Genomic DNA, 57139 nt, shown 5'->3' on the forward strand with positions numbered 1-57139 from the left:
GTCCCGGTTTGCCCCTCGCCCAAGCCGGGCTCGCCACTACATTTCTGCTCACTCCCTTTGGCGTAGCCAAGGGGAGGGTTGGGGAGGGGTAAAGCCTTTCGCTGGCTTTGCCGCTCTTGTTGGATCGCTTGGAAAGCTTCTGCCGAGCATGGCTCGGCACTACAGAGAGACAGAAAGCAGGTGCCGGGCATTGCCCGGCAACTGCCTTCAATCAGGTCAGCGCGATCGAGCGGGTCTTGCGCTCGGCCAGGCGCTTTTCCAGGTAGTGGATGTTCTGTCCACCGGCCTGGAAACCCTGGTCGCGCATGATGCGCTGCTGCAACGCGACGTTGGTCTTGATGCCGTCCACCACCATCTCGCTCAGCGCCACCCGCATGCGGGCAATGGCGGTTTCGCGGTCCGGGCCGTGCACGATCAGCTTGCCGATCATCGAGTCGTAGTTCGGCGGCACCTTGTAGCCGGCATAGATGTGCGTATCAACGCGCACACCCGGGCCACCCGGCGGATAGAAGCCGGTGATCAGGCCGGGGCTGGGAATGAAGGTTTCCGCGTCCTCGGCGTTGATGCGGCACTCGATGGCGTGGCCATGCAGCACCACGTCGCTCTGCTTGATGGTCAGCTTCTGGCCGGAGGCGATGCGCAGCTGTTCGGCGACCAGATCGATACCGGTCACCATCTCGGTTACCGGATGCTCCACCTGCACGCGGGTGTTCATTTCGATGAAGTAGAACTTGCCGTCTTCGAACAGGAACTCGAAGGTGCCGGCGCCGCGGTAACCGATGCGCACGCAGGCTTCCACGCAGACCTTGCCGATCTGCTCACGCAGTTCAGCGGTGATGCCCGGTGCCGGTGCTTCTTCCACCACCTTCTGGTGGCGGCGCTGCATCGAGCAGTCGCGTTCACCCAGGTGGATGGCATTGCCCTGGCCGTCGGCCAGCACCTGGATTTCCACGTGACGCGGATTTTCCAGGTACTTCTCCATGTAGACCTCACCATTGCCGAATGCCGCCTTGGCTTCGGATTTGGTGGTCTCGATGGAGGCCTTCAGCGCACCTTCGGCATGCACCACGCGCATGCCGCGGCCGCCGCCGCCGCCCGATGCCTTGATGATGACCGGGTAGCCGATCTCACGGGCAATCTTGGTGTTGGCGACGATGTCTTCGCCCAGCGGGCCGCCCGAACCGGGCACGCACGGCACGCCGGCGGCCTTCATCGCGCGGATGGCTTCCACCTTGTCACCCATCAGGCGGATGGTTTCCGCACGCGGGCCGATGAAGATGAAACCGGACTGCTCAACGCGCTCGGCGAAGTCGGCGTTCTCGGACAGGAAGCCGTAGCCCGGGTGGATGGCCTGGGCGTCGGTGACCTCGGCCGCAGCGATCAGCGCCGGGATGTTGAGGTAGCTTTCCGACGACGGCGCCGGGCCGATGCAGACCGACTCGTCTGCCATGGCCACGTGCTTGAGATTGCGGTCAACGGTGGAATGCACCGCAACCGTACGGATGCCCAGGGTGTGGCACGCGCGCAGGATGCGCAGCGCGATTTCACCCCGGTTGGCGATGACGACTTTATCCAGCATGGCCGGCGCCTCAGGCAATCACGAACAGCGGCTGGTCGAACTCAACCGGGCTGCCGTTCTCGCCGAGGATGGCCACCACGGTGCCGGATACTTCGGCCTCGATCGGGTTGAACATCTTCATCGCCTCGATGATGGCCAGGGTTTCACCAGCCTTGATGGTCTGGCCGACGGTCACGAAGGCCGGCTTGTCCGGCGAGGACGAGGAGTAGAAGGTGCCGACCATCGGCGCGCGCTGCACGTGGCCTTCCGGCAGGGCATTGCCCGGCTTGGCGGTGCCGCCGGTGGAGGCTTCGGTCGGGCCGCTCATCGGCATTGCCGGTGCGGCAGCAGCCGGCGCAGCGTAGACCGGTGCCGGCGCCGGGACATAGGTGCCTACCGGGTTGCGCGACAGGCGTACGGATTCTTCGCCTTCCTTGATCTCGATTTCGGCCAGGTTCGACTCTTCCAGCAGGTCGATGAGCTTCTTGATTTTGCGCAGATCCATGAGGGCCTCTTTGGGTTGCAGTAAGTCGGTAAGGAAAAGGCGCGGGGCGCCCGGGTCAAAGTTCGTAGAAATCGCGCAGCTGCCGCGTACGGTCCTGCGCGTGGGTGGTAAGACAGCGCATCTGCGCACCGTTGCGCGATGTGCCGTCGGCATTGAAGGCGTAGACCGCGTCGCAGTCCTTGTCGCGCAGCTGGATCCAGGCGCGTTGGGCGAGGATCAGCTGCTGTTCGGCCTCGGCGCAATGCGTGCAGCTGCCGTCGGCGGTCTGCTGCTGCAGCTGGCGGCGGGCCTGCTTGTAAGTGGTGTTCAAAACCGTATCGGCGTCAGTGGCACGATCAGACGCGCACAGGTCGCTTTCCATCGTGCTGGTCACATTCGCGCAGTCGATGCCTTCGGCGGCGCGATCCAGGTTCTGCGCATGCGCAGCGGCCAGCGGCAGACACACCACAGCCATTCCCGCCAGCAACCGCGGCAGCGCTTTCACGCGCTTACCCCAACGCGAGCCAGCGCCGCATCCATCGCATAGCGGTAGCTGTCGGCGCCAAAGCCGCAGATCACGCCGACGGCCTTGTCGCTCAGGTAGCTGTGCTGGCGGAACGGCTCACGCGCATGCGGGTTGGACAGGTGGATCTCGATGAACGGAATCGCCACCCCGGCCAGCGCATCGCGCAGGGCCACCGAGGTATGGGTGAAGGCGGCGGGGTTGATCAGGATGAAAGCGGTTCCATCGGCGCGCGCGGCCTGCACCCGGTCCACCAGCACGTGTTCGGCGTTGGACTGCAGGTGTTCGCTCTGGTGCCCCTGTGCCTGTGCCTGTGCAGCGAGCGCAGCGTCGATCTGGGCCAACGTGGTGTGGCCATAGACGTCGGGCTCGCGGGTGCCCAGCAGGTTGAGGTTGGGGCCGTGAAGGACCAGCAGTTTTGCCATGTGCCAAGGGTCGGCGGGGAAGGGCGGCAGTGTGAGGGAAGCTGGGAATACTGTCCAGTTCGACGAAATTAGCCGTGTTTTAATCGATTGTTTGAATTTTGGGGCTTTGCTGGGGCAGCTTGTAGGGCAGTGCCTTTGAGCTGCAGCGGATAACGGCAGGGGGCCCGCTGGGTACCCGGACCCCAAGCTGCGCATCTGCGTGATGCGCGGGACTTGCGAGAAAATGAGCGAAGTTGGGCTTTCCCCGAGACCCGCAACGACGAGAGCCCCTCTCCCGTTCACGGGAGAGGGGTTGGGGTGAGGGCAGAGCGAAGCAGTAATCGTTGATTTGCTGGCAACCATCCGCGCTTGGCTTAGAGCTATCAACTCAAAGCCCAAGCCCCCCTCATCCGCCCCTTTGGGGCACCTTCTCCCGTCAACGGGAGAAGGGACAGCTGGTGTCCACTCTTACTCCCGGTAATCACCCATTAATAGACGACCGGTCTATTTGGCGTAAGCTCCACCCCATGAACCTCTCCCCCAAAGCGCAGGCCACCCGCCAGCACATCCTGGACACCGGCTACCGGCTGGTCCTGCAGAAGGGCTTCGCCGCGCTCGGCCTGCAGGAAATCCTCAAGGCCTGCGCCGTCCCCAAGGGCTCCTTCTATCACTACTTCGCGTCCAAGGAAGTCTTCGGCTGCGAGCTGCTGCAACAGTACGTAGACGACTACGGGCGCAAGCTGGAGCAGCTGCTGGCCGAACCGGGCAACGGTCGGCAGCGGCTGATGCGTTACTGGAATGCCTGGGCGCAAGACCCGGCCGACCCGGCGCAGGGCTGGGCCGAGGAATGCCTGGTGGTGAAGCTGGCCGCCGAGGTGTCCGACCTTTCCGAAGACATGCGTCAGGTACTCGACCAAGGCGTACAGCGCCTGCTGCAACGCATTGCAGCCCTGGTCGAAGAAGGCCGCGCCGACGGCTCACTGCCCAAGGGCAAGCCCGCCTTGCAGGTCGCCCGCGTGCTGTACCAGATGTGGCTGGGCGCGGCGCTGCTGTCCAAGCTCAGCCAGGACCGGCTGCCACTGCAACAGGCCCACGAGGCCACCGAACACCTGCTGACCTGCGACAACGTCGTCGCCGCATCCTCCCCTACTTACTGAAGGCACTGCCATGAATGTTCTGTTCGTACTGACCTCGCACGACCAGCTAGGCGACACCGGCCACAAGACCGGCTTCTGGCTGGAGGAATTCGCCGCACCTTATTACGTGTTCAAGGACGCCGGCGCCAACATCGCCCTGGCGTCGCCGGCCGGCGGCCAACCGCCGCTGGACCCGCGCAGCGATGAGCCCGATGCACAGACCCCGGCCACCGACCGCTTCCGCAGCGACCGCGACGCTCAGCAGCAACTGGCCACCACGCTCCCGCTGAAACAGATCGACGCCAGCAAGTTCGACGCGGTGTTCTACCCCGGCGGCCATGGCCCGCTCTGGGATCTTGCCCGCGATGCCGACTCCATCGCTCTGATCGAAACCTTCGACCGCGCCAACAAGCCGCTGGGCCTGGTCTGCCACGCGCCCGGTGCATTGATCGCCGCACGCACTGCCGACGGCAAACCGCTGGTTGCCGGCCGCAAGGTCACCGGCTTTTCCAATAGCGAAGAAGAGGCTGTTGGCCTGACCGCCGTGGTGCCGTTCCTGATCGAAGACGAGTTCGCACGTCTCGGCGGCAACTACAGCAAGGGCCTCGACTGGCAGCCCTACGTGCTCAGCGACGGGCACCTGGTCACCGGCCAGAACCCGGCCAGCTCCGAAGCCGTAGCAAAAGCACTGCTCGCGCAGCTGGCCTGATCCGTAGCTCGGTAGCCCGGGTAAGCGAAGCGCACCCGGGAAACAAGCAGCCAACAAACTTTGCAAAACCCGCATCGCACCCAAGCCCTTAAAAAAAAGCAGCCTCACAAGGAATCGGCAATGAAGATCTTCTACAAAACCCGCGCCACCGCCACCGGTGGCCGCGCTGGCCGCACTGCACTGGACGACGGCAGCCTTGGCTTCGACCTGGCACTGCCCGGTTCCAACAAGGCCGGCACCAATCCCGAGCAGCTGTTTGCGCTCGGCTATGCCGCCTGCTTCGACAACGCCTTGCCGGTGGCCGCCAAGCAGCTGCAGTTGCAGCCGGCCGGCACCGCCACCTCGGTGGAAGTGGGCATCGGCCAGACGGCTGAAGGTGGCTACGCACTGGACATCGACCTGCACGTTGAAGTGAAGGGTCTGCCGCAGGCCGACGCCCAGCATCTGGTCGAAGCCGCACACAAGATCTGCCCGTACTCCAACGCCACCCGCGGTAATGTCGATGTGCGCCTGCACGTAACTGCAGTCTGATTCACGCATCAATGCCGAGTCAGTGCATGGCGCTGACGAATACTTGTAGGAGCGGCGTGAGCCGCGAAGCTGGCGCTGCTTACGCGAATGGCATCTGTGTCATCTGATGATGTGCTTGCTTCGCGGCTTACGCCGCTCCTACAAAAGATCTATGCCGGAGCTATGACTACGGCTATTCCTCCCGTAACAGGAGAAACACATGCGCAGCGCCATCCACACAACGTTTGGTGAGCCGGCCGAAGTACTGGCACTCGGCGACAGCCCCATCCCGCAGCCCGGCGCGGGCGAAGTCCGGATCAAGACCCTGCTCGCGCCCATCCACAACCACGACCTGTGGACCGTGCGCGGCAAGTACGGCTACAAACCCACGCTGCCGGCAATCGGCGGCAGCGAAGCGGTAGGTATCGTCGAAGCGCTCGGCGAAGGCGTGCAGGGCGTCACCATCGGCCAGCGCGTCATGGCCGCCTCGGTACACGGCACCTGGGCCGAATACTTCATCGCCCCTGCACGCATGGTTATCCCGGTGCCGGATGGCATCGCCGACGAAGCCGCCGCGCAGCTGATCGCCATGCCATTGAGCGCGCTGATGCTGCTGGAATTCCTGCAGGCCGAGCCCGGTCAATGGATCGTGCAGAACACCGCCAACGGTGCGGTCGGCAAGACCCTGGCCATGCTCGCTGCCGCGCGCGGTGTGCACGTGCTTGGACTGGTGCGCCGCGATGCAGGTGTTGATGAACTCAAGGCACTCGGAATCAACAATGTACTGTCGACGACACAGCCGGATTGGAAGTCGCGCGCGCAGGCCTTGCTCGGCGACACACTCGCACACGCAGCAGTCGATTCCATCGGCGGCCAGGCGAGTGCGGATCTGGTGTCACTGCTAGGCGACAACGGCACGCTGGTCTCGTTCGGCACAATGGCCGGCGAAGCCATGCAGATTCCTTCCGGCGATCTGATCTTCAAGCAGGCCACGGTGAAGGGCTTCTGGGGCAGCAAGGTCAGCCAGCAGATGTCGGTGGAAAACAAGCGCCGCCTGGTCGGCGAGCTGCTGCAGCGCGTGCTGAGTGGCGAGCTGGAACTGCCGGTGCAGGCGGTCTACGAGCTTGGCGACGTTGCCGAAGCAGTGGCGGCAAGCTTGTTGCCGGGGCGCAAGGGCAAGGTACTGCTGAAGCCCTGATGGTGGTAAGCAGGAGGGCTGGTTCCCATCAGCCTGAAGCGAAGTAAGCCTCAGCCCCCTCCCTTGCGCAAAGCGCAGGGGAGGGTTGGGGAGGGGTGCTCTTGGCAATAAACCATCAGCTCAGGCCCCGCCAGCTTCGCGGCTGACGCCGCTCCTACAAAAGTGCATTCCCAGTAAACAAGCAACGCAGCCCGGGTAAGCGCAGCGCAACTGGGGGAAGTGATCTGGTGATGTCTAAAACCATCTGCCAACAGCGTTGCGTGCGCTGTGCTTATCCCAGCGATGGTGATGGAGCGGCCGGCGGAAAGCCGGGGCCCTATCCCCGAAACCGCTCCAGCACACCGGCCGGATAATCCCGCTGGAACGGCAGATCCTTGCGGTGCGCATAGCCGATATAGCAGTCGCATCGCTGGTTCGGGCAGGCCCTTGCGCGCAGCTGGCCTGCGAAGCTGCCGTCATACAGATTGCCCAACGGTGTGGCGACGAAGTGGCAGCGTTTGACGTTGCCATCACCGTCCACCGATATCACGTTCTCGCCGGTGAAGCAGGGCTCGCCCAGGCTGGCCGAAGGTTCGAGGTTGAACAGGAAATGCGGGTCCACGCGCTGCAGTTGCTGGATTTCCGCCTCGCTGTAGTAGCCGGCAGGGCGTTCGTCGTAGGCGTTGATCCACAACGGCACACTGTCGGCCAGTTCCGCACGCAGCAGTTGGATCTCCTCCAGATGCTCGCGCATCGCCACCATGCCAACCGTGTAGCGCACGCCGCGCCGGTCCAGTTCGCGGCAGCGGGCCAGGAAGGCGACGCGGGTCACCTGCCCCGGGTGGTAGGTGCACCACAGCGCGAAGCTGTCGAGATTGACCTCATCCAGCCAGCGCGTGCCGATGCATAGGTTGGTCTGGATCACCACGCGGCGGATGTGCGGCATATGGCTCAGCTGCACCATCGCATCGCGGTAGTGGCGGCGCACCAGGCCCTCGCCCCACGGCGTGAACAGTACCGACAGTTCCATCGTCTGCTGCCCCGCCCAATCGACGAAGCGCGCCAGGTCCTCGGCATCGCGTCGCAGGGCGGCGCGGGTGTCGTAGGTCTTGGCGAAGGGGCAGTACGGGCAGTCGTAGTTGCAACTGCTCAGCCGGCCGCGATAGAGGATGGAAAGATGCATGCGCGGCTCAATCCAGTTGATAGTCGCGCATGCGCTCGGCCACGCCGGCGGAGATCAGCCACGGACCGATGGTGTCGGCGCGGGCAAGGCCGGTGTCATTCAACGAAATCAGTGCGTCCTCGCGCGTCGCCAGGCCCTGCTCGAACAACTCGCCCAGCTGCGGCAGGTCGTCGAAGCACTCCGTGCCGAAGCGCTCGCGGTACTGCGCCAGATCCAGGCCCGGCTGCGCCAGCAGCGATTGGATCACATAGCGACGACGTCGCTCGTCCTCATTCAAACGCACGCCGTAATCGATGTGAGCGAAGGAGGCCTCATCGCGTTCCAGGTAGTGCGCAAGAATATCCGCCACCGAGCGCCGGCTGACGCCGTACTCGCTGGAGTAATGCAGGCCACTGGTATACGAGCGGGCGCCGCAGCCGATACCGACCATTCCGTCACTCTGGCAGCAATAGGCAGGACCACCGGAGTCCGGTGCGTTCGCCGCACGGAACATGCGCATTGATACCTGCTCATAGCCCGCCGCAAGCAGCCGTTCGCGGCCGGCCTCATACAGGGCCAGCCGGTTGTCCACCGACGCGGGATGAATCACGAAGGAGCGCTTGCCGCCTTCCTTCGCGCCGATGCGGTCCAACCCGGTATGCGGGCGCACGTACAGCGGGTAGAGGTAGAGCTCTTCCGGCTGGAAAGCGAGGGCGCTGTCGATCGAGGTAAGGAAGCTGGCCATGGTCTGGCCGGCAATACCGTAGATCAGGTCCAGGTTGAGTGTTGGAATGCCCGCCGCACGTATCTGTGCAATCGCCTCCTCGACCACGGCGCGCTGCTGCGGCCGCACGAGTGAGCGCACTTCGGCATCGCTGAAGCTCTGGATGCCCATGCTGACGCGGTCGATGCCCGCGTCGCGGCAGATTTTCATCTTGGCCGCATCCACGGTTTCTGGCGATACCTCGATGCCTGCAGGAATCGAATGCAGGTCGATGTTGGCGTGGCGTTGAACGAAATCGAATAGCCGCTGCAGCTGCGGCGCATCCAGATAGGTGGGCGTGCCGCCGCCAAGCGCGAAGCGCACGAAGCGGTGTTCGCCCAAGGCATCGGCGGTCACCCGCAACTGCTTCTCCATCTGCGCCAGATAGGCTTCCACCTGTGCCGGCGCGGGGCGCGCCATCGCGAACAGATTGCAGAAGCCGCAACGGTAGCTGCAGAACGGCACATGCAGGTACAGGAACAGTGCATCACGCGGCTCGCTCGCCCATGCCTCGGCAAGCGGTGGCGGTTGCGTGATCGGCCGGTAGGCGGACTTGTGGGGGTACGAGTACGAATAGGCCTGGTAAGGCTCGAGCTGCAACAGCTCGGACAATCGATGGGCGGTCATGGGCTCAACACAAAATGCGCATAGGGAACGTTCATCACCGTCTCGTGGGCGAGGCGATGGCCGTGGAAGCCATCCTCGCCGTAAGCGGTGCCATGGTCGGAGCAGATGATCACGAAAGCCGGGCCACGCGCGCGCAGTGCGGCAAACAAGGCGGCCAGCTCGCCATCAACATAGCGCAGCGCGGCGCAGTGGCTGTCCAGGCCATCGGCGTCGCAACCCGGGAGGTAATGCCGGTTGGGCTGGTGGATGGCCGAGACATTGATGAAGAGGAAGGAGCGCTGATTGCCCGCCGCCTGCAGACGCTCGCAGGCCAGTGCCACCTGTTGCTCGGTGGAATCGAGCGCGGTCACGCCGAACTCCGGCTGCCAATGGCTTTCCTCGAACAGCCCTGGCAGTTGCGAGCCCAGGGCATTGCGGCGGTTGAAGAAGCCAACGCCGCCAATGCAGACGGTGCGGTAGCCCTGGTCACGGAAGCCACCGACGATATCGGCACGGCCGGAGAACACGAAGGTCTGCGGCACGATGGTTTCGCTGCCTTCAAACTCCAGCGCGAACAGGCGCGGATGCGGGCCCGGCCGCGCAGGTGTGGGCAGGAAGCCGGCAAAGAATGCCGAGTGCGCCGCATAGGTGAAGCTTCCGGGCGTGTGCCGCAGCTCCCAGCCATCGGCAGGCAGGTGCGGCGCAAGCACCGGCAGCTCGCCGCGTTCGAAGCAGCGCTGGGCGGCGTCGAAGCGCAGGGCGTCCAAGGTGATCATCACCACGTCGTGGCTGCCGACAATGCTGTGCATGTCTGGCAAGGGGTTCTCAAGCATGGGCGTACTCGTTGATTGCGGGCCGTGCGGGCGTCAGCAAGGCCTGGTCTTCATAGGTGGTGCGGCCGGCGTGGCGCAGATCCAGCAATAGATCGCCGAAGCCATTGGCTTCCAGTACCCAGCTGCGCATGCCGCGCACGATCAGATCGAAGCCGATCATGCGGCTGTTCGGGAATGCCGCAGCTGCTGTTGCCGTGGTGGTTTCCAGATGCTCGATGGCCTCTGCGTCCAGCAGAAAATCCAATCCGGTGCGTGCATTGCCCAGGTGCAGGTTGGTCAGCGCGCCTGCGCTCATTCGTGCCACCCGCTGCCGTGGCTGGCCATCCAGTGCGATCACGCGCACGTCATAGCGGCGGCCATCGCTGCCCGGCACCGTCGGTTTGGGAATCCAGCGTTCGATGTAAGCGCCCTGCACGGCAAGCAGGTCCACCAGCCGTGCGATGTCGTCATGCCGGTCGTAACGGCGCTGCCGCAGCGAGTTGAACACCCGCCAGCGGCCATCCTGCTCAACCAGCTCCGCAGAGCCATAGGCAACTTCGCGTCCATCGCGGTTGCGCGCGTAGGCCAACACACCGGCACCAGACGAGCCGTAGCGGGCCTTGACGAAAACGCGCTCGCAGCCGGCATCACGCAGGCGTTCACGCAGGTCTTCATAGCTGCTGATCAAGCCGAATAGCGGCGGCACCGCAACGCCCGCTGCCGCAAGGTGCTGCTGGCAGTGGAGCTTGTCCGACATGCAGGCCAGATCGGCGGGCGCATTGAGGTAGTGCGGGCCAGACGGAAGCGCGGCCAGCACATCGGCAAAGCCGGCATACCAGAATTGTTGGTGGACCAGCTCACCATGCGCGGCCGCCTGTGGGGCATCGCCGGCAGCGCCCGACAACTCCCAGCCGCGCCGCACCAATGCCTGGTGCAGCTCGGGCGCTTCCCCCGGCGATTCCAGCTTGACGATGGCGCCGGGCAGCTGCGCGAGTGCCTCAAGCAGCCGCGCAGGTTCGGCAAGCAGGGTTTCGTAATCGAACACATGTGCGGCAGGCGCGCCCTGATCGTGCAAGGCGCGCTGCAGCCACGCGATACGGCGGCTGCCGCGCGGGCCGATCAACAGCCAATCCGCCATCTTCGGCTTACTCGGACACCGCCACGTAGCGGTCACCGTCATCTTCTTCTTCCGGGTCGTCCAGCACCACTGTGCACGGCAGCGCCTGCAGCTTCTGCTGCCATTCTTCTGAAATGAAGTGGTGGCTCAGGTCGATGCGCTGCAGGCCGCCGAGGTTCGGGCTCTCGCACAGCGCCTGCGCACCGATGTCGCCAATAGTGCCCAGCGACAGATCCAGCGTCTGCAGCGAGCCCAGCCAGGGCTCGCCGGCCAGCCACACCGCCAGCTCGTCGCTGATCATGGCGTTGCGCAGACCAAGGTACTGCAGGCGCTCCGGCCCGATCGCCAACAACAGGCGCTGGTAGACCGCCACATCGCCATCGAAGCCATAGCCATCATCGCCAAGCCACAGCTCGAGATGGCGCAGTGCCGGCAGCGTGGAGTTGGCGATGGCAATGACGATCTCGTTCGGCAGGCCACCGCTCTCGATCGCCAGTTCCTGTAGCGCCGCATGCGTGAAGGGCTGCAGTTCCAGTTCGGAGGTGCCGCGGATACGCAGCGATTCCAGGCCTGGGAAGGCCTCCAGCAGCGGGTTGTAGGAGATCTGGTTGATCCAGGACATCTCGCAGTCTTCGTAGGTCATATCGCCCACGAACAGCGCCTTCAGGTTGCCCAGCTCGGTACGGCGCGCAATCAACCCATCGATCAAGCCCTGCGGGCCATCGCTGGACGCCTCATCCCAGGCACCGATGATCAACACTTCAATCGACTTCGGATCAACCCGCTCGAAGAAATCGGCCAGCAGTTCTTCCTGGCTCTCGTCGCTGTCGTATTCCTGCATCAAGCGGTAAGCGACATCGCCGGCTACAGCGGAGCCCCCCATCTTGAAATCAACGACTTTCTTGCCACGATAAACCTGCGTGTATTCGCCAATGGTCACGGTACGTCCTTGCCGGAATGGTGCCGTAGCATAACCGAGAGATTGGTGATGCTGGCAGCCATGTATCACGTTGAGCGGAAGGCACGCAGCCTTCGCCATTCCGTAATCATCCTGTGGTAGCGCAGTGATCAAGCGCAAACAACCAAACAAACAAGCAAAGCCAGCTTAGCCCCCTCCCTTGCGCGCAGCGCAGGGGAGGGCTGGGGGAGGGGTGCACTTCGCAACGAACCAACACCCCAAGCACCGCCAGCTTCGCAGCTAACGCAGCTCCTACAAAAAGGGTCACCAGCAAAGCAGCAGCTAAAAGCGCAGCCAGCTGTAACCCTCTCCCTTGCGCAACGCGCAGGGGAGGGCTGGGGAGGGGCGCATTTCGCAACGAACCAACACCCCAAGCACCACGAGCTTCGCAGCTAACGCAGCTCCCACAAAAGAAAGAGCCCACCAGCAAAGCATCAGCTAAAAGCGAAGCCAGCTTAACCCCCTCCCTTGCGCAAAGCGCAGGGGAGGGTTGGGGAGGGGTGCACTTCGCAACGAACCAACACCCCAAGCACCGCCAGCTTCGCAGCTAACGCAGCGGGCACGCTATGAGCCACCAGAACTACATCGAACTACAAACAGCCACATAGTTCCCCTGGCTGATGTCCAGATACTTAACCCCGTTGTAGTACTTGTACCCAACCCCCATAACCCGATACCCGCTCTCCGTCGGGAACACCACAAACTCATATTCATCCCCAAACAGCGGATCAGCAGGCGTAAAGCTCAGATTGACCTTGTCACCAAGATCATCGTGCTTCCGCTTCCAGGTCATCTTCCCCTGCAAGTCCTCGCCCAGCAGCTTCACTTGCGCCCGCTGCGTCTTGGTGTCCCAGGAGATCAGTTCCGGGCCGGTCGAGTCACCCTCGACCTTGCAGATGGTTGTCTGGGAAAAAGCAGGCGCAGCAACGCCGAGCAGAAGAAGGGGGGCCAGGCGAGATGGTTTGAATCGCATTGAGTAAGTCCAGTAGTTCGGGCCAGAGTTGCTCCGCAACTCCGTGCCGCGTTGTACCAGACGAAGGTGCCTGAACGCCATTGTCAGAACTGTTCTGCGTGCCCGATCGATTAGACCGAAACCGCCCAGTGCATTGCCAAGCTTCTACATATGTCCACAAGCTGGAGTAGTCCATCGCCGTAGCCAGACCTTCCTTATCACGGCAGTGTCACAGGGAAAAATCGCCCGGCCTGCATTCATTAGAAACGCTAGCCCACGGCCACATGTGTAGCCGCGCCTGCTATTGCATGACAACCGCAGGCCAGTCGATGGCCTTCCAATACAACAGGCATGCTTTGCAATCTGCGCTGGGTGTCGCCTTCAACGAAAGCGTACTGGCCCCGGTGCATCAGGCATGTGGCAATGTCGCCCACTACCGCTACTGGCCGGCCCGCAATGCGGTGCGTTCCAGCCATCTGGCAACGGATCACGGTGCCACCACCGCTCGTGATGTCACCCAGGCAGATTGGCTTGGTCATCGAGCGCGCGCTCGGTACATGAAGGGGTCTGCCTCGCTATACGGCCGGTTGTGTAGTTTCTCCTCTGCACTCGGTGGGCGCACCATCTGCAGGCTGATGCTGCCATTGTCGCCGGCATACATCACCGCGCTTGCACCACCGTCCTTATAGCTAGCGATGGCCCCCAGTCCGATCTGTACAAGGGCACTGCCAAGACCCGTATCGCCCAGACGACGGCCGATGTCGTAGCCTTCGTCCACGTTGCCCAACTCAAGCCCGTGGCCGTCGATGTTCAGCTCGTGCAAGGCATTGGTCAGGGCGATCGCGCTGTCCATGTTGCCCGTGCTGTCATAGAACACGCGCATCGGCTTTTCGCCTTCGGGTAGCGTCGCCAGCGCCTGTTCCCAGCCAGCCTTCATTGCTATTACCTGCAAGGCCGGTTTAAGTAGCTGGCCTTGCTCGTCGCGCAGCGTCACCTTAACCGGGCGGTGCAGATGACCGAGGATCGGCGCACGGTCGAACTCATCAACCTGGTGCAGCGCCCAGCGCACCGGTAACCAAGGTGTCGGCTTGAAATCGCCAGGACCGCGGTTGTCGATGTTCTTCCACAGCTCCGGCAAGGTCGACTGCCAGTAGGCAGATGTCATCGTGCCGGGAGACAACGGGTCCTGGATGCCCCTGAGGCGCTCTGCTTCCTCATAGACCTTGGCCGCGTTTCTGTCTTCTGCGTGATAGAACGCCCACAACTTGCCAAGATCGGTGCGCTGGTTTTGGTTGTCTTCCCTGTAATCCGGGGCATAGGGGCGCAGGTATCGGTCAACGCGGTCGCTGCGTGACACCAGCAGGACGGCGGTGTTGTCCAATACCTTGGGCAGGTAGCGACCGCTTGGCAGTGCTGGAGTGCTGCGTTCGCGATATCGATTTCGGATCTGGTCACCATCCCGGGTGGCGATCATCGCCTCGGGAACTTCGGGATGTGTATCGAAGAACTGGAACAACCGTTCGACCATGTCCTGCGCGTGGGTGGTATTGGCATCCTCCTGCCACAGGAATAGCGTGACGCCAAGTGATCCACTGTTCGCCCCTTCCGAGGTGAGGCCGGCCGCGCGGCTGTCATCACTCTTGTTCAGATTTGGCGGCTCGACCGTAAACGTCGGAATAGGCCAATAGGCTACCGAGTCGGTGGCGGCAAGCCGGAAGGCTATGCCCGTTCCTCGATCAGCCGCATCCTCGCGCTCCTGCACGGATTCAATGTAGTCTTCCGGGTTCTGCGAGTAGATGGACGCGAAGTTGTCCCGCTTGCGCTGGATTGCGTCCCACAGCTCAACCTGATGCACTCTATTGGCGCCCGCGCCTACGCCCCGCAGCTCCAGCGACCACACCCGTAGCCCCGGCTCGTCCAGCGATTCGTGAACCGAGCCGCAGGTCACCGGCGCGGGTATTTCCGTGTTCGTGGTTGGCCGATCGGTCCATGCGGCCTTGACACCCCAATGCCCCGCATACACCAAGCCAGTCAATGCAACTACTGCACCAATTCCCCAGCGGATTGCACTGCTCATATAGCCAATTTCCTCATCCGTCGCTGGGGCTCCCTGCATCGTAGTCATGCCCACCACCATCACCATCCATAGTCCACTCAATCCAATCAGCGACCATCCATAGGGTTTGAGCCGTGGGCGCTTTGCCATCGCTTTCATCATCATGGTTCTCTAGCTGGGAATATTGCCCTTGACAAGCGAAGGCATGCGATCCAATTGCACCAAGTCATTGCCTGGGAATAGACCCTTTCTGTAGTAGTCGTGGCAGGCAGCGGCCAGCTGCCGGGTTCGCTCTTCCAGTGACGACCAGAGTGGATTCTTCTTCATCTTTCCAAAGGCGGCTGGCGTCATCCGCCAATCGGCCATCAACATCAGCAGCTCCCGCCACTGCGGGTCGTCAAGGGTATGTGCTTGTCCAATGGCTACGTCCATCGCCGTTACCCAGCGGTGGTTCTCAGGATGGCGCAGCACCCCAGAGTGATAGCTATTGGGTTCCAATGCGGAGACGTCAGTTGCCATACGCGCGCGGATCTCGTTGGCTGTTTCCTCGCGCATGACTCGAAAGCCCTGCATGTGCAGGGATTCAGATTCGCCGACAATCGGTTCCAGCTTGACCGTCTGGGTCTGATCGTCCGGCGCCTTGCCCTCATTGAATTGAGCGCGTATTTCCTGCACGTTGGGCATTCTGGAACTGGTTTCCAGTTCGATCCATTTGAACGAAGCCTTGGGGTTGCCCATTGCTATGGCCTTGCTCACATCATCCGGGCGATCTTTACCTACGGTGGTCGGGGTTCCTTTCACCTCTTCGCCGCCGAACAGCTGTGGTGCATGTTGCGGAGTCAAGGCTTCGCCATTGATTAAGCGCATCGTGCCTTCAATCACAGGCTCCAATGCCGCCGCTCCTATCACCCAGCTATCGCCTGGATAGCGAGGCTCATCCACTGCGCGCAGAAACTGGTTACGGGGAGGTTCCCCGACCACTACCGGCTTGGCGTTCCGATAGCGCTTGGTCCACATCCGCTGATAGAAACGCTTCTCGCGCAAGGTATCCATCGCTGGAAGCTGGCCGATGCTATCCGGCACGCCATAGGTACCTATCCCCGCTACCCTGTCCAGGGCCACGGTGGTGTCGTCGGGGCAGAAGTACAAAAACACCTTGCCGCGGTTGTCGCGCTCGGGAAACACCAGCATCTGGCCGTCTTTGCCGATCCGCTGGCCCTGCTCGGCCGTCCAGGCATTACCGGCCCGGCCATAGGATTCCTTCTGGCCCATTTGCATGTCTTTGAGCGACGGCGGGCCATAAGGTGCGCCGGTGACCTGATCGACAATGTCGATCAAGGTGCCGAGGGTGTCCGATCCTGCAGGAGTCGTCTTTGCCAAGAGCGAATAAGGTGTGTCGACCATGATGACGCAATCGGCACAGCGGTGGTTGCGCTCCACCAGCATTGCTTGCGCCAGAAGCGTGATCAGCGTGCCCTGGCTGTGGCCCATCACGGTGATGGTTTCGGATGGAAACTGACTCCGGATGGTCGCGATCAATGTCGCCAGCCGTTCTGCGGCAAGCACGTAATAGCGGCGATGTGGCCCCTTGCCAAAATATTGGGTGTTGGACGCCGCGAACTGGGCTATGTGGCGCATGCCATCGTCGAACCCCTTGCCATACATTTCCGGCAGGTTGTTGGTGGCATTGGCAAAGAAACCTCCGGCCTTGCCGAAGTTGCGGTCCAGGCGATTGCCGAAGCTATCTTGGTACTGGGTGCGTAGCTTGGTCGCACCGCCAGTTGCGTCGCGCTTGATATCTTCCTTGGCTGCCCGATAGCCCCAATAGAACGGGATCAGGACACTATTGGCACCCTCGTCCTTGCGCCGGTATAGATGGGTATCGGGATCATCAAGCGTGTCATTCTCATCCATCCCCCGGGTGCCTTCGGGCTTCTTCTTCGCAGCGGCATACGCAGCGCCATACACCCCAGGGTGCAGGTCGTCTCTATCCAGCCTTTCGTTCAAGCCTTGGCACAACCCGGTTTCCACGGATTGATAGCTAGCTCCCGGATCATTGACGCCATGTAGAAAGATCACGATGCCGGGGAGCTTGCGCGGCACTGCAACGTTCCTTGGCGTTTCGCTGTTTGGTGTCAGGCGGGTGTTGTCCAGTACTTTCTTGTTACGGTTGCTCATCGTCGCTGCTTCGGTTGAGGGGCGTGCCGAGGATTCGGTGGTTTGCTGTCTTCATGACATGACAGGATCGCGATCGCATCCGCATTGCAGATATGACGGGCTTTCAGTTGACGCAGCGCCGAGCTCTTGTTCCGAAATATCGTTTGGTCGCCCGCAGGACATAAGCAAGGCCTTATGGGCTGGGTACTGGCCCGCAGGCCAGCGCATAGGGTGTGCTACTTGGCGAGCAGACCCGCAAGGTTGATCGCACGGTGGTACGAATGATCGTGATCGCTTACCGCATGGGGATGAACTCGGAGATCGGTGGGCGTTGAGCCGCTGCACCGCGTCCATTTCAACGCCCACGCAGCTTTTCCAATGCCAACGATTGCACAATCCAGCGGCCGTCCTTCTCCGTCAGATGTGCGATATGCGACAACATGACGGCTGCGCGTGGCAGCTGTTGTCGCACCAGGACCGGTCGTCCGGCGCGCACCTGCAGTGTCCACAGCCCGATGCGGGCGACATGATCCGGTCCAATGAAACGTGTTGCCTGCCGGGCCTCTTCTGCCAAGATGGCGTAGTCCGCTTGCGGCAGCTGGCGTTGCAGCGCGGCTACCAATTCATGCTGGATGGCTTCAAGCTCGCCTTGATCTATACGGCGTTCTCCCGAAGCGAGTTTCAGAACAACATACGCAGGAAGACTGGGAGCGGTCACGGGCTGATCTCTCTGATTGATTTGTACACATCCGCCTGCCATCAAAAGCAGGCCTACAAGTACTGACGACATGATGTGTCTGGTGTGGAACAGTTGCGCTTTCATCATTGCAGGCCAGGGCATTTCCATACGGATTTCGGAATCGTCCGCTGTCCTTCAGTAACCATTTCCCCCGGATAGGTATCACCGAGAATAGGATCGCGCTGACTGCCATCACTCAGGATTGTCTGGCCGCTTTCCTTGTCGTGCCCGACAGGAATGGGACCATTCGCCGATGTCGGTATTGGATAGTGGTCGTTGACAAGGTCGCGGACTGCCTGACGATCGGGCACCACGCTTCCATCGGCGTTAGTCGTGCGGAGTACGTCGCCGCCCTGGCCTGGCAGGCCCTTCGCAATTGTCCAGGCTTCGGTGGCGTAGTAAGCGTCCTCTTCCTTCTCGCGCCAAGGCATGTCTTCTGGCTGATTCTGATGTCGGATTTCGTGATAGACCGTGTTCACTGCATCCTCCGGAGATGTGCCGCTCAGTAGCCCGATGACTTTGTCATCCGTGCTGGATGTGCCGCCTGCTTCGAAACGTTTGGTACCCCACTCGGTGCCATCGTAATAGACATCATCGAAGTAGATTCTATCCGCCACCTGCACATCGGTCTGCGCCAGCTGATCCACAACGGCCTTGTCGTCAGGACATAGAAGTTTGAGCAGGTCAGCGACCTTCCAGCTTGGCGGTATTGTCGCCGCATCCTTTGCCTCCTGCCTGGCGACAAGGCTGACCCGCGACATCTCGTCGCGCTCAACGCGCTCACTGTGTCCACTAGCGCTTACCTGCCCTTGCACCTTGCTGCCGTCGTCCAGCATCAGCTGGTAGGCAAGGCCAGTAGCCACGGCTGCGATATCGCCTTGATAGTGCAGGCGGTACTGCCGCGCAGCCGGGTCGCGCCCGAAGGAGGGGAGGGGCGAGTTGTCGGTCTTGGGGCCTTGCCAATCATGGCTGGCGGCATGCACCACCGCTTTGCCTTGCGTACCGATCTCCACGCCGTTGCCGATGCGGATATAGCTGCCATCATCAGCCACCAAACGGATGGTGGGCGCCGTAACCACCACCTCGCCTTCACTGGCCGACAGATGCAGGTTCTTCTGCGCGTTGATCGCGACGTCATCTTCCTGCGCCTGTATCAGCACCTTGCCGCTGTTGGCGATAGTGCGGATGCCTTCTTCCTGCGCATACAGCGACACGCCTTTGCCCGCATGCAGCCGGGTAGCGCCGCCGCTGACGGACTGCACGTTATCGGTGGCAGCTACGTCATGATTTTCGCCGGCATAATGCAGTTGTGATCGCGGGGTGCCGGTGACGATGCCTGCCGCACCGGCGATGGCGGCCACGGGCTCACCGCCCTCGCTGCCGGGTTCGGGCCAAGCCGCCAGAGCATCACGCAACTGCACCAAGCCGCCATCATCAGCGCCTTGTGCGCCGCGGGCCGCCGCGGTCTGGCCGAGGCCACGGAAAAGGCCAACGCATTCGTCCAGTAAAGTGGTCAACTCCTGGCGGTCGAGCTGCGTGCCCTGCGCCATGTGACGGGCATAGGTCGTCAGCAGCAGCCCTTGCGCCGCGCGCACCGCGATGGCGGCGTCGCTGCGCAGTTCCGCGCCATCGCCTCGCGGCTGCGACTCTCCGTCCTGACGCGGGGTGGTCAACTTGCCAAGATTCAACTCTGTGGCATGCGGTGTAGCCGCCAAGCGGGCGCGAACCTGTCCTGGCGTGTCGTCCATGAGCAGCTCGCTGTAGCCACTACCGTGGTGCTCGCGGGTGCGGATGCCGGACAGGGCGCGGTTGCCTGGCAAGCCGCGCATACCGCTGAATTCCGGTGGCGGATGTCGGCCGTTGTGGATGGTTCCGACAATGATGGGCCTGTCGATATCTCCGGCAATGAAATCAATCAGTACTTCGTGCCCAACTCTGGGCAAAAATTGATGGCCGAATCCTTCACCAGCGCTGGGCATGGCCACGCGTATCCAGGTTGACGAACGCTCATCGTGGTTGGCGGTGCCATTGGTATGCTCGTCCGGACGCTGTGCGTGTAATTGGACACGGATGCGGCCCAATTCGTCCGTGTACACCTCTTCGGCAGGCGGTCCCACTACGATTGCGGTTTGCGGGCCCGGGGCGGTTGGACGCGCCAGCCGGTCAGCATAGGCCGGCACCAACGGGACATCACGGCGCACTGCGCTGAAACGGCAGTAAACACTGTCTGTAGAATCAGGGTCATGCAGGTCATCGCTGCACTGGTCGATTTCTCTGTGCGCCTGCGCTCGCAAAGCTTCGGGCAGGGTCCAGGAGTCGGGAAGATTGTTGCGGGCCTTCAGGGTGATGCCAGTGACCACGAAGCTACGTTGCTCCGAGGTGTCATCGGCATGCGCAGGGTGGTCCTCCAGCAGAAAGCCTTGACCGGTCGCCAGCGTGCGTAGCCTTCCCTCGCCGTGAAATGTCTTGGCCTGTAGTTCCTGCGCCTGCATCCGCAACCGCGCATAGCGGTCCATGTCGGTGTTGTTGTCGGCGTAGTACTGGGTAAGGGCGCGGTACTCACTCAATGTAGAGGCAGCTTGCTCGCCGGCTTCACCTTGCCGCTCGATGCTGCGGTCCTTTCCCTGCAGGGCTTGAGCAGGCTTGTAGTCGTAGCTGGACATTTCTACCGACGAACCGATCAACTGTCGGTGCGCTCGCCAGTCGATAAGGATGTGTTCTTCCGGGCCGACCGTCTCTGCTTGAGCGCGGTATCGCAAGTGGTGGGTGATCTCACCTTCAGGAAGAAGGTCATCACTGAGTATCAGCTGATGTTGGGGCGCATCGGATTCAAAAGAGAACCGGTAGGTGATGCCTTCCTCGGCGAGCAGGCGTTCAATGAAGTCCTGGTCGCTTTCGTTGTACTGCACGCAGTATGAGCGCGGCTTGTACTCGCGCTGTAGCGTAGAGCTATGGGAGAACGCTGCGGCAATTTGTGAGTTTTTATACCGGTGCTCGTCCAGAATTGTCGCAACGATCTGCGGCACACTCTGGTCCTGGAATATCCGGCATGTAAGTCGGCGGCCAAGCAGCGACAGTGCAGATTCAACTCGCAGCCCGATCAGCGTGAAGCCGCTCGCGTCCCCCAGCGACTTCACCCCAGTCACGATGCCTGACAGCCAGCGACGTGCTCCCGGCGCGGTTGCCAGACCAAAGCCAACGGGCTGTCCAAGGAAGGTCTTGAGTTCAAGCGTATTGGATTGACGCAAACACAGGGCATTCAACTGGAAGGCGCTGTTGAGTACATCGCTATAGCTGATCGTGTAAGGCCATAAGCCCTCTGGTGGATCGGTACGTGTCCAGCGGATGTCGATCAGACGATGGTGCGACGAAATCGCATCGCTTCTGGTCTGTGCTTGCCAATCCATGCGTCCTTGCTCCATTCGCTGGGCGAACTGCAACTAATAGCAAGCCCCTGCAAGACATCACAATGAGACTGATCCCGAACTCCTGGACGGTTGGTGGCGCCAGAGGGAACATCCGTGGTCGGTCTGGTGCGTGTGATATGCGTGGATGGAGCGATATAGCTTGGCATGCTGAAAAACAACGTGCCTGGGAAGGTGCGGCGAAGGTGGTCAGATTCCTACCAGAGGAGCGGGCAGGCCAGTGCTTGATAACGATGCTCTACCCGTTTATCCGTCTGGTTACGTCGACCATCACCCCAGCAAATGCTCATCCGTAGCAACAACCCGCCCATACCCGAACTCAAACGACGCCATCATTGCCGCATGCACCTGCGCAGCGGGCGCCACAACGCCATTGAACTCCAGATCACGCGTAGCGCAGGCGTCGTGCAGCACGGTGACCGCATAGCCCATGTCGGCCGACGCGCGCACCACCGCATCCACGCACATATGGCTCATCGCGCCAACCACCACCACATCCTCGATCCCGCGCGCTTCAAGCTGCTGCTTCAGATCGGTATCGCGGAACGAATTGACGTGGTTCTTGACGATTACCGGCTCATCGCTGATGGGTGCGACAGCGCCCATGATCCGCACCCCGTCCGAGCCCGGCACGAAGATGGGCGCATCGCTGCTGGCGGATTCATGGCGGACATGCAGCACCGGCACGCCCTTGGCCCGCGCATCGGCAATCACGCGCACCGCATTGGCGGTGGCGGCATCAATGCCCACCAGCGGCAGCTTGCCGGTGGCAAGGTATTCATTCTGAAGATCGACGACGATAATGGCGCGCTTGCTCATGTACGGCTCCCTGATGGGTGGTTGAATGGTGTGGGAGAAGTCTCCGCGACCGGCCTGCCACCACGAAGAGGCGCTACCGACATTCTTGAGGGCTGTACCGACAGATGCGCACCGACGGTCACATCCAAGTGGGAATCCTGCTGTATCCCGGCGCCCAGCTGGCGGCGGTGCTCGGCCTGACCGACCTGTTCGCCCTGGCCGACAGGCTCTCCAGTGAACGCGCAACGCCCGCCGCCCCCGAACTGCAGGTCACGCACTGGCGCATCGAAGCGCCCGGCCAAGCGCCGCAAGCCGTCTACAGCTCAAGCCAGCCGCCAACCGGTACACCGCAGGTGATGATCCTGCCGCCCAGCATGCAGCCTCCGATTTCCACCGAAGCCGCCGCGCCCTACCTGGGCTGGCTGCGCGCATTGCACGACGACGGCACCACGCTCGCATCGGTTTGCGCCGGCGCATTCTTGCTGGCCGAAACAGGGCGCCTGGCCGGCCGCACCATCACCACCAACTGGCAATACGCCGAACTGCTGGCCGCGCGCTTTCCGGACGTGACGCTGGACGTGGACCAGATGCTCATCGACGGCGGCGACATCTTCAGCGCAGGCGGCGCCATGGCCTGGACCGACCTCGGCCTGCGGCTGGTAGACCGCTACCTCGGCGCCGTAGTAATGCTAGATGTCGCACGCACGCTATTGATCGATCCACCCGGCCGCCAACAGCGCTACTACAGCAGTTTTTCGCCACGCATGACGCACGGCGACGCCGCCGTGCTGGCCGTGCAGCAATGGCTGCACGACACCCACGCCAAACAGGTCGCGTCCGCCGAACTCGCACAACGCGCAGGGCTTGAAGAGCGCACCTTCCTGCGCCGCTTTCAGAAAGCCACCGGCATGACCGCCACCGAATACTGCCAACGCGTACGCGTAGCCCGCGCACGGGAGATGCTGCAGACCAGTAACGTGCCGCTGGAGCGGATTGCCTGGGACGTGGGTTACAGCGACCCGGGTTCGTTTCGGAAGGTGTTTAGTCGGATTGTGGGGTTGTCGCCGGGGGAGTATCGGCGGCGGTTTGGTGGGCGGTGATTGAGTAGTAATGAGCAGAGCGGAAAGTCCGCTCTGTTCTTGATGCTCTTGGTGGGAGCTTCCTTGTGCACTTTCGGCTGCTTTCGGCCAGAAGCGAACAGTTACAAACGCCTGAACTAAGCCGGGCCGAGAAGCAGCATCGGCTTGAATGAATTATTGGACCGCTGACCCGCATCCATGTGGTTCCAGTAGTCTGAACAACCGATCCATCTGGCGGTTCAAAAGCCAAACGCCATGATCGAAATTATTCTGGTTCCCGGCAAGCACTCTCTGGATTTCTATTACCTGTAAGTCCCAGTCCCAATCGACGCCAGATGCGCTGCGAACGACCAACGCTGTACGCGCTCCATAATTTTTCTAAAGTTTCTCATGTACTCGCTGAAGCAAGGACTCCGTGACATTACCTTGGAGATTGCTCGCTGGCCGACTCGGATGGAAGTTTGCCATGTTGAGATGATCAGACCGGCCGAGTGCCGCTTGAATGTCTCGGGGGCAATCCTCCGCGAGAGTGATCTCAAGCCCGAGCCGCTTGCCGTCAGCGTCAAAGCATACTACATCAGGGCTGTCCGAAAGCTCTCCGAATTTGTAGGAAGTTCCTTGCTCCGCGTTGTATAGAGCGAGAAATCCGATTGCGGTCGCCACCTCGATCTTCTGCTTCTCGTTCACGGATTCCCCCCCCGAGCGGTCTAACACCTGAGTTAAGTCTCGCCACAAAGCGCGACGGATCGAATGAATGGCTAGGTTGCGCGCGCGCCCGCCAACCCGCGCAACCTACTCTCCAGAAGATCTTTGAGTTCCTTCATGCTCCTAAAAAATATGACCGGATAGTCCTTAAGATCGAACTCCAAACGTGTGCCTTCCCGCGCTATGTAGATAGGTGTTTTGCGTAGTCCCTGGGCATAGCCAGCTTCATAAAAGACGTTGGGACGGGATCCTGTAAGGTCAACGATGACGTACTCAGCCTTACGAATCGATTCCAGGATTCTGTCGGTGATGCGTTCGTTTGAATGTGGTTCGTCGACGCGCTCTGCTTGAACGCCACAACGTTTTGCTGCCTCTTTGATCGCATCAAGCACATCCTCAAGCTGTGCATCGGCCGGATCTATTGGCATTGCGATGAAAGCGTAGCCCTTCTGAACTGGATCGGGCGCCGCAATTGCCTTGGGCAACTTTGGCTCACGCGGCGGCTCCTTTAATACACCGATCGTCTTGTCAATCATATCGACCACGTGCCCCATAAGATTCATGAGGTATGGAGGACTAAACATCATTGCGAACGGATCAACGTTCTGCATGACCAAGCCACCCACAGCTGGTGGCGGTGAAATGGTCATAGTGAAAAAGCACCCGGCTTCAATCGTCTCGCGGCGCACCCAGAGAGTGTTCTCACTGATCCATGAGCGAGTCTCTACGTCATGACTTTTCTGCCATTGGAACAACTTGGCTTTGTACTCTCGGAGCTTCTGAATTTTCTCGGTGGCCTCCACGATCCCTCCTTGCAAGCTAGCGTCTGTACCAAACAGCCCCGCGGAGCGGGTTCGGCTCGAATGAATTGCTAGGCCGCGACATCGACATGCTCTTCGGCCAGATTGTCTGCCTGTTGCCGAGTATCGGTTAGGGAGATGGGCTGTTGCTCGTGCCACCACTTTCCTTGCCACTGCGGCGCACCGTTGCCCCGGATGAACAGTCGGATTCGAAAGCCGCCAGGAACAAGATGTACGCAAGCAAGCTTTGAGCCGTCTCGTGAAACGATGGAGGAAAGCAGATCCCGCGACTCAGGCTCCACTACGTGGAAGTTTGCCCCAGCAATCTCGATAACGTGCATAGCAGTCTAACGCTTGAGTTAAGCCGCGCTACGAAGCGACGTCGGCTTGAATGAATTGTTAGGCATCACGGCTTTACCCAATACTGATGCTGCATAGCCTCCAGAACAAAGGCAAGAAGCAAGTGCAACCCCGATTTCTCTATGCCAAGTTTCCGGCGTTCGCGCCCTTGCAGCCCACCGGCTACTAAATTGAGCACCTCATGGAGAGCAATTGATTGTTCACTGCCAGCTGGGTACAAGCTGAAGTCACAGACTCCTGGCAGCTTCTTGTTGATGTCTTCGAGCAGAGTCCCTCTCTCAATACCTCTATAGATCTCATCGAACGAGAGAGAATTCCCATGACCCGCTTCAATGGCCGCGTTTGCTTCAAACCCGACTAGAGCAAGTGTACTTAGCCACGGCTTTTTTTCAGTCACTACATACTCCTTGTGTGATACCTAACTACCTAGTAGACGGACCCGTCAGTCTGGCCATATGACTTATCCACAGCACACCATATAGCGGGCTATCCCCTGATTAAGCTCGATCTTAGGGCCACTGGGTCCAGCGAACAACCCAGCGTACAATCGGATCCAGAGGAGGACTCAGTGACCACCGCAAGCTCGCTTCGGTAGAAGTGCAGATGTCCGTTCGGGGTCGCATGATGCCGAGCGGCCAATTGCGGACACTCAAAATTCGAACACAGATCGCCACGTGGCTGACGCACCACTAGCGCTCGCGCATTGTTAGCGATGCAACATAACTATCGGTGACCGGCAGCTCATGTGGATTGGCTTTCAGCACAGACATCCCCGCCTGCCGAACGGGCTCACCTTGGAGCAACCCAGCGATCCGCCAACCGCATGGCTGAGTTGTCTTGCTTGGCAAATAATGTGTTTTTTTACTTCGGATGCTACCCGACACCATGGATCTAGGAATCTGCAAAACTTGCATCGTAGACGACTTCCTGAGAGTGGAGATCGAATCCAACTCGGCAATGGTTGACTGCACTGAATGCAGCAAGAAGCGCAAAGGCATCTCTATCAATGATCTTGGCCGAAGACTCGAAGGCATACTTCGGCGATATTACGTTGTGGGCGAAGAAACTAAACACTTTGCAGGCGTCGATGACGACAGGGGCTCCTGGCAGCAACTAGGAGATGATCTCTCGGATATCGTTCAAGATGTACTTGGCGAGTGTTACAACTGCCACTCATCCATTGTTGAGGCGGTCAAAGAAGCTGAGGACTGCGATCCGCAGTCTGGCGACTACGGGTACTGGTGCGATGGAACCAACTACCAGTTTAGGTTTATCCAATACGAACCCAGCGCCTTCCCCGGCTGGCATGAGACGAAAGCAGAGCTTAAGCACGGTCGAAGATTCTTTAGTCCGGTAGCGGCGTCGATGTTCGCGGCACTCTTCGAAGGCATTGATGACATCACAGCACGTGTGGACGGAAATCAGGGACCTGTGTGCTATAGCCTCCCCTTGGATGCACAACTGTTTCGCTCTCGGGTCGTAGACTCTGAATCAATGCAGCTGGCGGTAACTGCAGCACCTGCGCGTCAAGTGGGACCGCCTCCGCCCGAACTGGCGAGAAGCGGCCGTATGAACGCTGAAGGCGTATCGGTGCTTTATGCATCAAATGAGGCTAAAACCTGCGTGTCAGAGATGCGCCCGGCGATCGGGAGTACTTTGGCTGTAGTCGAGCTGAGAACCACGCGCAAACTTCGTGTGCTGGATCTCCGTAGACTCGAGAAGGCTTGGGCCAAGCACAGCCTGTTTGATCCAAAATACTCAGAGAAACGCATCCGTTTCGCGGCGCTTCGTCAGTTGCATGAGCAAGTATCCCAACCAATTTTACCTGGGAGAGAGTCCGACTACATCGTGACCCAGACGATGGCGGAGTATCTGGCCCACGTATGCGACAAACCATTTGACGGGATAGTATTCCGTTCGGCACAAGACGCCCAAGGGACCAACATCGTGCTCTTCGCACGTGGAAAGCCTTTTGACGGCAAGCTATCCTCAAAATTCGGCGTAAAATACAAAAAAGATAGCCTTAGCTTTGTTCGCATTAGATCTGTCAAAATCGAGTCCGAGAGTCTATCCATCGTCAAACTTCAGGGTCATTCATATTTGCTCGATGCCAAGGGACGCGCCGAATTCAACGAGCTATAGAGCAGCTTTTGCAAGCAAGCCTGTGTTGGGCTCGGCCAATGTCCGCTGCCGGCCAGTAGGGGGCGTTCAACGGCTGAATTAAGCCGCGCCGTGAAACGGCGTCGGCTTGAATGAATTGTTAGGCGCGCTACTTGAGTAGCTTGTCAACTTCATGATCGATGCTGGCGATGTGCTTGTTGGCGGCTACAGTCATTTCAAGAAGCAGGTGTTTCATTTTTGTGTGGTCTCGTTCTTTACTATCCAAGTGGTCATAGTACAGCTTGCGAACTTCTCGTGAAGCATGAACGCTGATAGCGCCCATCATGCTAATTGGATAATTGCGTTCCTGTAGTGCGGCCGGCAGCTTTTGGAAGATATCTGCGTAGATCCGCTCAAGGCCTTCCTTCCTGCGGCGAAGGATTTCGATGCGTTTCTCAAGCCGCCATTGTGTATGAGTTGTACGTAGAGTGATGAGGGGAACGATGCTTGCAACGGCAGCACCGATCAAAACTCCCCATAGTTGGCTATCCATACACTCTCCATAGGCACTTAACGCCTGGATTAAGCCGAGCCGCGAAGCGGCTTCGGCTTGAATGAATTGTTAAGCCCCGGCTGCGCGCCTAGTGAGCCAGCCCGAGAATGCATTGAGGCGAGCCAAGAGCCCCGCCGTGCTTTCACAAGAGCCTGGCTCGGAGAATACAAGCTCATTGGACGGTTGCTCCGTGACCAGTATGTCTAGGCAAAGCGCATGATCCCAGGCAGTAATGTCAACCAGGAGATCCTCTGACTGGTACCAAGTCGATAGGATCTCGGCGGGAAGCTCAAGCCGTTCAAACTTGAGCTGCCTAAGACCGAGCTGTTCGTGATTTGCAAGGAGCCACGCTGAAACAAAGGCTCTCGCGGTCTCTAAATTGGAAGTCTCGGTCATGCTCAATCCGGGGCCTAACGCCTGAACTAAGCCGACCCGCGAAGCGGGTTCGGCTTGAATGAACGGTTAGGCCGCATGGTAGTAGGCCGCCCAGACCCGTGAGCTCATCAAGATAAGAAAGCCGAGAACAACTAGGCGGTTACGCCAAGCATAAGTGGTCTCTGCCCGGCGACCTGCGGACTCCATTTGCTTGTTGATGCTTGGCAAAGCGTGATCAATTGCCGCGATCTCCGCTTGGGCGTGCTGCAATGAATAGACTTGCCCTGTCGCTGAGTTCAAGAACGGAGCCCCGCTTGCGAGCTGTTAAGTGAGTAGCCCTCGCTGCTCGTTGGCTCTCAGGTACTTGTGATTGAGGCTTGTGAGAAAGATGGTCGACTCGACGCGAAAGAAGCCGCAGAGCGCTGAGCCGAACAAAGCGGCTAGTGCCAGAAGTTCCAAGGTTTTGGGATTTGACCCAACTACTTCCGCCTGAAATCCATTGGCGATGTAGGCACAGAGGGCGCCAAGAATCCCAAGAACGAAGTAGTCGAACTTCTCTGCGGAAGTTCGCCAGGTGTCATATAGACGGTCGCTACGCTCTATGGTCATACGGTCTAACTACCTAATGGACGGACCCGTGGGTCCGGTTATACGACTTACCCACAAAGCACCGTATGGGGGACTTCTCCCTTGATACGGCTCGCTCTTAGGGCGCCTGAGTCCAGCTAACAAGCCAACGTACAACCGGACCCAGCGGTAGGCTCGGCGACCTCGGCAAGCTGAGGGTGCAAATGGCCGCATTGGGTCGCATGACGCCCTGCGGCCAGTAACGGACATTCGACTCCGGAATTAAGCTGACCCGCGCAGCGGGTTCGGCTTGAATGAATTGTTAGGGTTTTGCCTGAATTGTCATATAAAGGCCAAATATAGTAAGCGCAATACCGGTAAGGTTAAGAATCATGCCAAGCCAATTCAAGCCAGGCCCTGTGCTCCAAGCAGATAGTGCTTGCTTCCAGTATGCTTGATCGAGGTGGAAATGTCGGACGCCCCTTTCGTACTTTGAGCTATTAGAGAAGCGCGAATTCTTAACCAGCTTGAGTAGGTTCGGCTTGATCAAAGGCAACTGCACTGATGCATCAGCGTTGAGTGCCTCCAACTCAATTTCGTAGAGCTGGTTACTTGCTTTTCCATTTGCTGAATTTACAAGCACAAATTGATCCAGAGACAATCTAAAACTCTCGGTTGCTCTGACAAGCAGATAGTTCAAACGGTCGTTGCGAACGCTGATGAGCTTAGAAAATGATCGCCCTGAAAGCTCTGGAAAGTGCACATCCACGTACTGCTTAAAGTTTGTGCTCTCTAGATCCTTAAGTTCCTGTGCGCTAATGTTGAACTCATGCTCGGCCCGTTTCAGCTCGCCAGCGCTTTGGCTCGTTAATGTCTTGATGATGAGTTTTGTGGCGTCCCCGACATGGCGTACGCGGAGTAACGAATGAATCTCAAATAGCTGAAGATCCTCGGTATCGTAGTAGACATCATTGATCGTCTTTGTTCCTTCCAGCGAGATGCTGAACTGACCTGTGCCGATAAATCCTTGAAGTGTATCTTCGAGTTCGTCGGTGCTTTTGCTCCGGAGGGAGGTGAGCAGCTTTATCTGCTGGCCAGGCGCAGGTACTACCTTGATCTCATGCTCTTCCGTGGGTTTCACTGCAATCTCCGTTAAAGCCCAACTACCTAATAGACGGACCCGCGGGTCCGGTTATACGACTTATCCACAAAGCGCGGTATGGTGGGCTTTGCCCTTGATGCAGCTCGATCTTAGGACGGCTGGGTCAGGCTAACAAGCCGACGTATAACCGGGCCCACCGGAGGGCTCGGCGGCCGCGCCAATGGCCGCTATGGGACGGAAGCAAACGTTGGTCTAAGTGCATTGCTACAGGCGTTCTTACGTTCCTGCATGTTTCCTGCCTTGCTTCGGAACTCGACGCCTGCCGCGTGCTTTCGAAATTCCATGCAGTCTCGCCGAGCAGTTAGATGGGCTGAGTTGGCATGGGCAGCCCTGATCTTCGGCTATCGCGGATTATCAGGCTTCTTTCGGCGTTGCTGCGAGATGCCGCTCCCTGATGTAAAGAAAAAGAGGTAGCGCTAAGGACGGACCAATCACGATGCTGGACAGCGGCATCCACAGACGACGCATTCCAAGTCTGTGTCCCTCAGCACAAATGAGTGCGATGGTCGCAAGGCCCGAAATGAGGACATCCGCCCAAGCGAACGCTGCGATATTGCTGGACGTCGCCTGCTGCAGTAGGAGCGGCACATTGAGGCCGTTGGCGTATAGCCATGGCACAAACTGGGCTAGGGGCAGGGCGGTGCCCGCGATGCAGAGAAGTAGGTAAACAAACCGCATGTTGCTCTCCGGCTGAGTCGATTGGTTGTCTCTGGTGTGGATTATCGCTTGGACCAAGGAATCCTGGGCCTTGGTGAGCGCTGAGCTCGGGAGTTTCAGCGCGATCCAGGAAGGCCAGTCCGCCATTGTTTCCGACGCCCGTAAGAGCTCGGCGGTACTAAGCAGCACATAGGCGCGCTCAGCCCCCAACCACCCATTACCGATAGACATTCCCGCAGCCCCTGCACACTGGCATGCTGTCGCCTGCTCATCAGGGGATGAAAGTCGATGTTTCGATCTGTTGTTCTTGCGGCTGCACTATTTGCAGCACTTCCCGCGCGCGCGGAGCTGGCTTTCGAGGCGCCGGTGGCCTGCGCCGATGCGGATTCGTCTCCTGCGCTGGAAGGCAGCCTTTGTGTCAGCACCCATGTTCCGCTGCGGCATGAATCGCCGGCCGATGGTTCGCTGAAGCTGTTCGTGCGGTGGTTTCCCGCTGAGGCTGCAGAGCGGCGCGGGGAGGTTTGGCTGTTGGCCGGTGGGCCTGGTGAGTCCGGGGCGTCCTTGTATCCGGTGGTTGCCACCTTCCGGCGTGCGTTTCCCGGTTATGACCTGGTGATTCCGGACCATCGTGGCGTGGGCCGGTCGGAGCGCATCTGTCCGGTGCAGGAGGCTGCGGACAGCGCGGATGGTGTTGGGCTGGCCGGGGACGAGTGGGGTGGCTGCATTGGTGCGATGTATGCGGATGCGGCGCGTACGCAGGCGTTCTCGGTGACCGAGGCGGCGCAGGATCTTGCGCTGCTGATGTCGCGCTATCGGGGCAGTGGGCCGACCTATCTGTACGGGGTGTCGTACGGCACGCAGCTGGCCTTGCGTACGCTGCAGGTAGCGCCGATGCCGCTGGATGGTTTGATCCTGGATGGGCTGGTGCCGCTGGAGACCACCGAGCAGTGGGATCTGAGCCGGCGCACGGCGCTGGTGGATGCGGTGGGGCGTGCGGTGCTGGGCGAGCAGAAGGTGGCGGTCTATCAGCGTGTGCTGGCCGCTGCGCCGACGGCGTCGTGGAAGGGCGAGGTGCCGGGTGGTGATCTGCGCCGGTTGCTGGGCTCGCTGCTGAACTTCCCTGCGCTGCGTGCGCGTATTCCCGACATCGTTGATGGGCTGGCGGTGGACGATACGTCCGCGCTGCTGGCAACGGTGGCGGAGTTGAAGACGGCGATGGCGGGGATGGGGCAGGGTGGTAACAACCAGCCTTCGTTGCCGCTGGTGATGTTGATCTCGGCGTCGGAGAACAATGCGCGGCCGGGGCTTACGCGCGAGCTGGTGGAGCAGGAGGCGGCTGGGGCCTTGTTTGTCAGCGCAATTCCGGGGTTTCTGGTCGGGGCGCCTGTGCCTGCTTATGCCAAGGATGTTTGGTTTGGGAAGTCGCCTGGTGCGTTACCCAGGACTTTGGTTGTGCATGGGACCTTGGATCCGAATACGGCGTATGCGGGGGCGGTGGAGCATGCGGCGGTGCTGGGGAAGGCTGGGGAGGTGAGTTTCAGTACGGTGGAGGGTGGGGCGCATTTGCTGTCTTACTTTGCGCCTGGGTGTTTTGTTGAGGCGGTTGGGGCGTTTGTTGGGGGTGGGGAGGTTGGTGGTAGGTGTGTTGAGCGGTGAGGTTGATTTAGGTTTTACGGCTGAGTTTGGTTGGGGGGTTGGAGGTTTGGGGTTGGTGGTTTTGTTCTGCCCTCACCCCAACCCCTCTCCCGCAGGGAGAGGGGCTTTGGTCTTGCCGGTTCGGGGCTATCCGGTTGCGTCACAGATTGCTGGGTTTGGGCGCGTCGGCTCCAGCGTTAGTCGCTGCACATCTGAGAACAGCTGCTCCACCGGCATGCCGAACGGCGCGAACAAACGCAGCCGTCCTTCGCGGTCGAATACGTAGCCGCCTGCGGTGTGGCTCATCGAGTAGGCGCCGGGGTGCTTGCCTTCTTCGCGGTCGTAGAAGGCTTTGAAGGATGCTGCCATTGCGGCCAGTTGCGCATCGTCACCAACCAGCGCTGTCGCAGTCGGGTCAAACGCTTTTACATAAGTTTCGGCAACAGCTGGGGTGTCGCGGGCCGGGTCTACGGTGACGAAGATCACCTGCAGTTTGTCGGCGTCCGAGCCCATCAGGTGCTTTACGCGGTTCAACTCCACCATGGTGGTGGGGCAGACGTCCGGGCAGCTGGTGAAGCCGAAGAACAGGTAGGTCACTTTGCCGTTTAGGTCAGCCTGGCTGCGGGTTATGCCTGTGCTGTCCGGCATCGTCCATTGCTGGCCGAGTGCTTCGCAGGCGATGTCCTTGCCATAGAAATCTACTTTTGGTTTTGCGGCGCAGGCGATCAGCAGCAGGGTGGTGGCGCTTATCGCGATGGTGGACAGGTGCAGTTTGCGGGCCAGTGCGGCGAGGCCGCTGGCGGGGGTGTTGGTGCGGGACATGGCTATGGTCGATGAAGGACGGACAGCCGAACTGCATGCAACGGGCCGGCAGTGTGTGCCGGCCCGTTGCGTGCGTCAGTTGACCATCATGTGGAAGTGCATGCTCCAGATGATCCAGATGGAGAGTGCTACCACGATGAAAAGAATGACCAGCGTGAAAACAAAACTGGCCAGGTTCCAGCCGCCCTCCGAGGAGCGGTTCATGTGCAGGAAGTACACCAGCTGCACGATGATCTGCACGACGGCAAAGCCGACCAGCAGGGCCATCGTCAGTGGCCGCGACAGCGTCGGGTTCATCACCAGCATGAAGGGGATGACGGTGAGCACAGCGCAGATCACGAAACCGATCAGGTAGGACTTGGTGGAGCCATGTCCGCTGCCGGCGCGGGAGGTGTCGTTGTCGGACATGTTCAGAACACTCCAATCAGATAGACAAAGGTGAAGACGCAGATCCAGACCAGGTCCAGGAAGTGCCAGAACAGGCTCAGGCAGGAGATGCGGGTGACGTTGGTCGGGGTGAGCCCGCGACGCTTCACCTGGTGCATCACCACCGCCATCCAGATCAGGCCGCTGGCCACGTGCAGGCCGTGCGTGCCAACCAGCGCGAAGAACGCCGACAGGTAGGCGCTGGTGGTGGGGCCGGCGCCAATATGGATGAGGTGGTTGAACTCATACACTTCCATGCCGATGAAGCCGGCACCGAGTGCGAAGGTCACGCCCAGCCAGGTCAGCACGGCCTGCTTGTTCTGGCGGTGCATCGCGAGCACGGCCTGGCCGTAGGTGATGCTGGAGACCAGCAGCAGGAAAGTTTCCACCAGCACGAACGGCAGCGAGAACAGCTCGGCACCCGTCGGGCCGCCCGCATACGCGTTGCTGAGCACCGCGTAGGAGGCGAACAGCGAGCCGAACAGTACCAGGTCGGACATGAGGTAGACCCACATGCCGAAGACCTTCATGCCGCCCTGGTCGTGGCCATGGTCGTCATGGCTGTGCTCGGCCGCCTGCGCGTTGTCTACGGCGACGTTGGACATGATGTTCATGCAATCACCCTGTGCTGCTTGAGCTTGTTCTGGTGTTGGTTCTCGATGGCGGCCACTTCTTCGGCGCTGACGTAGTAATCCACGTCCTCGTCGTAGGAGCGCACTATCAAGGTGACTATCATCGCCACGAAGCTCGCACCGGCCAGCCACCAGATGTGCCAGATCAAAGCGAAGCACAGTGCCAGGATCCAGATGTTGAGGATCAGCGGCACACCGGTGTTACGCGGCATGTGGATGGGCGCGTACTGCTTGGGCGGCTTTGGCAGGCCTTCTTTCTTGGCTTCGTGGAAGGCGTCCAACGTGTCGGCCTTGGGCACCACGGCGAAGTTGTAGAACGGCGGCGGCGAGGGCGTCTGCCATTCCAGCGTGCGCGCATTCCACGGGTCGCCGGTGATGTCCTGGTTCTGCTTGCGGTCGCGGACGCTGACGTAGATCTGCACCAGCATCAGCACGATGCCTGCGAGCACGAACAGCGCGCCGACGAAGGCGGCAATCAGGTAGGGCGTCCACGCCGGGTTGTCGTACTGGTTCATGCGCCGGGTCATGCCCATGAAGCCAAGCATGTACAGCGGCATGAAGGCCAGGTAGAAACCGATGATCCAGCAGGCGAACGACCACTTGCCCAGGCGCTCGTTGAGGGTGAAGCCGAACACTTTCGGGAACCAGTAGACGAAGCCGGCCAGGTAGCCGAACAGCGCGCCACCGATGATGGTGTTGTGGAAGTGGGCCACCAGGAACAGGCTGTTGTGCAGCAGGAAGTCCGCGCCCGGGATGGCCAGCAGCACGCCGGTCATGCCGCCGATGGTGAAGGTGACCAGGAAGGCGATGGTCCACAGCATCGGCACGCTGAACTCGACGCGGCCGCCGTACATGGTGAACAACCAGGTGAAGATTTTCACGCCGGTCGGGATCGCGATGATCATCGTCATGATGCCGAAGAAGGCATTGACGCTGGCACCGGAGCCCATGGTGAAGAAGTGGTGCAGCCACACCACGAACGACAGGATGCCGATCGCCAGCGTTGCACCCACCATCGACTTGTAGCCGAACAGCTTCTTGCGCGAGAACGTGGCGGTGATCTCGGAGAAGATGCCGAACGCCGGCAATACCAGGATGTACACCTCCGGGTGGCCCCAGGCCCACACCAGGTTGACGTACATCATCGGGTTGCCACCCAGGTCATTGGTGTAGAAGTTGAAGTCCAGGTAGCGGTCCAGCGTGAGCGCGCCGAGGGCAACGGTCAGGATCGGGAACGCGGCAATGATGATGACGCTGGTGACCAGTACGGTCCAGGTGAACACCGGCATCTTCATCAAGGTCATGCCCGGCGCACGCATGCGCAGGATGGTGATGAACAGGTTGACGCCGGTCAGCAGTGTGCCGACACCGGAGGCCTGCAGCGCCCATATGTAGTAATCAACACCTACTCCTGGACTGAACTCGATGCCAGACAAAGGCGGGTACGCCACCCAGCCGGTCATCGCGAACTCACCAAGGCCCAGCGAGATCATCATCAGCGCAGCGCCGACCACGAAGATCCAGAAGCTGAAGGCGTTGAGGAAGGGGAAGGCCATGTCGCGCGCGCCGATCTGCAGCGGCACCACGATGTTCATCAGGCCCACCACGAACGGTGTGGCCACGAAGAAGATCATGATCACGCCATGCGCGGTGAAGATCTGGTCGTAATGCTCCGGTGGCAGGAAGCCATCGCTGCCGGGGCCGGCCGCAGCCAGCTGTGCGCGCATCATCAGTGCATCGGCAAAGCCGCGCACCAACATCACCAGCGCCACCACGATGTACATGATGCCGATCTTCTTGTGGTCAACCGTGGTGAACCAGTCGCGCCACAGCACGCCCCACAGCTTGAAATAGGTCACCGCGCCGAGCAGCGCAACGCCGCCCAGCACCATGCCCAACAATGTCACCACGACGATCGGGTCGTGCAACGGCACGGCGTCCCACGTCAACTTACCGAACATGCTCATTACTCCTGGGAGGCCTTGGGTTCTGCGTTGTGGCCCGACGTGGCCGCGGTGTTCTCACCCACGCCGATGAACTGGTCGATGACCTTCTTGAACAGCAACGGCTCGACGCTGGCGAAGTGCTGCACCGGTGCCTTGCGGCTGGGTTTGGCCAGACGCTTGAATTCGTCGAAGCTCAGCTGATCCGGCGATTGCCGCACCTGTGCAACCCAGTCCTCAAACTGCTGGTTGCTCATCGCGGTGGCGACAAACTTCATGTTGGAGAAACCGTGGCCGCTGTAATTGCCCGACATGCCGTCGAACTTGCCAGGCTCATTGGCCACCAGATGCAGCTGTGTGCGCATGCCGGCCATCGCATAGATCTGCCCGCCCAGCTGCGGGATGAAGAAGGTATTCATCGTCGAGTTGGAGGTGATGTCGAAGGCCAGCTGCTGCCCAGCCGGGAAGTTCAGCTCGTTGACCGTGGCGATGCCCAGGTCCGGGTAGACGAATACCCACTTCCAGTCGGTGGCGATCACTTCCACATGCAGCGGCTCGCCGGGGATATCCAGTGGCTTGTAAGGGTCAAGCTCGTGGGTGGATTTCCACACGATGACGGCAAGCACGGCGACGATGATCAGGGGCACGCCCCAGACCACGATTTCCACCTTGGTGGAGTGCGCCCAATCGGGCATGTACTTGGCCTTGGTATTGCCGGAGCGGTAGCGCCAGGCAAAGACGAAGGTCAGCACGATGGCCGGTATCACCACGATCAGCATCAAGGCGATGCAGATGATGATCAGGTCGCGTTGGGCAATGCCCACGTCGCCTTTGGAGTCCAGTAGTACCCAGTTGCAGCCAGACAGGCCCACGCATGCCAAAGCGGCCAGCGCTGGGCGGATGCGTTTCCAGCAGATATTCATTGAAGGTCGACCCTGTTGAAGGAGCTCTTGAGCGGGGACCGCCGGTGCCCGGCGCATGGGCCGGGAGCGGCTACACTGTCCGTACGGCGGTGCCTACAAAAGGATTGCCGATCCAGTCAAGTCCATACAAGATACAACATTGTATGGGTTGTTGCACGTACAACGCAGGGAAGGTTTATCCGATGCCGCAGCCAGCCGCAGGCCGACGCCTGAAAAAACCCAACCGGACCTGGGTCCGTCCCTTCGCCGAGGGCACCGGTCCGCTCTACCTGCAGATTGCCCAGCAGGTACGCGATGCCGTCGACGACGGCGTGCTGCAACCCGGCGACCGCCTGCCGCCGCAACGCGATCTGGCCCAGCTGATGGGCGTGGACCTGACCACGGTCACCCGTGCCTACGCCGAGCTGCGCCAGTCCGATCTGCTCGACGCGCAGGGCGCCGGCGGCACCTTCATCGCGATGTCGGCCGGCAACAGCGCCACCTCGGTGGACCTGAGCATGAACATCCCGCCGCTGCTGGGCAGCAGCCCGTTCGCGCAGGGCATGGAGCGCGGTTTCCAGCAGCTCAGCCAGCAGTTGGGGCAGGGCGAGTTGATGAGTTACCACGTCGGCGCAGGCTCCCGCGATGACCGCGCCGCTGCCGTGCAATGGCTGGCGCCCATCCTCGGCAGCGTCTCCGCCGAGCGGGTGGTGATCTGCCCCGGCGCGCAGGCCGCGCTGTGCGCCATCGTGCTGGCCAAGACCCAGGCCGGCGACCTGATTGCCGCCGAACAGCTCACCTATCCGGGCCTGCTGGCCGCCGCGCGCGTGCTGCAGCGGGGCATCGTCCCCATCGCCATGGACGCCGAGGGTATGCTGCCGGACGCGCTGGAAGCGGCCTGCCAGCAGCGCAAGCTCAGCCTGATCTACCTGATCCCGACCATCCAGAACCCGACCACCGCGACCATGTCGCAGGCCCGTCGCGCGGCCATCCTGGCCATTGCCCGCCGCCATGGCGTGGCGGTGGTCGAGGACGATCCGTACTGGCTGTTGGCCGCCGATGCGGCGCCGCCGCTGGCGGTGGATAGCCACCCCGACGCCCCGGTCTACTACGTTTCCACCCTGTCCAAGTGCCTGGCGCCGGGCCTGCGCACCGCCTATCTGGTGGTGCCGCCGGGCGAGCCGATGGAACCCTTGCTGGACGCCCTGCGCTCGATCGCGCTGATGCCCACCCAGTCAATGGTGGCGGTGGCTTCGCACTGGATCCGCAGCGGCCAGGCCGATGAGATGGTGCGCCGCTTCCAGCAGGAGCTGCGCCAGCGCCAGCAGATCGCCGCGCGCATCCTGCCGGCGCCGTATCAGGCGCACCCGTCCGGCCTGCATGTGTGGCTGCCGCTGCCCCCGAGGCTGGACCAGTACCGGTTGATCCAGGCCGCACAGGCGCAGGGCCTGGGCATCGCCAGCTCGGAGTCCTTCAGCATCGAGGAGCAGGCCGGCAATGCCATCCGCCTGTCCTTGGGCGGGGCGGTGGACCAGCACAGCCTGGCGACGGCCTTGACCAAGTTGACCGAGGTTATCTCGGCCGCGCCTGAGACGCGTACGCAGGCTATCGTCTAAACGCGACCCGGTCATATCCATACAAAAGTGATACATTGCGCATCTTGTATGGATATGCGGGTAGCGGCTGTGCGTCGGGACAAGCTGAAATTTCATCTGGTCATGCTGGGCTGCGCCGGCTTCGTGGTGCTGGCGCTGGCCTCGCTGGTCTATGTCTGCTCGCGGCCGCAGACCGCCGATGTGCAGGCCAGTGAACGTGCGGCCATCAACCAGTGCCTGCAGCGCAGCCGCGCGCCGGAGCGCACCGAGATCTACCGCCGCGCCCAGGCCGATTCCTGCGCCGAGATGCTTGAGCAGTACGAGCACAAGTTCGGCGCGGACGACGCCTCGTGAGCCCGCGTAGCGGTGCATCGCCGCGTCGGCGCGGCATGCGGCTTTGGATAGCGGCAGGCTGTGTGTTGATGGCCGGTATTGCGATAGCGCTGTGGCAATACTTCGGCCTCAGCGAGCAGGCCAGCTTCGCCGAACAGGCCATCGTCTTCGACGACACCCAGCTCAAGCTGCCACCGGAACTGGCCGGCGCCAACGGGCGCATCCGCGTCGTGCATTTCTGGGACCCGGCCTGCAAGGTCTGCAACCGCGAAACCGGCGCACACCTGAGTTATCTGGTCAGCATGTACCGCCGTGCCAACATCGATTTCTATGCGGTGCGCCGCCCGGGCACGACGGGTGAGCTGCCCGAGTATCTGCGTGGTCGTTTGAAGGAACTGCCGACGATTGAAGGTGCCGAACATATTCCGGCCAGCCCTGCGGTGGCCATCTGGGACCGGCAAGGGCATCTGGCCTACGCCGGGCCGTACAGCATCGGCATGGTCTGCAACTCGGCCAATAGTTTCGTCGAGCCCATCCTCGACAAACTTGTCGATGGTCAGACGGTACGGCCGCGCGGCCTGTTGGCGGTGGGCTGCTACTGCCCCTGGCAAAGCAAACCTTGATCTGCTGCTGATGAGCCTGCACGCACGCCAGCGTGCGCGGACGTTTTGTCCGCGCAAAAAAAACAGCGGGCACCCGCTCCAACCGACCGATGGTTGTGAGCAGGCACCCGCCGCTGATGTAAAAGATACGCGGCTACATCGTCCATACATGGTGCGACAGGATGTCGCAGTTTTTGCCGGTAAACAGGGGGTTTGGCGATGAGTTGGATGAACAGCGCGCTGCTCAGCAGCGGCCCGATCTACCTGCGCATCGTCGACAGCATCGAGCGCAGCGTGAATACCGGCGAGCTGGTGCCCGGCCATCGCCTGCCATCGCAACGCGCATTGGCCAAGCAGCTCAGCATCGACCTGACCACGGTGACGCGTGCGTTTGATGAAGCGCGCCGACGCGGCCTGATCGAAGCGCGTGGTCCACAAGGCAGTTTCATCGCACCGCCAAAAGCCGCCTTCGGCCAGCCGGTGGATCTGAGCATGAACGTGCCGCCGGTGCCGGATGCGACCGCCTTGAACGATGCTCTGCGTCGTGGCGCTGCAGCCGTGCTCGCGCGCAGCAATGCGCCCAATCTGATGACGTATCACCTTGCTGGCGGCAGCCCGACCGACAGGCACGCGGCGATCAGCTGGTTGCAGCCGATGCTGGGCGATGTTGCCGATGCGGGTTTGGTGGTTGCTGAAGGCGCGCAGTCGGCCTTGGCGTCGATCCTGATAAGCCAGACCCAGGAAGGCGAGGTGATTCTGTGCGATCACCTTGTCTATCCCGGCTTGCTGCAGGCCGCCAGATCATTGGGCCGACGTTTGCTGCCGGTTGCTGGCGATGCCGATGGAATGTGCCCGGATGCGCTTGAACGCGCTTCCCGGCAGAGCGGCGCACGCGTGGTCTACCTCAACCCCACCTGCAACAACCCGACCGGGTTGACGATTCCGCTGCAGCGTCGGGTTGAGTTGGCACGGGTGCTGCAGCGGTTGGATCTGCTCGCCATCGAAGACGATCCGTATTGGCATCACGATGTGCATGCGCCAACGCCGATCGCCGCGCTTGCACCGGCGCAGGTGTACTACGTATCAACTTTGTCCAAGGCGATCAGTCCCGGTTTGCGAACTGCCTTCGTGCGTTGTCCTTCCGTTCGCCATGCAGAAGGGCTTGCGACCGCCTTGCGTTCGATCTGTTTGATGGGCCATCCGCTGGTGATGGCGATGGTCAGCCAGTTGTTGCTGGATGGTTCGGCGACTGCCTTGCTGGGGCAGGTGCTGCAAGAAGCGCGCGAACGTAGCGCCTTGGCGGCGCATCTGCTGGTGCCTGCGCTGAAGGTGCAGGCCGCTGGCCTGCATGCCTGGTGCACCGTGCCCGAGCCATGGACCGACGCCGGCTTCGTGCGTGCGGCGCAACTGCAGGGCCTGGCGATATCGCCCTCGTCGTCGTTCCGGCCGGACGGCGCGCAGCGCAGCCGTGGCTTTCGACTATCGCTGGGGCAGGCCAGCAACCGGCGACAGCTGCACAGCGCCCTGCGTCGCATCAATCAACTGGTGGATGCACCAGATTCAACCGGTGCACTGGTTGTAGGAGCGGCGTAAGCCGCGAAGCTGGTCAACCAACAGCCGCCGCGCGCCATGTATCGCCACACTTAATTGCCGTCAGCTTCGCGGCTGAAGCCGCTCCTACAGAAGCCGGTCTGGATGGCTGTGGGAGCGGTGTAAACCGCGAAGCTGGTAGTGCATCAGCCGCAGGTCACCGCGAACGGCACCCCTCCCCAACCCGTCCGGCCCGAAGGCACAGCCTTCGGTCGTTCATCAGGCCGCGCGCCAGTGGCGCGCAAACTGGCCTTCTTCACCCCCTTGTCTGCGGCAAAGAGAGGGGGAAAAGCCGGTGGGACGAGGGTTGTCCTGCCCGCAGCTTTACTCAGCTCTGCTTGAACAGCTTGCGCTTGCCGGTCAATACCTTTTCCTTGGGCGTCAGTTTTGCCACGCCGGGGATCAGGAAGTCGGTCGGGGTCTGGCCGAAGCGGATCTTGGAGGCCAGCCAGAGCGGCATCTTGCCGCGGCCGGTCCAGGTGTTCCAGCGGTTCTCGGGGTCGCGGTACTTGGGCTTGACCTTGGGCCCCTTGCGGCGGCCGGGCTTGCCCTTGGGTACTGCGGCATCTGCGTCCGTGCCGAACAGCTCTTCGATCGTATAACCGGTCTGCTTGGCCAGCGCGGTCAGCTTGCGCCTGACTTTTTCCGCAGGTTGACGTTGGGTGAGCGCTTTATGCCTGTCCTGTGCGGCGCGGATGAGAGTGTTCAGCTCCCGGAGGTCAAGGGTGTTCAGATCGATACTCATGGCGTAAGCGTCAGTTCTTGGCGTGGGGGTGTCAAGCCATTGTTGGCAGCTTTTGACACCAGCACAGCTGCCTTTGGCGCTTTGCCCGGAAGTGTGTCTGGCCGTGGCCGGGCCGGGCGGCTGCCCGGCTGCCCGGCTGCCCGGCAGACAGGCAAGGGCAGGGCTGGCTTCTTCCGGGCCATCCTGTGTCGAGCGGCGCAGGGATGGCTTGGTGCCGAACCCCGGGTAAGCGCAGCGCACCCGGGGCAGTTCGCGGGTGAGCTGAAACTTCGGCAGATGCAGGCTTCCCGGGTGCGCTGCGCTTACCCGGGCTACCTCATTGCCGGCGAGATCACAAAAAACCCGATGGCCGAGGCCGGCATCGGGTTTGCGGTGCTTCAAGCGCGGGCTTGGCTTCGATCAGCGGTGGTTGCGCGAAAGCACCATCGAGTAGGCGAACCGGCCCGGCGGGTGCAGGCTGATCGCGATCAGCAGCAGGCGCGCGTTGGCATCGCGGTAACGGCGCTGCACGCGCATCGCCGGCTCGGTCTTCTTGATGTCGAGTAGTTTGGCGTCGGCGGCTTCGAAGGAGGCGGCATCGAATACCTGTTCCACCCGCGACAGCTTGGCCGGGTCAAGGAACTTGGCCAGGGCACGGGCGGCGCCGGCCACTTCCAGCAGCTTGTCGGTCGGCACGCCGCTGCGCACCGGGATCAGCATCTCGGTGACGGCGATGGGCTCGCGGGTCTGTTCTTCCAGGCGCAGGCAGTGCAGGCGCAGATATTCCTTGCCCTCATGGATGTCCAGGCGCTGCGCCATGGCCGCGTCGGCCAGCTTGCGCTCGGCTTCCAGCACCTTCAGGCGGGTGCTGTTGCCGTACTGCATCAGCAGGTCGACGGTGTCGATCTCGTGCTCGTAACGCATGGCCGCGCTCTGCGCGATCACCCGCGTGCCAGCGCCCGGCCGGCGCTGCACCAGGCCAGCACTGATCAGCTGCGCCAGCGCCGCGCGAGCAGTGTGGCGGCTGACGCTGAAGCGTTCGCACAGCTCCAGTTCGGTGGGTAGCAGGGTACCAACGGCGTAGTCGCCCTTTTCAATTGCCGCCTGCAGTAGATCGCCCAGTTCGGCATAGCGGGGCTTGCTGCGTCGCGTACCAGTCATATGTACAGATCCTTGTTCAAAGTCTGAGCGAGAGTTCCTGCCAGCTGCGCTGCAGGGTTTCACGGTGGTCGGGTGCGGCGATGGCAATCAGGGCCTGGGCCCTTGCATGGACATCGAGATGGCGTACATCAGCTACACCATATTCGCTGACGATACAGTCGGCATCTACGCGGGCAAGGCTTACGGGACCGGCGGGAAGCATCGGGACGATCCTGCTTTCGCCCTTGGGGGTACTGGCAGGGAGTGCAATGATGCCGCGCCCGGCGGTCGATTGGCGAGCGCCTTGCAGGAAATCGGGCAGCCCGCCGACGCCACTCAGTTGGCGTCCAGACAGGAACTCGCCGTTCACCTGACCCAGCAGATCCACCGATAGTGCGCTGTTGATGGCGGTCAGGCGCGGAATACCGCCCAGTACGTTGTGGTCGTGGGTATGCCCGACTTCGCGGAAGGTGATGCTGCGCGGAGCAATGTCGTACAGCGCCTGTGTACCCAGCGCGACGCCTGCCACCACGGCATCCGGTGCCGGTGACAGTGCGCCCGATTCCAGCAGCCCAAGCAGGCCGTCGGAGACCATGCCGCTGTGGATGCGCAGGTTGCGCCGCTCGCGCACCGCACGCAGCACCGCCGATTGCAGCCGGCCCAGGCCCAGCTGCAGGGTGGCGCCATCTTCCACCAGGGTGGCGACCTGCGCGGCGACAGCCTCCATCGCGGCATCGGCCGGCGGATCGGGGATGTCCAGCAGCGGCGCGTCCTGCTCGATGGCGGCGGTGATGCGCGAAAGCGGGATCGATGGGCCGCGCGTGCGCGGCATGCGCGGGTTGATATGGGCCAGGATGCGGGTGGCGCGCGGCCAGGCGGCCGGGGTGAAATCGCAGGCGATGCCCAGCGAGCAGTTGCCGTCTTCATCCGGCGGCGCCACCTGCACCAGCACGGTGTCGAAGGCCACGCTTTCACGCAACCAGCGCCAGGTGGCGGTATAGGTCATCGGCAGATAGTCGATGCGGCCATCCAGCCAGGAGCTGCGCAGCTCGCTGCTCAGGAAGATCGTGCGCTGGCGTGCCTGCGGGTGCAGCCCGGCAAAGTCGAAAGTATTGACCGTGGGAATATGCACGCCGGTGAAGCGCAGGCCGGCACAGCGCTCGGCACCTTTACGCAGCCAGTGTTCGAACAGCAGGGAATGGCCGGCGCAGCCGGGCGCGAAGATCTCCGGGCCTTGCGCGAGGTAGTCGAAAAAAGTGTCGGCATCCAGAATTCGGGGCATGGGGCTGATTGCGGCGGTGGGAGAGCGGATCATATGATATGTCCGGACAAAGTCGGTTATGCTCCTTTTACGCGGTCGCTGTTCCCACCACCCCGAACCCGCTGTTGCGGGCCTGCACCGAGACTTCATCGCGCGATGACCCTGCCTGCCGCCAGCCTTACCGAACAGCTTGCCCAGCGCCTGCAACGGCCGGTGGATGACGCCGCCCGGCGACGCGCGGCGCTGCTGCTGGTGGATTGGCTGGGCTGCGCCTTGGCTGCGCTGCGCTATCCCATCGCCAACCAGCTGCGCACGCTGGTGCAGGCGCAGGCCAGTGGCCCGGTTGTCGCCTTGGGCGCGGGCCGGCGCACCGCCGCCGACGCCCTGCTGCTCAATGCCGCGCTCGGCAACGTGCTGGAAATGGACGATGTGCACCGTGGCGCCATCCTGCATCCCGGCCCGGTGGTCATCCCGGTGGCGCTGGCGGCAGCGCAAGCCGAAGGCGCCGATGCAACCGAACTGCTGGACGCCATCGTGCGCGGCTATGAAGCCACCATCCGCGTGGGCCGCGCCCTGGGCAAGGCGCATTACCGCTATTGGCATCCCACCTCCACGGCTGGCGCGTTTGGCGCGGCCGCAGCGGCGGCATCGGTGCTGCGCCTGCCGGCCGAGTCGCTGGCCGATGCCTTGGGCAATGCCGGCAGCCGCACCGGTGGCCTGTGGCAGATGCGCCACGAGCCGGTGCCGACCAAATCGCTGCACAACGCCGAAGCCGCACGCAGTGGCTGGCTGGCGGCGCAACTGGCGCTGGCTGGCATGCGTGGGCCGCGCAGGATACTGGAAGGTGAGCAGGGCCTGTTTGCCGCCACCGCGCCGGATGCCGTGCCGGAACTGGTGATTGCCGAGGAAGCTGACTGGCTGATCCACAGCACCAGCCTCAAGCCGTGGCCGGCATGCCGGCATGCGCACCCGGCGATCGACGCGATGCTTGATGTTTTGGCGCAACTGGGTGCCGGCGAGCAGGCGCAGATACAACACATCGAAGTGCGCAGCTATGCCGAGGCGCTGCGCTTCTGCGACCGCGTGCAGCCGCAGACCGAGCTGGAAGCCAAATTCAGCCTGCAGCACGCTCTCGCTTCGATCCTGGTGCACGGCCGCCCACAGCTGGCCCATTACACAACCGAAGCCTGCAGCGATGCCGAACTGACGCCGTGGCGGCAGCGCATCCAGCTGATTGAGGATGCGGCCTGCAGCCAACGTTTTCCTGTGCATTACGGGGCCAGCGTGCGCCTGCTGCTGGCCGATGGCCGCAGTGTGCAGGCCGAGCGCATCGACGCCTGGGGCGACCCGGAATGCCCGATGTCGGCCGACGATGTGCTGGCCAAGGCAATGGCCCTTGCCCACTGGGGTGGCGTATCCGCCGGCCTGGCGCAACCCCTCTTTGGGCAGGTGCAGGCGCTGGCCGATGGCGGCAGTCTGGACGCCCTGAACTCGATGTTGGCGCGGGTGGCGTGATGCGATTTACCGAAGCCTTGTTGCAGCATGCAGGCACGCTGCGTTTTGAAGACCTGTCCGCCGAGGCCGTCGCCGCAACGCGCGTATTCGTGATGGATTCGGCCGCGGTAGGTATTTCCGGCTCCGGTCCGCAGGTGCCGCTGACCCAGGTAGTCCGTCGCAGCGCTGCCAGTTACGGCAGCGGCAATGCTGCGCGCGCCTGGGTGACCGGCGAAGCGCTGCCTGCCGCCAGCGCGGCCATGGTCAACGGCTATCAGATCCACAGCCAGGAATTTGATTGCGTACACATGCCGGCGGTGGTGCATCCGCTGGCGGTCATTCAATCGGCGGTGTTTGCCGCCGCCGAACAACGAGCCAACATTGACGGCCTGCCGGTCGATGGCAAGGCGCTGATCACCGCGCTCAACGTGGCGGTTGATGTGGCCACGCTGATTGGTATCAGTGGCCGCGCGCCGATGCATTTTTTCCGCCCTTCGATGTGCGGCGCGCTGGGTGCGGCGGCCGGTATCGCGCACCTACACGGTGCCGATGAAGAGCTGCTGCGCCGCGTGCTCGGCCTGACATACAGCCACCTGTCCGGCACCATGCAGGCGCATGTGGAAGGCTCGCCCACGTTGGCGCTGCAGGTTGCCTTGAACGCCCGCGCCGCAGTGAGCTGCTGGGAGCTGGCACGCAATGGTTTCCCGGCGCCGCGTGACATGCTGGAAGGCCCGTTCGGCTATCTGCCCTTGATCGAAGGCGCGTTCGATACCGGCCCATCGCTGCAGAAACTGGCCGCGCGTGAAGCGCAGATCCTCACAGTCAGCCACAAGGTATTCCCCACCGGCGGCGCCGCGCATGCCGCGCAGGACATGCTGATGGAGCTGCGTCAGCAGCACGGTTTGAACCTGGACAACGTCGCCAGCATCGAAGTGCAGGCGCCGCCGCTGGTGCGCCGCCTGGTTGGCCGCAGCTACCAGCCGGCGATGGAAACCAGCTATGCGCGGCTATGCCTGCCGTTCCTGCTCGGCACCGTGCTGCTGGATGGCAAGGTCGGGCTGTCAGCGTATGCACCGGAAAAACTTGCCGATGCGCGCCTGGCCGCATTTGCCACGCAGGTCAGCCTGGTGCCGAACGACTGCGAAGATCCCAATGCGCTGGTGCCGCAGTCGATGACGGTAACCCTGCGCGATGGCCGCGTGCTGCACAACCAGCGCGACGCTGCCATCGGTTCACCGCAACGGCCGCTGTCGCGTGCCCAGCAACTGGAAAAGTTCCACCACTGCCTTGATCACGCCGCGCGTCCGTTCGATGCCGGCCACCGTGATGCCCTGATCTCCCACTTCGACCAACTGCAGGACATCGACGATGTCAGGCAGCTGGTCGGCCTGCTGATTGTCGAGACCCCATGACCTACGCCACTTATTTCGAATCCTTCGATGTCAAGGAGCTGCTCAAGCAGTTCCCGCTGGACCAGGCCTTCACCGACAAGTTCAAGAACATCAGCCGCGAGGAACTGCGCGCCGAGCAGAACGCGATGTTCCTGCGCTGCGTGGCACGTGCGTGGCAGATACCGTTCTACCAGCGCCTGTGGGGCAATGCTGGCATCACGCCGGAAGATATCCAGAGCCTGGACGACATCACCAAGCTGCCGGTTTTCGGCAAGCACGAGATCATGGCCTCGGTGGAAGCCAATCCACCGCTGGGCGATTTCCACGGTTGGCAGGACGGCACCGAAGCCGGCAACAAGCCGCTGGTGTTCCACACCACCTCCGGCACCACCGGCCGCCCGCAGCCGCTGGTGTTCTCGCCGCATTCGCGCGAAGTGCAGAGCCTGCTGCTGGCGCGCCTGTACCGCTGGCAGGGCATGCAGCCCGGCGACGTGGTGCACTCGGTGTATGGGCACGGAATGATCAACGGCGGCCACTACGTGCGCGAGGCCATCACCCATTACACCCAGGCCCTGTTCTGCTCGGCCGGCACCGGCATCGAGATGCGCTCGGCGCAGCAGGTGCAGCTGATGAAGAGCATGGGCACCAATGTGATTGTGGGCTTCGCCGATTACATCAAGAAGCTGGCCGATGTGGCCCGTGAGAACGGGCTGGTGCCTGGCAAGGACATCCCGGTGCGGATGATCTGTGGCCACCTCGGCCGAGAATCGCGCGAGACCCTGTCCGCTGCCTGGGGCGGCGTCGAGCTGTACGACTGGTACGGCGTGGGCGATACCGGCGCGATTGCCGGCCAGGGCCCGGACCAGGACGGCCTGTACCTGATGGAAGACGCGCAGTACGTGGAAATCCTCGACGTCGACAGCGGCGAACTGGTGGCCGATGGCGGCACCGGCGACATGGTGGTCACCTGCCTGTACAAGGACGACATCTACCCGATCATCCGCTTCAACACCCACGACGTGACCCGCGTGCTGACCACGCCCTCGTCACTGGGCATGAACCTGCGCCGCATCGAGGGCTTCCTCGGCCGCAGCGACAACATGGTCAAGATCCGCGGCATCAACGTGTTTCCGCAGGCGATGGCACCGGTGCTGGAAGAGCACGCCTCGTTCGCCGGTGAGTTCATCTGCGTGGCCAGCCGTGATGAAGGCGGCCGCGATGATCTGGCCGTGCACGTCGAAACCCGTGGCGCGCTGGATGACGCACAGCTGGCGGCGGAGTTTGCCGCCTTGCTGCGCCAGCGTCTGGGTGTTGAGATGAGCATCGTGCTGGCCGCGCCGGGTGCGCTGGCTGCGCTGACCGGTATCGAGGTACGGCAGAAGCCGGTACGTCTGATCGACAAACGTTTCGCTTGAGGAAGACCGCGTGAGCAAGGCCGATGCGCAGTTGTTGAGCTTGGATCTGACGGCGCAGGCGGCCTTGTTGGCGGCCAATGAAGTCAGCTGTACGGAATTGATCGAGCAGCAGCTGGCGGCCATCGCCGCCAGCCAGGCGCAGATCAACAGCTACATCCACGTCGATGCGGAAGGGGCATTGGCGGCGGCCGCGCTGTCCGAGCAGCGCCGCCAGCGTGGCGTCGCACGCCCGCTGGAAGGCCTGCCGATCGCGGTCAAGGACAATATCGACGTGGCCGGCATGGTCACCACCGCCGGCATGGAAACCCGCCGTCACGATGCTCCGGCGGCCGCCGACAACCCGGCCGTGGCTGCCTTGCGTGCGGCCGGTGCGGTGATCGTCGGCAAGCTCAACATGCACGAAGCGGCGATGGGCGCGGACAACGACAATCCGTTCTACGGCGCCTGCCATAACCCGCACCGGCACGGTTACACGCCGGGCGGTTCCAGCGGCGGCAGCGGCGCGGCGGTGGCTGCCGGGCTGTGTTCGGCGGCGCTGGGCACCGACACCATGGGCTCGGTGCGTATTCCTGCAAGTTACTGCGGCGTGGTCGGGCTCAAGCCGAGCTGGGGCGCGATCAGCACGCGCGGCAGCGTCGCCCTGTGCCGGCGGCTGGATCACATCGGCCCGCTGACCCGTTCGGCGCGCGACTTGCGTCTGCTGCTGCAGCTGATGACCGGCTTCGATCCGGACTGTGCGCAATCGCGTGCCATCCACTACGCCGCACCCGATGCTGGCCACCTGCGTATTGGCGTGATTGATTTTGGTGATGCCGCCGACGTGGCTGCGGATGTGCAGGCCGCTTTCGAGGAAGGCCTGCGCGTATTGGCAAGCCTTGGCCATCGCCTGCAGCCCATGCCTGCGCCCGCATTTGCCTCGGCCCGCGCTCGACGCGCCGGCCTGTTGATGAGCGAGGCGGAGATGCTGATCGAACATGCCGACGCCTGGGCCGGCGACCGCAGCAAGTTCTCGCCGCTGCTGGTCAAGCTGATGTCCTGGGCCGAAGGCCGCAGCGCCGCCGAACTGGCTGCTGCCTCGCAATTGGCGGACCGTGGCCAGGTACAGCTGCAGCAGTGGCTGGCGCAGTGCGACGTGCTGGTGATGCCGACCGCACCGCAACGTGCGTTCGCCTTCGGCCAACCCGCACCGGCCAGCCAGGCCGACCTCACCGCCTACGCCAACCTGGCCGGCAACCCGGCCTTGTCGGTACCGCTGCCGGTGGCCGCCAACGAACTGCCCGCTGGCATGCAGCTGGTCGGCAAGATCGGCGATGAGCTGAGCCTGATCGCCTTGGCGGAAGCCTTCCAGCACGCCATCGCCTGGAAGCCTGCATTACCTGAAGCCTGCAACAGCTGGTGGCCGCGATGAAGCTGCTCGATGGGGTTCGTGTGCTGGACCTGTCACGCATCCTGGCCGGTCCCTGGGCCACCCAGGTGCTGGCCGATTTCGGCGCCGATGTGATCAAGGTCGAGCGCCCGGGCGTGGGCGATGACACCCGCAGCTGGGGGCCGCCGTATCTGAAGGATGCTGCCAGCAATGACAGCAGCGAGTCGGCGTATTACCTGTGCGCCAACCGCGGCAAACGCTCGGTGGCGATCGATTTCACCACGGGCGAAGGCCAGGCCTTGCTGCGCGAGCTGGTGATGCATTGCGATGTGCTGGTGGAGAACTACAAGGTTGGCGGCCTGAAGAAATACGGGCTGGATTTCGCCAGCCTGCAGGCGATCAATCCCAAGCTGGTGTATTGCTCGATCACCGGCTACGGCCAGGACGGGCCTTACGCGCAGCGCGCCGGCTACGACGCTGCCATCCAGGCCATCGGCGGTTTGATGAGCGTCACCGGCGAGCCCGATGGCGCGCCCGGTGCCGGCCCGCAGAAAGTGGGTGTGGCTGCGACCGATCTGATGACCGGCATGTATGCGGCCACCGCCATCCTGGCCGCGCTGCGCCATGCCGAACGAACCGGAGTGGGCCAGCAGATCGATCTGGCGCTGCTCGACACCCAGATTGCCTGGCTGGCCAATCAGGCCTCCAATTATCTGGTGGGCGGCGTGGTGCCGACCCGTCAGGGCACCGCGCACCCGAATATCGTGCCTTACCAGGTGATGCCGGCGGCGGATGGTTATTTCATGCTGGCCGTTGGCAATGACGGGCAGTTCGCGCGTTTGTGCGAGGTGATTGGCGAGCCAGAGCTGGCGCTCGATCCGCGTTATGTAACCAACAACGCACGGGTTGCGAACCGCGAGGTCTTGGTGCCGCACCTGCAACAGGTACTGGGCACGCGGCCGGCGGCTGAGTGGCTGGCGGCGCTGGAGCAGGCAGTGGTACCGGCCAATCCGGTCAATCGCATCGATCAGGTATTTGCCGACCCGCAGGTGCAGGCGCGTGGTCTGCGCATCGAGCTGCCGCATGCCGGCGGCGGAAACGTACCGATGGTGCGCAATCCGCTGAAGTTCTCGGCAACGCCGTTGCGCTATGAGCAGGCGGCGCCGGTGCTGGGGCAGCACACCGCTGAGGTGTTGGGAGAGGTGCTTGCCCTGGATGATGAGCGGCTGCGGGTGTTGCGGGAATTGGGTGTGGTTGGGTTTGCGGCAGAAGCTAAAAGCTAGAAGCTGAAAGCGTTACCCCTCCCCAACCCTCCCCTTGGCTGCGCCAAAGGGAGGGAGCGAAGCGGATCGCGATGATCTGACAGATTGCAGGCTCGCGCCCCTTCCCTTTGGCGCAGCCAAGGGGAGGGAGCAAAGCGGAAAGCAGTCACGCTCCGCGGCGTAGTTGGTAGTGCCGAGCCATGCTCGGCAGGGGCATTACAGTTGCACCATCAAACCTGTGGGAGCGGCGTGAGCCGCGAAGCTCGCAGCACCGAGATCACCAGCACACCAGCAACCGGACAGATCCATAGCTTCGCGGCTGACGCCGCTCCCACAAAACACACAAAAGCACACTCACCCGAATTCACGCACCGCCAGGAAAACCCTGCTGCCGCCACGCTTCATACACCACCACGGCGACCGAGTTGGACAGGTTCAAACTGCGGTTGTTGGGTTGCATCGGCAGGCGCAGGCGGTGGCCATCGGGCAGCGAGTCGAGCAGATCCTGCGGCAGGCCACGGGTTTCCGGGCCGAACAGGAAGGCGTCGCCATCGGCGAACTGCACGGTGTCATAGCGGACGCTGGAGCGGGTACTCAAGGCAAACAACCGCTTGGGTGCAATGCGCGCCAAGGCGGTCTCCAGGTCCGGATGGACCTGCATCTGTGCGTACTCGTGATAGTCCAGGCCGGCGCGCTTGAGCTGCTTGTCACTGAGGTCGAAACCTAGCGGTTCGATCAGGTGCAGTCGCGCGCCGGTGTTGGCGCAGAGCCGGATCACATTGCCGGTGTTCGGCGGGATCTCGGGCTGGTAAAGCACTACATCGAAAACAGGGGCAGAAGTCATCGGCGCAGTTTACGCCGGGTGTTGCGTCAAGGCTGGCTTAGTTCGAAACCAGCCCCTGCGCGACGACCTTGCCGATGGCTTCAGCAGCGGCTTCGGCAGCCATGGCCTGCACCTGCTCCACGTCCGGGCGAACGGTGATGGCCGGCAGCGAGACCATCCAGTGGCCGGCACGGGTGCCGATGGCGACCGGGGTGGCCGAGGCCAGCTGGCTGGCGGTCTGTTCGGCCATCAGCTCGACGATCTGGCCAACGGTCGGGCGGACCTGCACGACAGCCAGGGTCGGGATGTTGCTGTTGGCTTCGTGCTCGGCCTGCACCAGCTGATCAGCGGAAGGGCGAACCTGCACGGTTTCCAGGGTGACGATATCCGAGGCCTGGACCGAAGAAACAAAGCCGGCGCTGGCGACGAGGGCGAGGGCAATGGCGAGAGACTTGGCGTTCATGGCGGGACCTGTTTGGTGTGTGTGGTCAGTGGTGTGGTAGTAAGGTAGTACAGTGAATTTCGAAGTGCAAGAACTTTTTTGCTTTTTCTTTGTCTGTTCAGCATTCAGTCATTTATCGTCTGAGTGGATCTTGCTGCGAGTAATAGGCAGCAGGATGCGTGCCAATCGCATGTGGCTGATAAATATGGCTTTTCATTCTTTGCAATGTGTCCGCTGTCCGGACACCTGGCCTGCTGGCACTGACCGGACGGACACGGACGCTCTTGTATGCCTACCCATGACGCATGGCGTATGCCGTTGTGACGGCGCCCGGTTAGGATCAGCGTTCACCTTCATACCCAAGGGAAATGGAATGAACGCAGCTATGCCCCGTACCGCCTTGTTGACCCTGGCCTTGAGTGCCGCCCTCGGCGGATTCGTCGGCGTGCCGCTGGTTGCGGAGGCCAAGCCGGCCGCCGCCGCCGCGTCGGTGGACATCCCGTATGAAGAGTTCACTCTGCCCAACGGCCTGCGCGTGGTGGTGCACACCGACCGCAAGGCGCCGATCGTGGCGGTGAACATCTGGTATCACGTTGGTGCCAAGGACGAACCGGCCGGTCGCACCGGCTTCGCGCATCTGTTTGAACACCTGATGTTCCAGCGCAGCGAAAACCACAGCGGCGAATTCTTCGAACCCTTCAAGCAGGTCGGTGCCACCGACCAGAACGGCACCACCAATACCGACCGCACCAATTATTTCCAGAACGTGCCGACCACCGCGTTGGACATGGCGCTGTGGATGGAATCGGATCGCATGGGCCATCTGGTTGGCGCCATCGATCAGGCCGCCCTGGATGAGCAGCGCGGTGTGGTGCAGAACGAGAAGCGTCAGGGCGAGAACCAGCCCTACGGCCAGGTCTGGGACAAACTGACCCGCGCGATGTATCCGGCAGGTCACCCGTACCATCACGGTGTGATCGGCTCGATGAACGATCTCAACGCCGCCTCGCTGGACGACGTCAAGACCTGGTTCCAGACCTGGTACGGCCCGAACAATGCGGTGCTGGTGCTGGCCGGTGACATCGATGTGGCCACCGCCAAGGAAAAGGCCGCCAAGTACTTCGGTGATATTCCGGCTGGCCCGAGCATGGCGCAGCCGGCGGTGAACGTTGGCCAGCGTGCAGCCAGCACCCGCGAAGTAATGAGCGACAAGGTGCCGCAGGCGCGCATCTACCGCGCCTGGAACGTCGCCCAGGTGGGCACCACCGATATCGACCAGCTGGACCTGTTCTCCTATGTGCTGGGCGGTGCCAAGTCCTCGCGTCTGGACCAGCGCCTGCTTCACAACGACAAGCTGGTGGACAACATCAGCGCGATGACCGATGCCTCGCAGCTGGGTTCCAACTTCCTGATCATCGCCACGGTCAAGCAGGGCGTGGATCCGGCCAGGGTGGAAAAGGCCATCGACGAGGAACTGAAGCGACTGATCGCCGAAGGCCCGACTGCCGATGAACTCGAACGCGCCAAGGTGCAGTCGCGTGCCGGTTTCGTGCGCGGCATCGAGCGCATCGGCGGCTTCGGTGGCAAGGCCGACGCGCTGGCCCAGTGCGCCGTCTACGAAGGCAACCCGGGTTGCTTCCGCACCTCGCTGGCCAATGTGGATGCCGCCACCGCCGCGGACGTAAAGGCCGCCGGTGCCAAATGGCTGGGCGTGGGCGACCACACCATCGTGGTGGAGCCGGGCGAGCGCGTCGCGCTGGCCGAGCTGCCCTCGGTCAAGCCGGCGCCGTTCAACGTGCCGGCCGTGGACCCCAAGTTCACCACGCTGCCAAGCCAGGTGGACCGCAGTGCCGGTGTGCCCAAGACCACCAGCTTCCCCGAACTGAAGTTCCCGCAGCTGCAGCGCGCCACGCTGAAGAACGGCACCAAGGTAGTGCTGGCCGAGCGCCACGACATTCCGGTGGTGCAGTTCAGCTATGAGTTCCCGGGTGGCTTCACCGCCGACCAGGGCCGCAAGTCCGGTACCGCCAACTTCACCATGGGCATGCTGGACGAAGGCGCAGGCCAGCTCGGCTCGCTGGCGTTTGCCGATGCGGTTGAACGCCTGGGCGCCAGCGTCAATGCCGGCGCGTCGCTGGATGGTTCCAGCGTGTACCTGTCGGCACTGAAGGAAAACCTCGCACCGTCGCTGGCGCTGTATGCCGACGTGGTGCGTGCCCCGCGCTTCGACCAGAACGAGATCGACCGCATCAAGGCCACCTGGATCGCCGGCATCCAGCAGGAGAAGGCACAGCCCAACGCAGTGGCGATGCGCGTGCTGCCGCCGCTGCTGTACGGCGCCGGTCACCCGTATGCGATTCCGTTCACCGGCAGCGGCAACGAAGCGGCGATCCAGTCGCTGACCCGCGAAGACCTGACCTCTTTCCACAAGCAGTGGGTACGTCCGGAAGGTGCCACCCTGATCGTGGTGGGCGACACCACCTTGAAGGACATCGTGCCGCTGCTGGAACGCAGCTTCGGTGACTGGAAGGGCGAGGGCGCCGCACCCAAGGTGCAGGCCCCGAACACTGTCGACCGTCCGCAGACGGCACGTGTGTTCCTGATCGACCAGCCGGGCGCGGTGCAGGCCAACCTGTTTGCCGGTGAGGTAGCGCCGTCGACGATGGACCCGGGCACCACCCGTTTCGACATCGCCAATGGCGTGCTGGGTGGCGACTTCACCTCGCGTCTGAACATGAACCTGCGTGAGGACAAGCATTGGTCCTACGGCGCGCGTTCGTCGGCCTCCAATGCCCTGGGCCAGCGCCCGTGGATGGCGGTAGCACCGGTGCAGATCGACAAGACCGGTGAGGCGATGAAGGAAATGAACGCCGAGATCAGCCAGTTCGCCAGCGGCCAGCGTCCGCCCACCGACGCCGAAGTCAGCCGCATCCGCAACATCCAGACGCTGAGCCTGCCCGGTGCCTACGAAACCGCATCGGCGGTGATGAGCACCATCGGCGGCATCGTGCGTTATGGCCGCCCGGACGACTACGTGTTCAAGCGCAAGGCCGAGATCGAAGCGATGACCCCGGCGCAGGTTGCCGAAGCGGCCAAGACCCTGGATCCGTCCAAGCTGACCTGGGTAGTGGTAGGCGACCTGAAGCAGACCGAAGCCCCGGTGCGCGCGCTGAAGCTGGGCGAAGTGACCGTGATCGACGCCGACGGCAAGCCGGTGGAGAAGAAGTAAGCGGTAGGGCGCAGCCCACCGCTTCCGCTTAAGCCCCTCTCCCGCATGCGGGGTAAGAGGGGCAGCTTGCGAACCATCGGTTCGCTGCCCATCGAACGCCCTGGCGCCAGCGCAAGGGCCGGGGCGCGGAGCGGGGGTTGGGGTGAGGGCAGTTTTTCGCTGGTAAAGCCTCTGCCGAGCATGGCTCGGCACTACGCCTTTGCCCCCTCCCTTTCGCGCAGCGAAGGGGAGGGCTGGGGAGGGGTAGTTTTGTCTTTAGCCCCTCTCCCGTTTACGGGGTAAGAGGGGCAGCTCGCGAACCATCGGTTCGCTGCCCATCGAACGCCCTTGCGCCAGCGCAAGGGCAGGGGCGCGGAGCGGGGGTTGGGGTGAGGGCAGTTTTTCGCTGGTAAAGCCCTTGCCGAGCATGGCTCGGCACTACGTTTTCGCCCCCTCCCTTTCGCGTAGCGAAGGGGAGGGTTGGGGAGGGGTGGTTTTTGCTGCCAAATCCCCCGCCAAACATGGCCCACCACCACCATTTGTGCCCATCCCAAACCTTGGGATCACCACCTGTTCATCCTTTCCCGGCACAATCCGTGCTGATCTTCACAAGGAATAGTCCATGCGCGTTCTGCTTCTGTCCGCCCTGATCGCCAGCACCGCCGCCTGCACCTGGGTGCCGATTGAATCCGGCGGCAAGGCCGTACGTGTACTGCCCGCCGGTCCGGTAGCCCCGGGCTGCGTGACCAAGGGCGAGATCGTGGTGTCGGTGAAGAACAAGGTCGGCTTCTACAACCGCAACCCGCTGCGCGTGCAGGAAGAACTGGAAACCCTGGCCCGCAACGAGGCCCCCAGTGCCGGGGCCAATGCCGTGCAGGCCAGCGGCCTGCCGGCCGACGGCAGCCAACGCTTTGCCGCCTTCCAGTGCCCGCCACGCTGAGGTTTCAGCCTGTCTTACGGTCCCGGCGGCTCCATACGCCGGGCCGCCGATTTGTAAAGATGCGGTAAAAAGGCGCAGGGGCTAGAATAGCGACCCCTTCGCCTGAGTCTTGGCGCTTTCTGATGCCTTTTAAAAACGTCTCGATCGCGGGACTGGCGCATATTGATGCGCCGCATACGCTGACCTCAAAGGAAATCAACGAGCGGCTCCAGCCCACGCTGGAACGCCTGGGCATTCGTGCCGACGTGCTTGGCGATATCGCCGGCATCCATGCGCGCCGCCTTTGGGACCAGGGTACTCAGGCCTCGGACGTCGCCACGCTGGCAGGCCGCAAGGCGCTGGAAGATGCCGGCATCACCGCCGATATGGTTGGCCTGTTGATCAACACCTCCGTCAGCCGTGATTACCTGGAGCCGTCCACCGCTTCGATCGTGTCCGGCAACCTGGGCATCGGCGAAGAGTGCGTCACCTTCGACATCGCCAACGCCTGCCTTGCCTTCATCAATGGCATGGACATGGCGGCGTTGATGTTGGAGCGCGGCGACATCGACTATGCCTTGATCGTCGACGGCGAAACCTCCAACCTGGTCTATGAAAAGACCCTGGAGCGCATGATGTCCCCGGACATCACCGCCCAGCAGATGCGTGACGAAGTCGCCGCGCTGACCACCGGTTCCGGTGCGGCAGCAATGGTGATGGCACGCTCGGAACTGGTGCCGGACGCGCCGCGTTACCGTGGCGGCGTGACCCGTGCAGCCAACCAGTGGAACAAGCTGTGCGTGGGCAACC

At 62.1% G+C, this 57139-nt stretch carries 50 protein-coding genes (1 of these 50 cut by a window edge); 19 read left to right on the forward strand and 31 right to left on the reverse strand.

Annotated features, from left to right (window positions below; translation table 11 throughout):
• Positions 1–211: 211 nt before the first annotated feature.
• From accC to aroQ, 4 genes are read right to left on the reverse strand one after another with little or no spacing between them, the layout of a single operon-like run.
• Positions 212–1579, reverse strand: a complete 1368-nt coding sequence (gene accC / locus ACVOKO_RS11015; RefSeq protein WP_057627663.1) for an acetyl-CoA carboxylase biotin carboxylase subunit — start codon at positions 1577–1579, stop codon at positions 212–214.
• A 10-nt stretch (positions 1580–1589) separates the two neighbouring features.
• Positions 1590–2063, reverse strand: a complete 474-nt coding sequence (accB, locus tag ACVOKO_RS11020) for an acetyl-CoA carboxylase biotin carboxyl carrier protein (RefSeq protein ID WP_269792800.1) — start codon at positions 2061–2063, stop codon at positions 1590–1592.
• 55 nt (positions 2064–2118) lie between these two features.
• Entirely contained in the window at positions 2119–2547 is a 429-nt protein-coding gene (locus ACVOKO_RS11025; RefSeq protein ID WP_430980762.1) for a lysozyme inhibitor LprI family protein, read from the reverse strand.
• Positions 2544–2990, reverse strand: coding sequence for a type II 3-dehydroquinate dehydratase (aroQ, locus tag ACVOKO_RS11030; RefSeq protein WP_346498956.1), 447 nt, complete (start codon positions 2988–2990; stop codon positions 2544–2546). Before aroQ ends, ACVOKO_RS11025 begins: the two co-directional genes overlap by 4 nt.
• Before the next feature lie 506 nt (positions 2991–3496).
• Between aroQ and ACVOKO_RS11035 the strand changes: the two genes are divergently transcribed.
• The 4 genes from ACVOKO_RS11035 (at position 3497) to ACVOKO_RS11050 (ending at position 6522) form a co-directional block, all read left to right on the forward strand.
• Positions 3497–4126: a TetR/AcrR family transcriptional regulator gene (locus ACVOKO_RS11035; RefSeq protein ID WP_346498957.1), complete on the forward strand. Its 630-nt coding sequence runs from the start codon at positions 3497–3499 to the stop codon at positions 4124–4126.
• A 10-nt stretch (positions 4127–4136) separates the two neighbouring features.
• The gene (locus ACVOKO_RS11040; RefSeq protein ID WP_346498958.1) at positions 4137–4814 is read left to right on the forward strand and encodes a type 1 glutamine amidotransferase domain-containing protein; all 678 of its coding nucleotides are present in this window, start codon (positions 4137–4139) and stop codon (positions 4812–4814) included.
• 120 nt (positions 4815–4934) lie between these two features.
• Positions 4935–5345: an organic hydroperoxide resistance protein gene (locus tag ACVOKO_RS11045; RefSeq protein ID WP_346498959.1), complete on the forward strand. Its 411-nt coding sequence runs from the start codon at positions 4935–4937 to the stop codon at positions 5343–5345.
• 199 nt (positions 5346–5544) lie between these two features.
• A complete protein-coding gene (locus ACVOKO_RS11050; protein ID WP_346498960.1) occupies positions 5545–6522 on the forward strand; it encodes a zinc-binding dehydrogenase in 978 nt (325 codons plus the stop codon).
• 316 nt (positions 6523–6838) lie between these two features.
• On the opposite strand, the gene ACVOKO_RS11055 is transcribed toward ACVOKO_RS11050, so the two are convergent.
• The 12 genes from ACVOKO_RS11055 to ACVOKO_RS11110 form a co-directional block, all read right to left on the reverse strand.
• Positions 6839–7684 carry an STM4011 family radical SAM protein gene (locus ACVOKO_RS11055; RefSeq protein ID WP_346498961.1) on the reverse strand — a complete coding sequence of 282 codons (846 nt, stop codon included), beginning with the start codon at positions 7682–7684 and terminating at the stop codon, positions 6839–6841.
• 7 nt (positions 7685–7691) lie between these two features.
• Complete coding sequence (locus ACVOKO_RS11060; RefSeq protein WP_346498962.1) at positions 7692–9053, reverse strand: STM4012 family radical SAM protein; 1362 nt, start codon at positions 9051–9053, stop codon at positions 7692–7694.
• Positions 9050–9865: an STM4013/SEN3800 family hydrolase gene (locus ACVOKO_RS11065; RefSeq protein ID WP_346498963.1), complete on the reverse strand. Its 816-nt coding sequence runs from the start codon at positions 9863–9865 to the stop codon at positions 9050–9052. Before ACVOKO_RS11065 ends, ACVOKO_RS11060 begins: the two co-directional genes overlap by 4 nt.
• Positions 9858–10967 carry an STM4014 family protein gene (locus ACVOKO_RS11070; RefSeq protein ID WP_346499009.1) on the reverse strand — a complete coding sequence of 370 codons (1110 nt, stop codon included), beginning with the start codon at positions 10965–10967 and terminating at the stop codon, positions 9858–9860. Before ACVOKO_RS11070 ends, ACVOKO_RS11065 begins: the two co-directional genes overlap by 8 nt.
• A 22-nt stretch (positions 10968–10989) precedes the next feature.
• Positions 10990–11901, reverse strand: a complete 912-nt coding sequence (locus tag ACVOKO_RS11075) for an STM4015 family protein (RefSeq protein WP_346498964.1) — start codon at positions 11899–11901, stop codon at positions 10990–10992.
• A 598-nt stretch (positions 11902–12499) separates the two neighbouring features.
• Positions 12500–12892: a hypothetical protein gene (locus ACVOKO_RS11080; protein WP_346498965.1), complete on the reverse strand. Its 393-nt coding sequence runs from the start codon at positions 12890–12892 to the stop codon at positions 12500–12502.
• A 248-nt stretch (positions 12893–13140) separates the two neighbouring features.
• A complete protein-coding gene (locus ACVOKO_RS11085) occupies positions 13141–13410 on the reverse strand; it encodes a PAAR domain-containing protein (RefSeq protein ID WP_430980763.1) in 270 nt (89 codons plus the stop codon).
• Positions 13407–15092 carry a type VI lipase adapter Tla3 domain-containing protein gene (locus tag ACVOKO_RS11090; protein WP_346498966.1) on the reverse strand — a complete coding sequence of 562 codons (1686 nt, stop codon included), beginning with the start codon at positions 15090–15092 and terminating at the stop codon, positions 13407–13409. Before ACVOKO_RS11090 ends, ACVOKO_RS11085 begins: the two co-directional genes overlap by 4 nt.
• Before the next feature lie 6 nt (positions 15093–15098).
• Positions 15099–17105, reverse strand: coding sequence for a T6SS effector phospholipase Tle3 domain-containing protein (locus ACVOKO_RS11095; protein WP_346498967.1), 2007 nt, complete (start codon positions 17103–17105; stop codon positions 15099–15101).
• 334 nt (positions 17106–17439) lie between these two features.
• Positions 17440–17907: a hypothetical protein gene (locus ACVOKO_RS11100; RefSeq protein WP_346498968.1), complete on the reverse strand. Its 468-nt coding sequence runs from the start codon at positions 17905–17907 to the stop codon at positions 17440–17442.
• Complete coding sequence (locus ACVOKO_RS11105) at positions 17907–21230, reverse strand: type VI secretion system Vgr family protein (RefSeq protein ID WP_346498969.1); 3324 nt, start codon at positions 21228–21230, stop codon at positions 17907–17909. The genes ACVOKO_RS11100 and ACVOKO_RS11105 overlap by 1 nt, the downstream gene beginning before the upstream one ends.
• A gap of 288 nt (positions 21231–21518) precedes the next feature.
• The gene (locus ACVOKO_RS11110; protein ID WP_346498970.1) at positions 21519–22067 is read right to left on the reverse strand and encodes a cysteine hydrolase family protein; all 549 of its coding nucleotides are present in this window, start codon (positions 22065–22067) and stop codon (positions 21519–21521) included.
• Between the two features lie 104 nt (positions 22068–22171).
• Here ACVOKO_RS11110 and ACVOKO_RS11115 point away from each other — a divergent pair, with 104 nt between their 5' ends.
• A complete protein-coding gene (locus ACVOKO_RS11115; RefSeq protein ID WP_346498971.1) occupies positions 22172–23146 on the forward strand; it encodes a GlxA family transcriptional regulator in 975 nt (324 codons plus the stop codon).
• 737 nt (positions 23147–23883) lie between these two features.
• Here the strand turns inward: ACVOKO_RS11115 and ACVOKO_RS11120 are convergent.
• Both ACVOKO_RS11120 and ACVOKO_RS11125 read right to left on the reverse strand, forming a co-directional pair.
• Positions 23884–24633, reverse strand: a complete 750-nt coding sequence (locus ACVOKO_RS11120) for a hypothetical protein (RefSeq protein WP_346498972.1) — start codon at positions 24631–24633, stop codon at positions 23884–23886.
• Positions 24634–25036: 403 nt separating this feature from the next.
• Positions 25037–25387: a hypothetical protein gene (locus ACVOKO_RS11125; RefSeq protein ID WP_346498973.1), complete on the reverse strand. Its 351-nt coding sequence runs from the start codon at positions 25385–25387 to the stop codon at positions 25037–25039.
• A 536-nt stretch (positions 25388–25923) separates the two neighbouring features.
• Between ACVOKO_RS11125 and ACVOKO_RS11130 the strand changes: the two genes are divergently transcribed.
• Entirely contained in the window at positions 25924–27132 is a 1209-nt protein-coding gene (locus tag ACVOKO_RS11130) for an RES family NAD+ phosphorylase (protein WP_346498974.1), read from the forward strand.
• 127 nt (positions 27133–27259) lie between these two features.
• Here the strand turns inward: ACVOKO_RS11130 and ACVOKO_RS11135 are convergent, their stop codons facing one another.
• The 3 genes from ACVOKO_RS11135 to ACVOKO_RS11145 form a co-directional block, all read right to left on the reverse strand.
• Entirely contained in the window at positions 27260–27643 is a 384-nt protein-coding gene (locus ACVOKO_RS11135; RefSeq protein ID WP_346498975.1) for a hypothetical protein, read from the reverse strand.
• A 1264-nt stretch (positions 27644–28907) separates the two neighbouring features.
• Positions 28908–29726: a CYTH domain-containing protein gene (locus ACVOKO_RS11140; protein WP_346498976.1), complete on the reverse strand. Its 819-nt coding sequence runs from the start codon at positions 29724–29726 to the stop codon at positions 28908–28910.
• 375 nt (positions 29727–30101) lie between these two features.
• Positions 30102–30635 (reverse strand): DUF2834 domain-containing protein, encoded by a 534-nt coding sequence (locus ACVOKO_RS11145; protein WP_346498977.1) that lies wholly within the window; start codon positions 30633–30635, stop codon positions 30102–30104.
• Between the two features lie 57 nt (positions 30636–30692).
• Between ACVOKO_RS11145 and ACVOKO_RS11150 the strand changes: the two genes are divergently transcribed.
• On the forward strand, positions 30693–32060 hold the full coding sequence (locus tag ACVOKO_RS11150) for an alpha/beta hydrolase (RefSeq protein ID WP_346498978.1): 1368 nt from the start codon (positions 30693–30695) through the stop codon (positions 32058–32060).
• A gap of 126 nt (positions 32061–32186) precedes the next feature.
• On the opposite strand, the gene ACVOKO_RS11155 is transcribed toward ACVOKO_RS11150, so the two are convergent.
• The 5 genes from ACVOKO_RS11155 to cyoA all read right to left on the reverse strand — a co-directional run bounded on the left by ACVOKO_RS11155 (position 32187) and on the right by cyoA (position 36785).
• On the reverse strand, positions 32187–32861 hold the full coding sequence (locus tag ACVOKO_RS11155) for an SCO family protein (RefSeq protein ID WP_346498979.1): 675 nt from the start codon (positions 32859–32861) through the stop codon (positions 32187–32189).
• A 75-nt stretch (positions 32862–32936) separates the two neighbouring features.
• Positions 32937–33269 (reverse strand): cytochrome o ubiquinol oxidase subunit IV, encoded by a 333-nt coding sequence (gene cyoD / locus ACVOKO_RS11160; protein WP_057627619.1) that lies wholly within the window; start codon positions 33267–33269, stop codon positions 32937–32939.
• Between the two features lie 2 nt (positions 33270–33271).
• Positions 33272–33901: a cytochrome o ubiquinol oxidase subunit III gene (gene cyoC, locus ACVOKO_RS11165; protein ID WP_346498980.1), complete on the reverse strand. Its 630-nt coding sequence runs from the start codon at positions 33899–33901 to the stop codon at positions 33272–33274.
• The gene (gene cyoB, locus ACVOKO_RS11170; RefSeq protein WP_346498981.1) at positions 33898–35880 is read right to left on the reverse strand and encodes a cytochrome o ubiquinol oxidase subunit I; all 1983 of its coding nucleotides are present in this window, start codon (positions 35878–35880) and stop codon (positions 33898–33900) included. The genes cyoC and cyoB overlap by 4 nt, the downstream gene beginning before the upstream one ends.
• A 5-nt stretch (positions 35881–35885) precedes the next feature.
• Positions 35886–36785, reverse strand: a complete 900-nt coding sequence (gene cyoA / locus ACVOKO_RS11175) for a ubiquinol oxidase subunit II (RefSeq protein ID WP_346498982.1) — start codon at positions 36783–36785, stop codon at positions 35886–35888.
• 182 nt (positions 36786–36967) lie between these two features.
• Between cyoA and ACVOKO_RS11180 the strand changes: the two genes are divergently transcribed.
• The 4 genes from ACVOKO_RS11180 to ACVOKO_RS11195 all read left to right on the forward strand — a co-directional run bounded on the left by ACVOKO_RS11180 (position 36968) and on the right by ACVOKO_RS11195 (position 40887).
• On the forward strand, positions 36968–38380 hold the full coding sequence (locus tag ACVOKO_RS11180; RefSeq protein ID WP_346498983.1) for an aminotransferase-like domain-containing protein: 1413 nt from the start codon (positions 36968–36970) through the stop codon (positions 38378–38380).
• 48 nt (positions 38381–38428) lie between these two features.
• Positions 38429–38713 carry a hypothetical protein gene (locus tag ACVOKO_RS11185; protein WP_346498984.1) on the forward strand — a complete coding sequence of 95 codons (285 nt, stop codon included), beginning with the start codon at positions 38429–38431 and terminating at the stop codon, positions 38711–38713.
• A 68-nt stretch (positions 38714–38781) separates the two neighbouring features.
• Positions 38782–39315 (forward strand): DUF6436 domain-containing protein, encoded by a 534-nt coding sequence (locus ACVOKO_RS11190; protein WP_346498985.1) that lies wholly within the window; start codon positions 38782–38784, stop codon positions 39313–39315.
• Positions 39316–39513: 198 nt separating this feature from the next.
• Positions 39514–40887: an aminotransferase-like domain-containing protein gene (locus tag ACVOKO_RS11195; protein ID WP_430980764.1), complete on the forward strand. Its 1374-nt coding sequence runs from the start codon at positions 39514–39516 to the stop codon at positions 40885–40887.
• 325 nt (positions 40888–41212) lie between these two features.
• On the opposite strand, the gene ACVOKO_RS11200 is transcribed toward ACVOKO_RS11195, so the two are convergent.
• From ACVOKO_RS11200 to ACVOKO_RS11210, 3 genes are read right to left on the reverse strand one after another with little or no spacing between them, the layout of a single operon-like run.
• Positions 41213–42010: an H-NS histone family protein gene (locus tag ACVOKO_RS11200; RefSeq protein ID WP_346498986.1), complete on the reverse strand. Its 798-nt coding sequence runs from the start codon at positions 42008–42010 to the stop codon at positions 41213–41215.
• An 18-nt stretch (positions 42011–42028) separates the two neighbouring features.
• The gene (locus ACVOKO_RS11205; RefSeq protein WP_346498987.1) at positions 42029–42769 is read right to left on the reverse strand and encodes a GntR family transcriptional regulator; all 741 of its coding nucleotides are present in this window, start codon (positions 42767–42769) and stop codon (positions 42029–42031) included.
• Positions 42770–42785: 16 nt separating this feature from the next.
• The gene (locus ACVOKO_RS11210) at positions 42786–44030 is read right to left on the reverse strand and encodes an acetyl-CoA hydrolase/transferase family protein (protein ID WP_346498988.1); all 1245 of its coding nucleotides are present in this window, start codon (positions 44028–44030) and stop codon (positions 42786–42788) included.
• 135 nt (positions 44031–44165) lie between these two features.
• On the opposite strand from ACVOKO_RS11210, the gene ACVOKO_RS11215 reads away from it, so the two are divergent.
• The 5 genes from ACVOKO_RS11215 to ACVOKO_RS11235 are packed head-to-tail and all read left to right on the forward strand — an operon-like array spanning position 44166 to position 50958.
• A complete protein-coding gene (locus tag ACVOKO_RS11215; protein ID WP_346498989.1) occupies positions 44166–45524 on the forward strand; it encodes an MmgE/PrpD family protein in 1359 nt (452 codons plus the stop codon).
• Positions 45524–46915: an MmgE/PrpD family protein gene (locus ACVOKO_RS11220; RefSeq protein WP_346498990.1), complete on the forward strand. Its 1392-nt coding sequence runs from the start codon at positions 45524–45526 to the stop codon at positions 46913–46915. Before ACVOKO_RS11215 ends, ACVOKO_RS11220 begins: the two co-directional genes overlap by 1 nt.
• Complete coding sequence (locus ACVOKO_RS11225; protein ID WP_346498991.1) at positions 46912–48309, forward strand: phenylacetate--CoA ligase family protein; 1398 nt, start codon at positions 46912–46914, stop codon at positions 48307–48309. The genes ACVOKO_RS11220 and ACVOKO_RS11225 overlap by 4 nt, the downstream gene beginning before the upstream one ends.
• Positions 48310–48319: 10 nt before the next feature.
• The gene (locus tag ACVOKO_RS11230) at positions 48320–49717 is read left to right on the forward strand and encodes an amidase (RefSeq protein ID WP_346498992.1); all 1398 of its coding nucleotides are present in this window, start codon (positions 48320–48322) and stop codon (positions 49715–49717) included.
• Positions 49714–50958 (forward strand): CaiB/BaiF CoA transferase family protein, encoded by a 1245-nt coding sequence (locus ACVOKO_RS11235; RefSeq protein WP_346498993.1) that lies wholly within the window; start codon positions 49714–49716, stop codon positions 50956–50958. The genes ACVOKO_RS11230 and ACVOKO_RS11235 overlap by 4 nt, the downstream gene beginning before the upstream one ends.
• 343 nt (positions 50959–51301) lie before the next feature.
• Here the strand turns inward: ACVOKO_RS11235 and trmL are convergent, their stop codons facing one another.
• The gene (gene trmL / locus ACVOKO_RS11240) at positions 51302–51781 is read right to left on the reverse strand and encodes a tRNA (uridine(34)/cytosine(34)/5-carboxymethylaminomethyluridine(34)-2'-O)-methyltransferase TrmL (RefSeq protein ID WP_057627589.1); all 480 of its coding nucleotides are present in this window, start codon (positions 51779–51781) and stop codon (positions 51302–51304) included.
• Positions 51782–51818: 37 nt separating this feature from the next.
• A complete protein-coding gene (locus ACVOKO_RS11245) occupies positions 51819–52223 on the reverse strand; it encodes a hypothetical protein (RefSeq protein ID WP_346498994.1) in 405 nt (134 codons plus the stop codon).
• A 352-nt stretch (positions 52224–52575) separates the two neighbouring features.
• Between ACVOKO_RS11245 and ACVOKO_RS11250 the strand changes: the two genes are divergently transcribed.
• From ACVOKO_RS11250 to ACVOKO_RS11260, 3 genes are all read left to right on the forward strand, one after another.
• Positions 52576–55431 (forward strand): M16 family metallopeptidase, encoded by a 2856-nt coding sequence (locus ACVOKO_RS11250; RefSeq protein WP_346498995.1) that lies wholly within the window; start codon positions 52576–52578, stop codon positions 55429–55431.
• A 601-nt stretch (positions 55432–56032) separates the two neighbouring features.
• Positions 56033–56350: a DUF4156 domain-containing protein gene (locus ACVOKO_RS11255; protein WP_346498996.1), complete on the forward strand. Its 318-nt coding sequence runs from the start codon at positions 56033–56035 to the stop codon at positions 56348–56350.
• 122 nt (positions 56351–56472) lie between these two features.
• Positions 56473–57139, forward strand: the 5' portion of a protein-coding gene (locus tag ACVOKO_RS11260; RefSeq protein ID WP_346498997.1) for a 3-oxoacyl-ACP synthase III. 350 nt of this gene lie beyond the right edge of the window; the window shows 667 of its 1017 coding nt (coding positions 1–667); the start codon lies at positions 56473–56475; the stop codon falls past the right edge of the window.

Source organism: Stenotrophomonas sp. STEN240 (assembly GCF_056756175.1).

Bases quoted from the DNA above. Each gene is read 5' to 3' on its own strand.
- accC (WP_057627663.1), bottom strand. From the start codon at position 1,579: ATGCTGGATAAAGTCGTCATCGCCAACCGGGGTGAAATCGCGCTGCGC.
- accB (WP_269792800.1), bottom strand. From the start codon at position 2,063: ATGGATCTGCGCAAAATCAAGAAGCTCATCGACCTGCTGGAAGAGTCG.
- aroQ (WP_346498956.1), bottom strand. From the start codon at position 2,990: ATGGCAAAACTGCTGGTCCTTCACGGCCCCAACCTCAACCTGCTGGGC.
- ACVOKO_RS11035 (WP_346498957.1), top strand. From the start codon at position 3,497: ATGAACCTCTCCCCCAAAGCGCAGGCCACCCGCCAGCACATCCTGGAC.
- ACVOKO_RS11040 (WP_346498958.1), top strand. From the start codon at position 4,137: ATGAATGTTCTGTTCGTACTGACCTCGCACGACCAGCTAGGCGACACC.
- ACVOKO_RS11045 (WP_346498959.1), top strand. From the start codon at position 4,935: ATGAAGATCTTCTACAAAACCCGCGCCACCGCCACCGGTGGCCGCGCT.
- ACVOKO_RS11050 (WP_346498960.1), top strand. From the start codon at position 5,545: ATGCGCAGCGCCATCCACACAACGTTTGGTGAGCCGGCCGAAGTACTG.
- ACVOKO_RS11055 (WP_346498961.1), bottom strand. From the start codon at position 7,684: ATGCATCTTTCCATCCTCTATCGCGGCCGGCTGAGCAGTTGCAACTAC.
- ACVOKO_RS11060 (WP_346498962.1), bottom strand. From the start codon at position 9,053: ATGACCGCCCATCGATTGTCCGAGCTGTTGCAGCTCGAGCCTTACCAG.
- ACVOKO_RS11065 (WP_346498963.1), bottom strand. From the start codon at position 9,865: ATGCTTGAGAACCCCTTGCCAGACATGCACAGCATTGTCGGCAGCCAC.
- ACVOKO_RS11080 (WP_346498965.1), bottom strand. From the start codon at position 12,892: ATGCGATTCAAACCATCTCGCCTGGCCCCCCTTCTTCTGCTCGGCGTT.
- ACVOKO_RS11085 (WP_430980763.1), bottom strand. From the start codon at position 13,410: ATGACCAAGCCAATCTGCCTGGGTGACATCACGAGCGGTGGTGGCACC.
- ACVOKO_RS11090 (WP_346498966.1), bottom strand. From the start codon at position 15,092: ATGATGATGAAAGCGATGGCAAAGCGCCCACGGCTCAAACCCTATGGA.
- ACVOKO_RS11095 (WP_346498967.1), bottom strand. From the start codon at position 17,105: ATGAGCAACCGTAACAAGAAAGTACTGGACAACACCCGCCTGACACCA.
- ACVOKO_RS11100 (WP_346498968.1), bottom strand. From the start codon at position 17,907: ATGAAAGCGCAACTGTTCCACACCAGACACATCATGTCGTCAGTACTT.
- ACVOKO_RS11105 (WP_346498969.1), bottom strand. From the start codon at position 21,230: ATGGATTGGCAAGCACAGACCAGAAGCGATGCGATTTCGTCGCACCAT.
- ACVOKO_RS11110 (WP_346498970.1), bottom strand. From the start codon at position 22,067: ATGAGCAAGCGCGCCATTATCGTCGTCGATCTTCAGAATGAATACCTT.
- ACVOKO_RS11115 (WP_346498971.1), top strand. From the start codon at position 22,172: ATGCGCACCGACGGTCACATCCAAGTGGGAATCCTGCTGTATCCCGGC.
- ACVOKO_RS11135 (WP_346498975.1), bottom strand. From the start codon at position 27,643: ATGGATAGCCAACTATGGGGAGTTTTGATCGGTGCTGCCGTTGCAAGC.
- ACVOKO_RS11145 (WP_346498977.1), bottom strand. From the start codon at position 30,635: ATGTCTATCGGTAATGGGTGGTTGGGGGCTGAGCGCGCCTATGTGCTG.
- ACVOKO_RS11150 (WP_346498978.1), top strand. From the start codon at position 30,693: ATGTTTCGATCTGTTGTTCTTGCGGCTGCACTATTTGCAGCACTTCCC.
- ACVOKO_RS11155 (WP_346498979.1), bottom strand. From the start codon at position 32,861: ATGTCCCGCACCAACACCCCCGCCAGCGGCCTCGCCGCACTGGCCCGC.
- cyoD (WP_057627619.1), bottom strand. From the start codon at position 33,269: ATGTCCGACAACGACACCTCCCGCGCCGGCAGCGGACATGGCTCCACC.
- cyoC (WP_346498980.1), bottom strand. From the start codon at position 33,901: ATGAACATCATGTCCAACGTCGCCGTAGACAACGCGCAGGCGGCCGAG.
- cyoB (WP_346498981.1), bottom strand. From the start codon at position 35,880: ATGTTCGGTAAGTTGACGTGGGACGCCGTGCCGTTGCACGACCCGATC.
- cyoA (WP_346498982.1), bottom strand. From the start codon at position 36,785: ATGAATATCTGCTGGAAACGCATCCGCCCAGCGCTGGCCGCTTTGGCA.
- ACVOKO_RS11180 (WP_346498983.1), top strand. From the start codon at position 36,968: ATGCCGCAGCCAGCCGCAGGCCGACGCCTGAAAAAACCCAACCGGACC.
- ACVOKO_RS11185 (WP_346498984.1), top strand. From the start codon at position 38,429: ATGGATATGCGGGTAGCGGCTGTGCGTCGGGACAAGCTGAAATTTCAT.
- ACVOKO_RS11190 (WP_346498985.1), top strand. From the start codon at position 38,782: ATGGCCGGTATTGCGATAGCGCTGTGGCAATACTTCGGCCTCAGCGAG.
- ACVOKO_RS11195 (WP_430980764.1), top strand. From the start codon at position 39,514: ATGAGTTGGATGAACAGCGCGCTGCTCAGCAGCGGCCCGATCTACCTG.
- ACVOKO_RS11205 (WP_346498987.1), bottom strand. From the start codon at position 42,769: ATGACTGGTACGCGACGCAGCAAGCCCCGCTATGCCGAACTGGGCGAT.
- ACVOKO_RS11210 (WP_346498988.1), bottom strand. From the start codon at position 44,030: ATGCCCCGAATTCTGGATGCCGACACTTTTTTCGACTACCTCGCGCAA.
- ACVOKO_RS11215 (WP_346498989.1), top strand. From the start codon at position 44,166: ATGACCCTGCCTGCCGCCAGCCTTACCGAACAGCTTGCCCAGCGCCTG.
- ACVOKO_RS11220 (WP_346498990.1), top strand. From the start codon at position 45,524: ATGCGATTTACCGAAGCCTTGTTGCAGCATGCAGGCACGCTGCGTTTT.
- ACVOKO_RS11225 (WP_346498991.1), top strand. From the start codon at position 46,912: ATGACCTACGCCACTTATTTCGAATCCTTCGATGTCAAGGAGCTGCTC.
- ACVOKO_RS11235 (WP_346498993.1), top strand. From the start codon at position 49,714: ATGAAGCTGCTCGATGGGGTTCGTGTGCTGGACCTGTCACGCATCCTG.
- trmL (WP_057627589.1), bottom strand. From the start codon at position 51,781: ATGACTTCTGCCCCTGTTTTCGATGTAGTGCTTTACCAGCCCGAGATC.
- ACVOKO_RS11245 (WP_346498994.1), bottom strand. From the start codon at position 52,223: ATGAACGCCAAGTCTCTCGCCATTGCCCTCGCCCTCGTCGCCAGCGCC.
- ACVOKO_RS11250 (WP_346498995.1), top strand. From the start codon at position 52,576: ATGAACGCAGCTATGCCCCGTACCGCCTTGTTGACCCTGGCCTTGAGT.
- ACVOKO_RS11255 (WP_346498996.1), top strand. From the start codon at position 56,033: ATGCGCGTTCTGCTTCTGTCCGCCCTGATCGCCAGCACCGCCGCCTGC.